50 protein-coding genes (2 of these 50 running past the window's edge) are annotated in these 57,671 nt (G+C 62.2%); 7 read left to right on the top strand and 43 right to left on the bottom strand.

The window, feature by feature from the left end; all coding sequences use genetic code 11:
- Together FYJ85_RS14500 and FYJ85_RS14495 are read left to right on the top strand one after the other, a co-directional pair.
- Nucleotides 1-973, top strand: partial view of a hypothetical protein gene (locus tag FYJ85_RS14500; RefSeq protein WP_154419311.1) — the end only. Its footprint begins 1,319 nt before the window's first position; only the last 973 of its 2,292 coding nucleotides appear in the window; the start codon falls outside the window, past its left edge; the stop codon is at nt 971-973.
- Nucleotides 974-1,109: 136 nt separating this feature from the next.
- On the top strand, nt 1,110-2,099 hold the full coding sequence (locus tag FYJ85_RS14495; protein WP_206213206.1) for a GIN domain-containing protein: 990 nt from the start codon (nt 1,110-1,112) through the stop codon (nt 2,097-2,099).
- 924 nt (nt 2,100-3,023) lie between these two features.
- Here FYJ85_RS14495 and FYJ85_RS14490 read toward each other — a convergent pair.
- From FYJ85_RS14490 to FYJ85_RS14370, 25 genes are all read right to left on the bottom strand, one after another.
- Nucleotides 3,024-3,413: a hypothetical protein gene (locus FYJ85_RS14490; RefSeq protein WP_106053692.1), complete on the bottom strand. Its 390-nt coding sequence runs from the start codon at nt 3,411-3,413 to the stop codon at nt 3,024-3,026.
- Entirely contained in the window at nt 3,410-5,533 is a 2,124-nt protein-coding gene (locus tag FYJ85_RS14485) for an MlaA family lipoprotein (RefSeq protein ID WP_106053693.1), read from the bottom strand. Before FYJ85_RS14485 ends, FYJ85_RS14490 begins: the two co-directional genes overlap by 4 nt.
- 17 nt (nt 5,534-5,550) lie before the next feature.
- Nucleotides 5,551-6,792, bottom strand: a complete 1,242-nt coding sequence (locus FYJ85_RS14480; protein WP_106053694.1) for an MGH1-like glycoside hydrolase domain-containing protein — start codon at nt 6,790-6,792, stop codon at nt 5,551-5,553.
- Between the two features lie 107 nt (nt 6,793-6,899).
- On the bottom strand, nt 6,900-10,730 hold the full coding sequence (locus tag FYJ85_RS14475; protein WP_154419309.1) for a glycosyl hydrolase: 3,831 nt from the start codon (nt 10,728-10,730) through the stop codon (nt 6,900-6,902).
- 190 nt (nt 10,731-10,920) lie between these two features.
- On the bottom strand, nt 10,921-12,339 hold the full coding sequence (locus FYJ85_RS14470) for a PP2C family protein-serine/threonine phosphatase (protein WP_106053696.1): 1,419 nt from the start codon (nt 12,337-12,339) through the stop codon (nt 10,921-10,923).
- Between the two features lie 36 nt (nt 12,340-12,375).
- Nucleotides 12,376-15,582 (bottom strand): carbamoyl-phosphate synthase large subunit, encoded by a 3,207-nt coding sequence (carB, locus tag FYJ85_RS14465; RefSeq protein ID WP_154419308.1) that lies wholly within the window; start codon nt 15,580-15,582, stop codon nt 12,376-12,378.
- Between the two features lie 366 nt (nt 15,583-15,948).
- Nucleotides 15,949-16,917 (bottom strand): glycosyltransferase, encoded by a 969-nt coding sequence (locus tag FYJ85_RS14460; RefSeq protein WP_106053698.1) that lies wholly within the window; start codon nt 16,915-16,917, stop codon nt 15,949-15,951.
- Nucleotides 16,901-18,751 (bottom strand): ArnT family glycosyltransferase, encoded by a 1,851-nt coding sequence (locus tag FYJ85_RS14455; protein ID WP_154419307.1) that lies wholly within the window; start codon nt 18,749-18,751, stop codon nt 16,901-16,903. Before FYJ85_RS14455 ends, FYJ85_RS14460 begins: the two co-directional genes overlap by 17 nt.
- A 12-nt stretch (nt 18,752-18,763) precedes the next feature.
- Nucleotides 18,764-19,906 carry an aminotransferase class I/II-fold pyridoxal phosphate-dependent enzyme gene (locus FYJ85_RS14450; protein WP_106053700.1) on the bottom strand — a complete coding sequence of 381 codons (1,143 nt, stop codon included), beginning with the start codon at nt 19,904-19,906 and terminating at the stop codon, nt 18,764-18,766.
- A 27-nt stretch (nt 19,907-19,933) separates the two neighbouring features.
- The gene (mazG, locus tag FYJ85_RS14445; protein WP_106053701.1) at nt 19,934-20,755 is read right to left on the bottom strand and encodes a nucleoside triphosphate pyrophosphohydrolase; all 822 of its coding nucleotides are present in this window, start codon (nt 20,753-20,755) and stop codon (nt 19,934-19,936) included.
- Nucleotides 20,755-23,082: an outer membrane protein assembly factor BamA gene (gene bamA, locus FYJ85_RS14440; RefSeq protein WP_154419306.1), complete on the bottom strand. Its 2,328-nt coding sequence runs from the start codon at nt 23,080-23,082 to the stop codon at nt 20,755-20,757. The genes mazG and bamA overlap by 1 nt, the downstream gene beginning before the upstream one ends.
- Before the next feature lie 45 nt (nt 23,083-23,127).
- Nucleotides 23,128-24,546 carry a replicative DNA helicase gene (gene dnaB / locus FYJ85_RS14435; RefSeq protein ID WP_106053703.1) on the bottom strand — a complete coding sequence of 473 codons (1,419 nt, stop codon included), beginning with the start codon at nt 24,544-24,546 and terminating at the stop codon, nt 23,128-23,130.
- A 7-nt stretch (nt 24,547-24,553) separates the two neighbouring features.
- Nucleotides 24,554-25,003, bottom strand: coding sequence for a 50S ribosomal protein L9 (gene rplI / locus FYJ85_RS14430; protein WP_106053704.1), 450 nt, complete (start codon nt 25,001-25,003; stop codon nt 24,554-24,556).
- Between the two features lie 21 nt (nt 25,004-25,024).
- Nucleotides 25,025-25,255 carry a 30S ribosomal protein S18 gene (rpsR, locus tag FYJ85_RS14425; protein ID WP_106053705.1) on the bottom strand — a complete coding sequence of 77 codons (231 nt, stop codon included), beginning with the start codon at nt 25,253-25,255 and terminating at the stop codon, nt 25,025-25,027.
- 77 nt (nt 25,256-25,332) lie between these two features.
- A complete protein-coding gene (locus FYJ85_RS14420; RefSeq protein WP_106053706.1) occupies nt 25,333-25,947 on the bottom strand; it encodes a single-stranded DNA-binding protein in 615 nt (204 codons plus the stop codon).
- A 58-nt stretch (nt 25,948-26,005) separates the two neighbouring features.
- Entirely contained in the window at nt 26,006-26,335 is a 330-nt protein-coding gene (gene rpsF / locus FYJ85_RS14415) for a 30S ribosomal protein S6 (RefSeq protein WP_158704042.1), read from the bottom strand.
- Nucleotides 26,336-26,345: 10 nt separating this feature from the next.
- Nucleotides 26,346-26,981 (bottom strand): aminoacyl-tRNA hydrolase, encoded by a 636-nt coding sequence (gene pth / locus FYJ85_RS14410; RefSeq protein WP_106053708.1) that lies wholly within the window; start codon nt 26,979-26,981, stop codon nt 26,346-26,348.
- A 26-nt stretch (nt 26,982-27,007) separates the two neighbouring features.
- On the bottom strand, nt 27,008-27,640 hold the full coding sequence (locus tag FYJ85_RS14405) for a 50S ribosomal protein L25 (RefSeq protein WP_106053709.1): 633 nt from the start codon (nt 27,638-27,640) through the stop codon (nt 27,008-27,010).
- 45 nt (nt 27,641-27,685) lie between these two features.
- Nucleotides 27,686-28,639 (bottom strand): ribose-phosphate diphosphokinase, encoded by a 954-nt coding sequence (locus FYJ85_RS14400; protein WP_106053710.1) that lies wholly within the window; start codon nt 28,637-28,639, stop codon nt 27,686-27,688.
- Nucleotides 28,640-28,934: 295 nt separating this feature from the next.
- The gene (locus tag FYJ85_RS14395) at nt 28,935-31,259 is read right to left on the bottom strand and encodes a hypothetical protein (RefSeq protein WP_154419305.1); all 2,325 of its coding nucleotides are present in this window, start codon (nt 31,257-31,259) and stop codon (nt 28,935-28,937) included.
- A 3-nt stretch (nt 31,260-31,262) separates the two neighbouring features.
- Entirely contained in the window at nt 31,263-31,964 is a 702-nt protein-coding gene (locus FYJ85_RS14390) for a DUF1559 family PulG-like putative transporter (RefSeq protein WP_106053712.1), read from the bottom strand.
- 25 nt (nt 31,965-31,989) lie between these two features.
- Nucleotides 31,990-33,054, bottom strand: a complete 1,065-nt coding sequence (locus FYJ85_RS14385; RefSeq protein WP_106053713.1) for a substrate-binding domain-containing protein — start codon at nt 33,052-33,054, stop codon at nt 31,990-31,992.
- Between the two features lie 258 nt (nt 33,055-33,312).
- Nucleotides 33,313-34,068 carry a YebC/PmpR family DNA-binding transcriptional regulator gene (locus FYJ85_RS14380; protein ID WP_106053714.1) on the bottom strand — a complete coding sequence of 252 codons (756 nt, stop codon included), beginning with the start codon at nt 34,066-34,068 and terminating at the stop codon, nt 33,313-33,315.
- Nucleotides 34,069-34,179: 111 nt separating this feature from the next.
- The gene (locus FYJ85_RS14375; protein ID WP_177996291.1) at nt 34,180-35,079 is read right to left on the bottom strand and encodes an EamA family transporter; all 900 of its coding nucleotides are present in this window, start codon (nt 35,077-35,079) and stop codon (nt 34,180-34,182) included.
- A gap of 157 nt (nt 35,080-35,236) precedes the next feature.
- The gene (locus FYJ85_RS14370) at nt 35,237-36,139 is read right to left on the bottom strand and encodes an AraC family transcriptional regulator (protein ID WP_158704044.1); all 903 of its coding nucleotides are present in this window, start codon (nt 36,137-36,139) and stop codon (nt 35,237-35,239) included.
- Between the two features lie 215 nt (nt 36,140-36,354).
- On the opposite strand from FYJ85_RS14370, the gene melA reads away from it, so the two are divergent.
- Nucleotides 36,355-37,707 carry an alpha-glucosidase/alpha-galactosidase gene (gene melA, locus FYJ85_RS14365; RefSeq protein WP_106053717.1) on the top strand — a complete coding sequence of 451 codons (1,353 nt, stop codon included), beginning with the start codon at nt 36,355-36,357 and terminating at the stop codon, nt 37,705-37,707.
- Nucleotides 37,708-37,859: 152 nt separating this feature from the next.
- Here melA and FYJ85_RS14360 read toward each other — a convergent pair whose 3' ends face one another.
- Nucleotides 37,860-38,987, bottom strand: coding sequence for a LacI family DNA-binding transcriptional regulator (locus FYJ85_RS14360; RefSeq protein ID WP_158704045.1), 1,128 nt, complete (start codon nt 38,985-38,987; stop codon nt 37,860-37,862).
- Nucleotides 38,988-39,119: 132 nt separating this feature from the next.
- Nucleotides 39,120-42,245: a DEAD/DEAH box helicase gene (locus FYJ85_RS14355; RefSeq protein WP_177996293.1), complete on the bottom strand. Its 3,126-nt coding sequence runs from the start codon at nt 42,243-42,245 to the stop codon at nt 39,120-39,122.
- A 228-nt stretch (nt 42,246-42,473) separates the two neighbouring features.
- On the opposite strand from FYJ85_RS14355, the gene FYJ85_RS14350 reads away from it, so the two are divergent.
- The 4 genes from FYJ85_RS14350 to tsaB all read left to right on the top strand — a co-directional run bounded on the left by FYJ85_RS14350 (nt 42,474) and on the right by tsaB (nt 46,923).
- Nucleotides 42,474-44,555: a 2-hydroxyacyl-CoA dehydratase gene (locus tag FYJ85_RS14350; protein ID WP_106053720.1), complete on the top strand. Its 2,082-nt coding sequence runs from the start codon at nt 42,474-42,476 to the stop codon at nt 44,553-44,555.
- A gap of 105 nt (nt 44,556-44,660) precedes the next feature.
- Nucleotides 44,661-45,011 (top strand): cupin domain-containing protein, encoded by a 351-nt coding sequence (locus FYJ85_RS14345; RefSeq protein ID WP_106053721.1) that lies wholly within the window; start codon nt 44,661-44,663, stop codon nt 45,009-45,011.
- 20 nt (nt 45,012-45,031) lie between these two features.
- Nucleotides 45,032-46,252: a diaminopimelate decarboxylase gene (lysA, locus tag FYJ85_RS14340; RefSeq protein ID WP_158704047.1), complete on the top strand. Its 1,221-nt coding sequence runs from the start codon at nt 45,032-45,034 to the stop codon at nt 46,250-46,252.
- Nucleotides 46,249-46,923, top strand: a complete 675-nt coding sequence (tsaB, locus tag FYJ85_RS14335) for a tRNA (adenosine(37)-N6)-threonylcarbamoyltransferase complex dimerization subunit type 1 TsaB (protein ID WP_106053723.1) — start codon at nt 46,249-46,251, stop codon at nt 46,921-46,923. The genes lysA and tsaB overlap by 4 nt, the downstream gene beginning before the upstream one ends.
- 212 nt (nt 46,924-47,135) lie before the next feature.
- On the opposite strand, the gene FYJ85_RS14330 is transcribed toward tsaB, so the two are convergent.
- The 16 genes from FYJ85_RS14330 to FYJ85_RS14255 form a co-directional block, all read right to left on the bottom strand.
- Nucleotides 47,136-47,759, bottom strand: a complete 624-nt coding sequence (locus FYJ85_RS14330) for a TatD family hydrolase (protein ID WP_154419302.1) — start codon at nt 47,757-47,759, stop codon at nt 47,136-47,138.
- Nucleotides 47,759-48,268: a crossover junction endodeoxyribonuclease RuvC gene (gene ruvC / locus FYJ85_RS14325; RefSeq protein WP_158704048.1), complete on the bottom strand. Its 510-nt coding sequence runs from the start codon at nt 48,266-48,268 to the stop codon at nt 47,759-47,761. The genes FYJ85_RS14330 and ruvC overlap by 1 nt, the downstream gene beginning before the upstream one ends.
- Nucleotides 48,265-49,041, bottom strand: coding sequence for an alpha/beta hydrolase (locus FYJ85_RS14320; protein WP_206213205.1), 777 nt, complete (start codon nt 49,039-49,041; stop codon nt 48,265-48,267). Before FYJ85_RS14320 ends, ruvC begins: the two co-directional genes overlap by 4 nt.
- 34 nt (nt 49,042-49,075) lie before the next feature.
- Nucleotides 49,076-50,866: an arginine--tRNA ligase gene (argS, locus tag FYJ85_RS14315; RefSeq protein ID WP_106053727.1), complete on the bottom strand. Its 1,791-nt coding sequence runs from the start codon at nt 50,864-50,866 to the stop codon at nt 49,076-49,078.
- 15 nt (nt 50,867-50,881) lie between these two features.
- Entirely contained in the window at nt 50,882-51,904 is a 1,023-nt protein-coding gene (locus FYJ85_RS14310; protein WP_154419299.1) for a type I phosphomannose isomerase catalytic subunit, read from the bottom strand.
- Nucleotides 51,901-52,317 (bottom strand): acyl-CoA thioesterase, encoded by a 417-nt coding sequence (locus tag FYJ85_RS14305; RefSeq protein ID WP_154419298.1) that lies wholly within the window; start codon nt 52,315-52,317, stop codon nt 51,901-51,903. The genes FYJ85_RS14310 and FYJ85_RS14305 overlap by 4 nt, the downstream gene beginning before the upstream one ends.
- A 2-nt stretch (nt 52,318-52,319) precedes the next feature.
- The gene (cmk, locus tag FYJ85_RS14300) at nt 52,320-52,991 is read right to left on the bottom strand and encodes a (d)CMP kinase (protein WP_154419297.1); all 672 of its coding nucleotides are present in this window, start codon (nt 52,989-52,991) and stop codon (nt 52,320-52,322) included.
- A gap of 91 nt (nt 52,992-53,082) precedes the next feature.
- On the bottom strand, nt 53,083-54,468 hold the full coding sequence (secY, locus tag FYJ85_RS14295) for a preprotein translocase subunit SecY (protein WP_106053731.1): 1,386 nt from the start codon (nt 54,466-54,468) through the stop codon (nt 53,083-53,085).
- A 23-nt stretch (nt 54,469-54,491) separates the two neighbouring features.
- Nucleotides 54,492-54,938: a 50S ribosomal protein L15 gene (gene rplO / locus FYJ85_RS14290; RefSeq protein WP_106053732.1), complete on the bottom strand. Its 447-nt coding sequence runs from the start codon at nt 54,936-54,938 to the stop codon at nt 54,492-54,494.
- Nucleotides 54,939-54,963: 25 nt separating this feature from the next.
- On the bottom strand, nt 54,964-55,503 hold the full coding sequence (rpsE, locus tag FYJ85_RS14285; RefSeq protein WP_106053733.1) for a 30S ribosomal protein S5: 540 nt from the start codon (nt 55,501-55,503) through the stop codon (nt 54,964-54,966).
- Nucleotides 55,504-55,513: 10 nt separating this feature from the next.
- Complete coding sequence (gene rplR, locus FYJ85_RS14280; protein WP_106053734.1) at nt 55,514-55,876, bottom strand: 50S ribosomal protein L18; 363 nt, start codon at nt 55,874-55,876, stop codon at nt 55,514-55,516.
- A 24-nt stretch (nt 55,877-55,900) separates the two neighbouring features.
- Nucleotides 55,901-56,431, bottom strand: coding sequence for a 50S ribosomal protein L6 (gene rplF / locus FYJ85_RS14275; RefSeq protein WP_106053735.1), 531 nt, complete (start codon nt 56,429-56,431; stop codon nt 55,901-55,903).
- 23 nt (nt 56,432-56,454) lie between these two features.
- A complete protein-coding gene (gene rpsH, locus FYJ85_RS14270) occupies nt 56,455-56,850 on the bottom strand; it encodes a 30S ribosomal protein S8 (RefSeq protein ID WP_106053736.1) in 396 nt (131 codons plus the stop codon).
- Between the two features lie 16 nt (nt 56,851-56,866).
- Nucleotides 56,867-57,052 (bottom strand): type Z 30S ribosomal protein S14, encoded by a 186-nt coding sequence (locus FYJ85_RS14265; protein WP_106053737.1) that lies wholly within the window; start codon nt 57,050-57,052, stop codon nt 56,867-56,869.
- A gap of 15 nt (nt 57,053-57,067) precedes the next feature.
- The gene (gene rplE / locus FYJ85_RS14260; RefSeq protein WP_106053738.1) at nt 57,068-57,604 is read right to left on the bottom strand and encodes a 50S ribosomal protein L5; all 537 of its coding nucleotides are present in this window, start codon (nt 57,602-57,604) and stop codon (nt 57,068-57,070) included.
- A 6-nt stretch (nt 57,605-57,610) separates the two neighbouring features.
- Nucleotides 57,611-57,671: the final stretch of a KOW motif-containing protein gene (locus tag FYJ85_RS14255; RefSeq protein WP_106053739.1), read on the bottom strand. Its footprint extends 197 nt past the window's final position; only the last 61 of its 258 coding nucleotides appear in the window; its start codon lies beyond the right edge, outside the window; it ends in the stop codon at nt 57,611-57,613.

Raw genomic sequence — 57,671 nt, 5'->3', positions numbered from 1 at the left:
GCTTCAGGGGTGGGGCGGCATCTCCCTCGCCCATCAGTCGGTGATTTTCGGGGAGCGGCCGATGGTCTCCTTCAACAACTGCGGCAACGACCCGGTCAGCCGCGCTTCAGAGGTGGTGAGCACGCTCGCTTACCTGCGCGGCGACGTCGCCCCTTCCCGGCACACGGTCGAGCTTCGCGTAACTGAACGGGAGCTGTTCGACCGCGGGCGCGGATATGCGGAGAATTTCAGCCCCGTGCTCGGCAAAATCTTCCCGCTCTGCCGGATCGGGCTGAAATACGAGGGGAGCACGCCGCAGCCCGCCGGGGCGGAATATGTGCCCGATCTCATCATCGGCGCCGAAGAAATCATCCTTCCCGGCGGCAGGCGGATTCCGCGCGACAGCCGGAATCCGGACCGGCAGGCCGTCGCCGTCATGCGCGAAACCGGCATCCTGCCCGCGGAAAACCGGACCGACATGGCCCGGCGCATCTACGAGAGCGACACCGGCGAAATTCTCATGAATTCGGCGGAGAACGGCTTTGTGCTGACCACGCCGCGGCTGGAGGGGGTGCTGGTCCGGGAAACGCTGCCGGTACGGGCGGATAAGCTTGAGGTCCTGAGTTCGTCGGTGCCGGCCATGACGGCGGCGGCGTCTCTCGATGCGGCAAAACCGCTGGGAGAGAGCTCGCACCTCCTCATCGTCTATTCGACCGATGCGCTCAACAGCAGCATGCGTTTCACGTCGCCGGACCGGACTGTGATCGAAGAGGTCGGCGAACTGCCGGTGCTGATCCGGACCGGCCGGGCGAAGATCGCCGTCCGGAACCGTGCATTGCGCAATCCCGCCGCCTACGTTCTCGGGTTCAACGGGGAGCGCAGGGAGCGGCTTCCCATCCGCCGCACGGAAGATGGGAAACTGCTTCTCGAATTCGACACCGGGAACTTTGCCGGAGGGCCGTCGCCGTTCATTGAGATCACCGGGCAGGAGTAAACGCCGCCGGCAGCGTTCCCGCCGCTGCCGGAGGCATTTATCGCGGAAAATCCCTTTTTCATATTGTATTTTTCTTCGGCAAAGTATATTATACACCAGTTCCAGTCATCACTGCTCTCAAAAAGGGATGGGCATCATGAAAAAAACGGCCGGATTCTTCGCGTTTCTCGGAACGGTTTCCTGGTCAGTCATCAGCGGCTGCGGCGCCCCCGCCGTCGTCGGCAATGGAGTCATCACGGAAAGGGACGTCGATCCCGGCAGCGTTTCGCAGCTGAAGGTCGGCGGAGAGTGGCTGGTCACCATTCTGCCGGATGCGGAACAGGAGCAGTGCGTCGTCGTCATCGACGAAAACCTGCAGTCGGAGATCTCGGCGGAAAACAGCGCCGGCCTTCTGACCGTGCGGGTGAATGCCTCCATCCGTCCGAGCAGGCGGCCGGAGCTTCGGCTGTCGCTCCGGCAGATGCCGGAAAAACTGGCGTTTTCCGGCTCTTCCGCGGTCGAGGTCGGCGGAAAGGTCACAACAGCAACCGAGTGGCGGCTCTCCGGCGGCTCGAAAGTGCGGATTCCGTCGCTCGATGCCGACCGGCTTCAGGTCCGGGCGAGCGGCTCGACCGATTTCACGCTTGACGGCAAACTCGAAACAGCCGATTTCAGGCTTTCCGGCAGTTCGAAACTGGCACTCGGCGGCAGTTGCGGCACGCTCGTTCTGAAGCAGAGCGGCAGCTGCACCGCGACCATCGGGAAATGCCGGACGGCGGAATTGCGCCTGAGCGGCTCAAGTTCGGTGCAGCTTGAGGCGGAGAAACTTCTCGACGTTCAGGCGAGCGGCGCCTCCCGGATTCTCTATTCGGGCGAACCGGAAGTGAAACTGGAGCTCTCCGGCTCCGCCAGGGTCAGCAAGCGGCAGGCCGGAGCATCGCCTGCGGCAGTCACTCCGGCAGCAGCAGCCGGAGCAGTTCCCGGCTTTTTTCCGGAGAAAGCTCATCTCCGCCGCTGCCGCCGTTTGCAGCGAACGGCACAGTCAGATCGGAGCAGCCGAGGTCGGTCAGCAGCCGGTAGTAGGCGAGCCGCCACTCCTTCCGCGTGTCGGCCAGCTTCATCTTCAGTTCGACGGCATCCGGAGTGAGCTCGGATTTCCGTTTCGCCTGCTCGAACTCATCCCATGCTTTCCGCAGGCGGTTCAGCGACAGCTCGATTTCGAACGCGATTCCGACCGCCGAACCGAGGGCGGCCAGCTCGCGGCAGTCGCGGTTCGGCGAAGCCAGCTGCACTTCAGCCAGCCGGCGCGGCAGGCGGTAAAGCAATTCGGCCAGCAGCGGAATCTCCGCCCGCTCCGAACCGATTCCGGCACGAACTTTTCCAGGCAGCTCCGCCGGGAATCCCGACAGCGTCGACTCGCTCCGGCTGCGGGCCGCATAACGCTGCAATCCGGCCAGGTCGAAAACCAGAAGCCGCGGCTCCGCAAGGCTGCCGAAGGAGAATTGTTCGAGCGCTTCCGTGTCAAGCCCGGTGGCAATCCGCAGCTCGAGCAGCAGATCCGCCTCCTCCTGGCGCAGCTCCGGCGTGCCGATGCCGCCCGACAACGCGATTTTTTCGCGGACGGCGGCCAGCTTCGACCAGTTCGCCGCTCCGGCGAATGCCAGCAGCTGCGCAACGCGCGGACGACGCTCTTCGACCAGATCACTGCCGGGCGGCGCCGAGAGGATATGGTTGTAGGCGATCGCCCCGTCGAGCAGCTCCGGCAGCCGGTCAGCCGGATAATCCGCCCCGGCGCGAAACTCCTCCGCGATTCCGGGCAGCCGCAGCAGCATCGTGTTGTCGACATGCTCCACGGCGATCAGCCGCAGCGATTCGACCGTTTCAACATCAAGCTGCTGCCGGGCGGAGAGTTCCAGCGCGGCGCCGAGATCGAAAACCGCAGCGGCCGCGGGAGGCGCAGCCGCAGCGGACGGCGAAGGTTCCGGCGGCGCGGCGGCACAGCCGGCCAGAAGCGCCGCTCCGATGCCGCAGGCCAACAACCGCAGCCGCTGCCGGTTCCGGTCCCGCCTGCTCATTGCGCCTGCGGGATGAATTTCAGCACTTCCGGCATGGGCTTTTCGGTCTCGAACGTCCAGCCCATTCTTTCGGTGAGAAATTCGCCGCCGAAGTGCATCGTGATGATTTTTTCGGGAGTCCTCCAGATGATCTGCGCTTCGCCGGTACGGTCCCCCTGATACTCGATCTTCACCTCCGGGTCGGTCTTCTGGACGAACCGGACCTCCTCTTTGTTCAGCGCTTTGCCGGGTCTGCCGAGCAGGCGGCGCGCCTGGGTCACAAGCTCCTGCTCCTCGCTCTGCGTGAGGATCGTATAGGTCTGCCCGTTGACGGTCATGGTCGGGGCGCAGCCGCAGAAGAGGCTCAGCGCCGCCGCGGCGATTCCAATCAGAATTCCGGTTTTCATTTGCATACACTTTCCGTAATGACAGGTTCGTTGTTCGTTTCGGCCAGATCAAGAAGCGTCTGCTGGACGCTTTTCACATACAGATTGCCGAGGTGTCCGCCGCAGTCGAACCAGACCAGCCGCCCGCCGAACGTCCGGTCCAGGAAACGGCGATCCTCCCCGGAGAGCAGGAAGTCATCCGCGCTGTGCACGACGCGCACCTTCGGATTCGCCGCCAGCGAATCGCCGAAAGCCCGCAGATTCGACTGCGCATAAAGCTCTTCCAGCGTCAGCGGCGCAAGTTCCGGGGAGATGAATTTTTCGGCATACTCTTCGAAGCCGACCCGGTCGATTTCACGGTAGAGCTCGGTGCGCCTGCCCCAGCGGTACTCCGTCGAAAGCGCCGGCAGCCCCTTTTCGCGGTGCGCCGTGAACAGGAGCCCGCGCATGGAAGTCTTGAAATAAAGCGCCGCCAGATAATCCGCCTCCTCCTGCGAGAGCGGGACGCCGTAGTTGAACGGCTCTTCGCCGGGATTCTCCGGATCGTAGGACGGATAACGGTTCTGCATCGCCCCCATCGCCTTGCCGGCGATTTCGATCACCGTCGCAACGGCCTTGTCCGCATCCCAGTCGCGGCCGGTTCCGGCCAGCGCATCAGCCTGCTTCATCGCATAACGCAGATCGACCGGCGGATTGATCGCCACATAACGGTCGATGCAGAGCCGGTTCGACTGCTGTTCCAGCTCCGCCACCTTCAGCGTGTGCATCGCGCCGAACGAGTACCCCATCAAGGTGATCCGGCTCCGGAACGGGTTGAACAGTTTCTCCTGCTTGAGATCGTCGAGCACGAGGGTGATCGCACGGCGCACGTTTTCTCCGTCCTGCGGCAGAAATCCCGGCAGTACGCCGCCGGTGGCGAGGTAGAACTGCCAGGTGAAGGTGCTGTCCAGCACGGCGACCGACCAGCCGCTGCGGTAAAACAGCTCCGCCAGTGCGGTCGAGGTCATGCCGGAGTAATCGCCGCCGATGCCGGGCAGCAGAACCAGCAGCTTCTCCGGCCGGCCGCCGTTTTCGCCGGCGAGCAGGCGCTCCTCCGCCGTTTCGGGTGCGGCGTTCTCCGCGTGCCAGTAGCCGTAACGCAGCGCCGGCAGCTCCTCCCCGAACCGGATCTCCCGCACATCGCATTTCTTCGTGAAGTCTCCGTTGAAGACCGACAGCCGGAAATACCACGGGTCGTCGTCATTCTGCGGCTGGAACATCGCCACGCGCATCGTGTCGAGCACCGGGCTCTGGGGGCGGAAACCCGGAATCGTCCGCCACCCGGCCGACACCCACTCCGGTTTCGGCGCGACAGGCCGGTCCGGCGGCAACTCCGGCCGGATTCCGGCCTTGCGCGCCTCGGCCGCCGCATTCAGCGCATTGTAGAAATACATCTTCAGCTGCAGCTGGCGGCGCAGAAGCATCATCTCATGATAGGTCTTGTAACGGTCCGCACTGCCGGCGACTGCCTTTTCGTAGGCGCGGTGCGCCACGACCATCCGGTTCAGCGCCGTCGCGTAACCCGCGTACGGGATGTAGGTTTTGATGTCGAACGCCATGTCGAAGATGCTGCCGACGCCGTCACGCACGTTCAGCGACGCCATGAACGGCAGGATGAACGTGCAACCCGGGCCGATTCCCCACGCCGCGAACATCTGCCCGAAATCCGACTCGGTCGAGTAGATGTCGAACCACGCTCCGGCCGGGTCAAACAATCCGGCGATGCCGACGGTCGTGTTGATCAGAAAACGGCAGAGCTCATCCCACGCCCCCCCGAACTCGGCCCGGCCGAGACAGCTGAACGCCCGGGCGGGAAATTCCAGGTTCACGCAGAGATTGTTGAACTTCTCGATCGCCGGGCGCGGCAGGATCGAAGTGTAGACCCGGCCGAGCGGATCGACGACATATTCCATGCCGAAATCCGTCACCGCGAACATCGAACGGTTGAATCCCTCGACCGGGTCGTTGCCGGACAGGGCGAAAGAGAGTTCGCTCGGCGTCCACGGCCCTTCGGCCGGAGCCGGTTCCGGCGTGGAAGCACAGCCGGCAAACAGAATCAAGGCCAGCACTCCGCCGGTCAATCGCAGCCAGGAGTTTTTCAAGATGCCCCTCCTTTTCCTCACGGATGCATAAGCAGCGCAAGCAGATTCCAGTTCAGGAAGCCGGGCCCTGAAATCCCTTCTCCGGTTTCGCCGCTGTAATATTCGTGCAGTACATTGTTCCGGCGGCAATCCTCCGCGAGATTGCCGACCACGTTTTCGGCCAGCTGCGACGCCTCGGCTTCGAAGCCGTAGCGCTTGAGCCCGAGCCAGACCATGTAACAGCTGATGATCCAGACCGGCCCGAGCCAGTTCGACGGATTGCCGCGCGAATCGTCCGGGCGGTACATAACCTCATCCGCCGCGAGGGAGCGGATGCCCCACGGCGTCCAGAAACGGGCCGGATTCATGAGGTGCTCGCGCACCATGCGCCCGGCCTCCTCCTGCCGCGCAATACCGCACCAGAGCGGCAGGAACGAGCTCCACGCCCCGATTTTCAGCGGCAGGACCTGCCAGAATGCGTCAAGCGACGCATTCAGCGTGAACATGCTGAATTTCGGATGGGTCGTGACGCACTGCACGTCGACCGTGTAGTAGAGCCCGTCGCGGCGGTCGTAACAGCAGCGTCGGACCGCTTCCCCGAGCGCATCCGCCTCCTGCCGGAAAAAGCGGACGCTTTCGGTATCCCCGATCCGGCCGGCCAGCGTTTCCGCGGCGCGAAAATCGGCGTAGACGAGGCAGTTCAGGTAGATATGCGCGCTCGACTTCGGCGGCCGCCCCCAGGCGGTCGGATCGTCGTCCACGCCGATCGCCGCATCGGTATTCCAGACAAAAAGCCCGGTCGGACAGCTCCGGGAGCGGTTGATCCGGCATTCGGCAAGGCGGCGGAGGCCGCGCAGCAGCATGGCTTTCTCCGCATCGTCGAACGCGCCGCGTTCCTCGAGCAGCAGCGCAAACTGCGCATGGATCGGCTTGCCGATATTCTGCCCGGGATTGCGGGTTTCGAATACATCGACGCCCTCGCCGTCGAGCAGGATCGGCATGCTGCCGTCGGGCGCCTGATAGTCGAAGAAGGTCAGCAGCGACCCCTTCGCGTGTTTCAGCACTTCGGCGGAAAACGCGTCATCCTTCACTTCCGCCGCGATGCCGAGCAAAGCGACGGAAGCCCAGTAGGAATCCCAGTCCCACAGGTTCCGGGCATATTGCGCGCCGGGATCAAGGTAGGGACGCTTCAGGCCGCCGCAGGGGGAATTGAACATTTTACGGGTCTGCTTCAGGGCCAGTTCCAGCAGGACCGCTCTGTTTCCGGAGAAGGGAGGCATGTAGAAAACTCTTTCGTTGTCAACGCTTACTGTTCCATATTACCGGATGTAATATAGCGCGCCTTCCGCCAATTGCAACGGCCTGCCGGGACGAAAAAAGAATCCTTTCAGAAATCCTGCCGGACCACGGCGCCGGTCAGCAGCCGGACCGGGCCGAGGAGTCCCGACGCGAGCGGCTTGTCATCTCTCGCCCACCCCTTCCAGGTCGACCAGGTGTAGCGGCCGCTGCCGGAATCGGAGCGGTCGGATAAAACCCACTCCGGAAAGCCGTCGCGTTCCGGGTCCCTGCCGGAGAGCTGTTCGTCGCCGATCATCCGGTTCACAAGCAAATTGGTGACCTCGACCTGAAGCTCGTTCATCCCGGGCTTCAGCCGTTCCGTCACTTCGACCCGGAACGGCGGCTTCCAGAGCAGCCCGAGGTCGGCGCCGTTCAACCTGACCCGGGCCAGGTTCTTCACGGCGCCGAGCTCCAGATAGTGACGCCGGCCCGCGCCGGTCACCCCGGCCGGAAGTTCGAAGCGCTTGTGATAGACCGCCGTTCCCGAAAAATACCGGACGCCGTCGTCGGCGTGGTCGCTCCAGGAAATCAGCTCGGGCAGTTCGATCCGCTCCGGCGCTCCGAGTCCGGGCGGAAACGACAGCGACCACTCCCGGTCGAGCGCCAGCGGCTCCGGAAGAACGCCGGACGCCGCTTTCCAGATTTTCCCGCCGGGAAGGCGATACTCCGCTTCACCGGGCTGCAGGAACAGCACCGCACACCGTCCGTCGCGGTCGATGAACGGCTCCGCGCCGCCGCCGGGAACGAAGAAAGCGGCGGAGAGCGAAACCTTCGCCCACTCCGGATAAACCTTCGTGACGCGTTCCCCCCGATACGCATATTCGAGCAGAAGCTCCTTCGGACGGTCCGGCGCCGGATCCCCGCCGAGCGTCGGATTGTCGACGATGAAGTCGAGTCCGGCGGGAGTGAACAGCTTTTTCACCTCGTCCGTCACGTCTTTGCCGTTTTCCTCGCCGCGCGGCCGGTAGACGGCCCGCACAATCTCAATCGGAAGCGCCGCCGAACGGTCGTACTTCCCGGCGTCGAGCGACACCCGCCCGTATTCCGGCGTCCTGAGTTCGTGAAGCACGCCGTCGCCGCCCCGGAATTTCAGCAGCAGCACCTTGTATCTGCCGGGCGCCGGGTCCGCGATGCCGAACGATTTGGTATTGACCGGAAAGTGGAGGCCGGAATCGTCGATGAGACGCCGCACGGCATCGGTCACCTCCGCGCCGCCCGCCGCTGCATCGCGCTCGCGGTAGAGCGCTTCAACGACTTCGAGCCGGGCCGGAACCGGCGCTGCCGGCGGCAGCAGGTGTTTTTTCGTTCCGGCTTCCGGGGAGAAAACGACAAAAATCGATCCTTTCGGCGGCAGCCGAAGCTGGACAGCGGTACGGCCTCCCTGCGTCTCCCAGACCGGGGCCGGAACCGTCTCCCCGGTGGCGGGGTCCCACAACTCCGGGGCGACTCCGGTCACACGGAAACTGACCGTGCCGCAAAAGCTCCGGTCGGAACCGCTGCTGACCAGATAAATGTCGCGCTCCCCGATCTTCCGGTGCTGGAATCCGAATTCGACCGGGCCTGCGAAATCCGGCGCCAGCTTCAGCGCCCGCACCGCATCGGCCACCTTTCCGGCCGGAATCAGCCGGTCTTCATAACGGCCGCTTTCCCAGAGGTCGGCGACGAGCCTGCGATACTCCGCTTCGCTCCCCCGATCCGCCAGCGTCGGCGAACCGAGCGGCGCGACTCCGGCGACAACAGCCCCCGCTTCGAGCAGCTCCCGGACGCGCCGGAGCACGGCCCGCGACAGATAACGGTCCGTGCCGAGGGAGAACAGCGCGTAGCTGCGGCCGTCCGGGAGAAAGATCCGGCCGTCGCGCACCGTCAGCCGCGAAAGCAGGGTTTCGACGTCGCAGTAATCGAAATCGTATCCGTCGAGACCGTTTTCGGCCGGAAAGCGGTTCGGAACGGATTCGCCCGACAGGACCAGCACATCGGCGACGGCCTGCCCGGACTGCAGCAGGTACTGGCCGCGGCGCACGTAGTCGAGCCACGCGCCGGCCTCGCGGAACCAGGTGTTGTTCCGGTTGAAGTGCGCGCCGTGACGTCCGAGCGTAACGCCGGGACGCACATGGAGCCACGGCTGGTGGACGTAGCTGTGCAGCATGAAAAGATTGATTCCGCGGCACCAGGCGCGGTCCCCGTACTCCTTGAGCTGATACGGGTCCTGCAGCCAGCGCCCCGGCAGCGCATCGGTCGTGAACGCTTCGGCTCCGATCGTCTTTTTGCCGTAAACCCGGCCGATGGAAGCGGCGAGCTTGTCGGGCGGCGCGCCGCCGATCCAGAACTCCCCGGCCGGCAGATCCGCGCTTTTGCCGCTCTGCATCGATTCGAACGGCCCGCCATACGGTTCGAGGCAGCTCAGAAGACCGCTTCTGCGGCAGAGCTCCGTGAAGCGGCCGAAGTAGTTTTCCGCAAAAAGTTCGGCGACCGTCTTCTGGAAATCGTAGAGAAAACGCGCCGACTCTTCCGGTGTGCCGACCGCATAACCGAGTACGGCCGGCAGGTATGGCTTCAACGGGTAGCCGCGGCGCGTTTCGAACTCGCGGTCAAGGCCGTCCGTCCAGTTCTGGCCGCCGACCTCGTAGCTGTCGATGATGCCGTAGCGCAGAACATCGAACCCCTTCGTGTCGGCCAGATATTTTTCCATCATGCCGGGCCAGTGGGCATCGAGCCCGCGGCGCGAAAGCTTGTCGCACTCGAGCCCGGAAAGCGAGGCCGGAGCGTTTCGCTTGCCGGTCGGCGTATGGCCGATGCGGAGCAGCTTCCAGGTTCCGGGCGGGACCTCCCATTCGAGCTGTCCTGCGGCATTGAGTTTTCCGGTCAGGTCGATGATCGACTCCGGCGCGATCCCGGCCGCGGCGGCGTATCCGGCCGCCGGAGGACGGAAGCCGAAGCTCGAGCCGGAGGCGTTTTGCAATTCGATCTGCGGAATCATCGCCTGCCCGGTGAACCGCACCGATTCCAGCCGGACGTCGGCCGGGCCGATCCAGACCGGCCGGACCCGGTCGCGGAAACGAATCCGGGCCGAACGCGCCTTGACCGGCCGATCGCCGAACGGGACGTACTTCGGACCGCGCTGGTCGTTGTGAATGCCGAAATCGAATGTTCCGGCCTTCGTGAAATTCACGCCGTCCGGCGAGAGCTCGATTTCACCGCGCACATAGAGGTGGGTCTCCCCGAATTTCAGTTCCGCAAAGCGAAGAGGCGTCAATTCGGAAAAGTCGAAACGCAATTCGGCGGAACTGCCCTTCTCCTTCAGCGGCAAGCTGAGGGGAAATGACGGAAATTTCGTGAATGTGGCGGAAATTTTCGTCACTTCCGGAGACGGCGCGGCCGGGAAGGCCAGCAGCGCGACATCGCGGTAGTAGCCGTTCCGGATCTCCGGCTGCGGCAGCGTGACGGTCCGCTTTCCTCCGCCGGCGACCTCCGCCTCGGAAGAGACGAGGAACTGCATCGCGTCCTCCGGCCGGATCCACGGTCCGCCGCTCGACGACCAGCCGGGACAGTTATGCACGCCGGCCTGCAGTCCCAACCGCCGCGCTTCGGAAGCGAAATGACGGACGTTTTCCCGCCACTTCTCCGTCAGGATCGCCGGACCGGAGGGCATACGGCTCATGGCGGCCGCGAACAGGTGCACCGTGCCGATGCCGGCCTTCTTCATCGCTTCGAGATCGGCGGTGATGCCTTCCGGCGTCACGAAATTGCTCGACCAGTGATACCAGGTGTGGACCCGGTATTCGGGGGGAGGATTCGCGAACCCCTCCCGCAGGGAATCGGCGGCGCAGAGGCGGCCGGCCAGCAGACACAACGCGACAAACGAGAAGAACACGTTTCGCATATCACCCACCCTCCATGTGCATGCAGAACATCACGACAATACGGAATATAACAGCGCATCCGGACCGGTGTCAATCCGGAAACGGGATTTTTCCGGAGAAAATGGCGAGGCGGCTCCATCTGCAATGCGTGCAGCATGAAAGGAATAATTGAACATGCAGTTTACGGACGGCTGCGGGTTCAGAGCGGCCTTACGCCTTGCCGGTGTGGCGGATGAGCACGATGGTCTGGTCGTCGTTCTGTTCGACCTCGTAGTTGATCACCGCCTCCATCACGCGGTCGATCACGGCCTGCGGCGAACCGCCGAGCTCGCACGAATCCTTGAACACCTCCGAAAGCCGGGTGATTCCGAACTCCTCCTGCTCCTTGTTCAAAGCCTCCGTCAGGCCGTCCGAATACATGATCACCGAAGTTCCCGGTTCGATCGCCAGGCAGATCGTGTCGAAATTCGCAAATTCGTCCGGCAGGATCCCGAGCGCCGAGCCGGCCGGCGAAAACGTCCGGATATGGTCGTGAACGTAGCTCACCAGGTCCGTATGCCCGGCCCGGCCGAACTCCAGCAGCGAATTCCGCTTATCCAGCAGACAGCAGCCGAGCGTGATGAACCGGTCCGCATCGGTGTCGCGGAAGAGCTTGTCGTTGATCTGCCGCAGGAACTCCCCGAGCGTCGTGAAGCTTCCGGCGGCGAGACAGCGCGCATAGCTGCGCGTCATGGCTGTCAGCATGCAGGCCGGAATCCCCTTGCCGCACGCATCGCCGATGATGACCAGCAGCCGATCCTCATCAATCTCCACAAAATCGTAGAAATCGCCGTTGACCTCCTTGGCCGAACGCGTATGGGCGTTGACCGAAAACTGATCCCAGGCCGGGAACGCCTGCGGCAGCAGCGACTGCTGGAGATGGCGCGCGAATTCGAGCTCCTGGTCGATCCGCTCCCGCTTGCTGATTTCGCTGTAAACCTTGACCAGATTCTGCACCATCTGCACCTGGCCCGAAAGCAGCCGCAGCCGCTCGAACTGTGCTTCGGAGAACGGACTGCCGGGGCGCAGACGGTTCGTCGCCGCACAGACGACCCCGACCAACATCCCCTCCCGCAGGAGCGGAATCGCCATGATGCTGCCGAAATTCGCAAAATCCGGATATTCGACGAAACGCGGGTCCGCCGCCGCATCCGGCACAAGCTCCGCCTGCCGCGTCGTCGCCATGCCGCCGAGGAACCCCTTGCCGATCGGAACCTCCTCGCGGCGCAACGCCTCGAACAGATGATGATGGCGGGAGAAAAGCAGCTGGTTCGAACTGTGGATCAGCGGATACGTCCCGCAGACTCCGGTCACCCGCAGCTCATTGCCGGAAACCTCGTAGATCGCCACCGACTCCGCGTCGGTCTGTTCCGCGACGTGGCGGGCGGCGGCGTGCATCGCGCCCTCCACGCCGTCCTCCTCCTGGAGCCCGGTCGAAAAGCGCGAGAGGAAGTTTGTGATCTCGCGGCGCCGCTCGTTCGCACGGTCCAGCGCCCGGCCGAGTTCGATCGTGCGGCGGAAATAATGCACCGCCGTCAGCGTGACCGGCAGCAGCAGAATCACCAGAAAGATGATAATTCCCGCAGTCATCGATACAAACGTTCCTCTCCCATGCGGCCGGCGGCCTTACCGGCCGGCCTGATATTCCTGCAGCGACTTCAGCGGCGACTCGCCGTGCTTCGCCTCCTTGATGCCCGCGGCGGTCGCCCTCGCGGCCGCAATCGTGGTCATGTACGGAATCTTGTACTGGATCGCCTTCATGCGGATATAGCTGTCGTCGATCTTCGAGAGACGGCCGATCGGCGTGTTGATGATCAGCGTGATCTGCCGGTTCTTGATCAGGTCGGCCACATTCGGCCGCCCTTCGTTGAGCTTGTGCACCTCGGCGGTTTCGATACCGTTCGCGGTCAGGAACTTCGCGGTTCCCTCCGTCGCGACGAACTTGAAGCCGAGGTCGCGGAGCGTCTCGATGATCGGCAGCAGATACTGCCGTTCACGCTCCGAAACGGAGACCAGCACCGTCCCGTCGAGCGGCAGCTTCGAACCGGCCGCCTGCTGCGACTTGAAGTACGCCATGCCGAAACTCGTCGCCAGCCCCATCACCTCGCCGGTGGCCCGCATTTCGGGACCGAGCACCGGGTCGACTTCCGGGAACATATTGAACGGGAACACCGCCTCCTTGACGCCGAAATAACTCTGCGGGTGCGGCTTGAGCACATCGGCGAACTCGGCAAGCTTGTGCCCGAGCATGAGGCAGGTCGCGATGCGGGCCAGCGGAACCCCGGTCACCTTCGAAACGATCGGAACCGTGCGCGAGGCGCGCGGATTCGCTTCGATGATCCAGACCTGATCCTCGCAGACCGCGAACTGGACATTCAGGATGCCCTTCACACGGAAATCCTTCGCAATCGCCGCCGCCTGTTGCTCAATCGTGTCGAGGTGCTTCTTCGGCAGCGTCACCGGCGGAATCGAACAGGCCGAGTCGCCCGAGTGGATGCCGGCCAGCTCAATGTGCTCCATGACCGATGCGACATAAGTCGCATCCCCGTCCGAAATCGCATCGACCTCGCACTCGATCGCGTTGTCGAGGAAGCGGTCGATCAGCATCGGGTATTCGGGGCTGACCTGAATCGCCTCGATCGCGTAGCGGGTCAGCGTCTCTTCGTCATAGATGACCGCCATGCCGCGGCCGCCGAGCACAAAGGAGGGACGAACCATGACCGGGTAGCCGATCTCGCGCCCGAGCCGGATCGCCTCTTCGAGCGAACGGGCGATGCCGCTCTGCGGCTGCTTGATGCCGAGCGCGATCATGCGCTCGCGGAAATATTCGCGGTCTTCGGCCAGCCGGATTCCCTCCGGCTGCGTACCGATGATCTTCACGCCGGCGTCTTTCAGCTCCTGCGCGATGTTGAGCGGCGTCTGGCCGCCGAACTGGACAATGACGCCCTCCGGCTTCTCTTTCGCGTAAATCGCAAGCACGTCCTCGGTGGTCAGCGGTTCGAAATAAAGCTTGTCGCTCGTGTCGTAGTCGGTCGAAACCGTCTCGGGATTGCAGTTGATGAGAACCGATTCATACCCTTCGTCGCGCAGCGTAAAGGCCGCATGCACGCAGGTGTAATCGAATTCGATGCCCTGGCCGATCCGGTTCGGACCGCCGCCGAGCACCATGATCTTGCGGTTCGAGCTGACCGGGACCTCGTCCGGCGCGCCGGAGTAGGTCGAGTAATAGTAGTCCGCATTCTCAACGCCGCTGACCGGAACCAGGCAGAACGTGGCGGCACAGCCGAGCTCAAGACGGCACTCGCGCACCTCTTTTTCCGAAACGCTGAAGAGTTTCGCGAGATATTTGTCCGAGAAGCCGAATTTCTTGGCCTGAACGAGCAGCTCGTCCGGCAGTGCCATCCAGGTGTAGGCCGCCAGCTTCAGCTCGAAGTCGGCCAGCTCCTTGATCTCCTGCAGGAAATAACGGGTGATCCGGGTCAGGGCGCACGCCTCGTCGACCGTAAGCCCCTTCTTGAACGCCTCGTAGAGGTGGAAAAAACGTTCGCTGGAGGGAGAGGCAACCAGAGGCCGGAGCTCTTCGAGCGAAAGTTTCTCGATTTTCTTGACCATGCCGAGCCCGGCCCGGCCGATTTCGAGCGAACGGATCGCTTTCTGGAGCGCCTCCTTGAAATTTTTGCCGATGCTCATGACTTCGCCGACCGCCTTCATCTGCGTGCCGAGCCGGTCCTGGGCCTGCGGGAACTTCTCGAACGCCCAGCGCGCAAACTTCACGACGACGTAATCACCCGACGGCGTGTATTTCTCCAGCGATCCGTCGCGCCAGTACGGCAGCTCGTCGAGCGTGATTCCGGCCGCCAGCTTCGTTGAAACACTGGCGATCGGGAAGCCGGTCGCCTTCGAGGCGAGCGCGCTCGAACGCGAAGTGCGCGGATTGATTTCGATGACGATGATGCGGCCGTCTTCGCGATTGTGCGCGAACTGGACGTTGCAGCCGCCGATGACGCCGACCGCGTCGATGATGCGGTATGCGTAATCCTGCAGCCGCTGCTGGACCTCTTCCGGCACGGTCAGCATCGGCGCCACGCAGAAGCTGTCGCCGGTATGCACGCCCATCGGATCGACGTTCTCGATGAAGCAGACGGTGATCTTGTCGCCTTTCGCGTCACGGACGACTTCGAGCTCAAGCTCTTCCCAGCCGAGCGCGCACTCTTCGACCAGCACCTGGTTGATCAGCGAGGCAGCCAGCCCGCGGGCGACCACTTCGCGCAGCTCCTCGACGTTGTAGACGATGCCGCCGCCGGTGCCGCCCATCGTGTAGGCCGGGCGCAGGACCACCGGATAGCCGAGCTCGTTCGCGATCTTTTCGGCCTCTTCGACCGTGTAGCACGGCTCGGACTTCGCCATCGGGACGCCGAGCTGGTTCATGGTCTCCTTGAAGATGATGCGGTCCTCGCCGCGCTTGATCGCATTGAGGTCGACGCCGATGACCTGAACATTGTATTTATCGAGAATGCCGTTGTCCTGCAGCGAAATCGCGAGGTTCAGCGCGGTCTGCCCGCCGAGATTCGGCAGCAGCGCGTCCGGACGCTCCTTCGCGATGATCTTCTCGATGCTGTCGACGGTCAGCGGTTCGATGTAGGTGTGATCCGCCATGCCGGGATCGGTCATGATCGTGGCCGGGTTCGAGTTGGCCAGCACCACCTCGTAGCCGAGCCCGCGCAGCGCCTTGCACGCCTGGGTTCCGGAGTAATCGAATTCGCACGCCTGCCCGATGATGATCGGCCCCGAGCCGATGATCAGCACCTTCTTGATGTCTTCCCGCTTTGCCATAAATTCCTTCTTCTCTGATTTGCGCGGTGTTCCGTTCTGTCACGCCGGCCAGACTGGAAATCCCGGTGCCGTATACAAATCAGCGAAAGAAACGCACAACACGTCTCTTTCGCCAGAGAGCCGGCCGCTCAAGATTTTAACTCCGGTTTTACCACTGCTTCGAACACTGCTGTATGTTAATTAAGTCCGTACACAAACCAGAGATGTAATATAGCATCCGAACCGGACCCTGTCAACCCCGGGCCGGGAAAAAGCCGTACGGAACCGCTCCGTGCAGAGCCGGCGGCGCCGGAGCAGGACGGAGCGCAGGCGGCACCCGGCGGCATCCCGGCGTTTTCCCGCTCCGGATGCGGTTTCCGCCGCCCCTTATTTTTCTTCGCCGCGACCGAAAACTTCCTCAATGAAGTAACGCGGGCGCGCGCGGACGTCGTTGTAGATCCGGCCGATGTATTCGCCGATCATCCCGATGCCGATCATCTGGATTCCGGTGAAGATGAACATCACGGCAAACAGCGTGAACACACCGCCCTGGCCCCAGCTGTCGCCGTCGTCCCACAGAAAGCGGCGGACCACGATGTAGACGCTGAGCAGGTAACCGCAGAATGCCGCGAACAGCCCGAAGTAGGTCAGAATGCGCAGCGGCATCGTAGTCATGCAGGTCAGCAGGTTGAACTGCAAATTGATGAGCTTCCAGAGCGAATATTTCGAATCTCCGACCGCCCGCTCGTTGTGCCGCACCGGGATTTCGCAGGTGTTGCGCGCAAAGCTGTTCCCGAGCACCGGGATGAAGGTGCTCCGTTCGTTGCACTGCAGCATCGCGTCGACGATGTGCCGCCGGTAGGCGCGCAGCATGCAGCCGTAATCCCGCATCTTGACCCCGGTCGCCTTCTGAGCCACTTTGTTCACGATCTTCGAGGCGAACCGGCGGAAGAACGTGTCCTTCCGGTTCTGCCGGATGGTGCCGACCACGTCGTTGCCCTCTTCGGCCGCCGCAATCAGGTTCGGAATCTCCTCCGGCGGATTCTGCAGATCGGCGTCGAGCGTGATGACCAGGTCGCCGCGGACCTGCGAAAAACCCGCCATGATCGCGGAGTGCTGCCCGTAATTCCGGTTCAGGATGCAGCTGATGACTTCGCCGGGCCGCTTTCTGCTCGCCTCCTTCATGATTTCGGCGGAGTTGTCGCGGCTCCCGTCGTCGACCATGATGAATTCGAACCGGCGGTTGCAGCCGTCCAGAGCCGCAAGCGTACGGTCGATCAGCTCCTGCAGGCACCCTTCTTCGTTGTAAACGGGAACAACCACCGAAACGAATTCGATTTTATTTGACTTCTTCATGCTTTTCCTCGAAGGTTTGAGGCAGGCGCGGCGTCCAAACCGAACGCCTGCGGGATTTGCTTTCCATCACGTCGAACCGGCGTTCCGAAAAATCGGGCTTCTCCACATCGATCGGCAGCCCCAGCTCGGCCGCGGCCCGGGCCAGCGGCTTCAGATCCGATTCCCGGTCGAAGGAGAAGATCGCGACCTGATGACCCGCGTTCCGTTCGAGGAACTGCCGCAGATCGGCCAGATTGCGCTTCTGCTGTTCGGCGCGCCGCTGCTCCGGCGTCATGGCCCGGATCTGTTCCTCGGTGAAGGCGCGGCGCCAGATGAAATCCGGGCTGTCCGTGACCGGGCGCTGCAAATCCAGATAGAACAGCAGCTTCGACGGCGCGTCGTCCCGCCAGATGAAGATCCGTTCCGGCGACAGCCCGAGATCCGCGGCGAGGATTGCGTCGTACAGCTGTTTCTCCGTCCGATACCGGGTCAGCGACGGAATCACGCAGTCGAATACGCAGACGACCAGAATCGCGCAGCCGAGCACCATCGAGCCCATGCGGCGCGGCAGCCCGGTCCACCGTTCGACCGGACTCTCCGGCTGGTTGTCGATCAGAATCGCGCCGAGCGCCAGCAATCCGGCCGCCGGCAAAGCGATCACCGCCAGCAGCGGCGGAGAGAACTTGAAGAAATGGTTCCAGAGCGGAATCCCGACCAGGCTCGCGACGCCGAGCGAGGAGCCGATGATGACCAGCAGCCGCATCAGAAGCAGCACCGGCCGGTCCCACTTCTCCACGCTCAGGCCGCGGCAGAGTCCGGCTGCCGCCAGCACCGCGCAGAACGGCATGACCGGCAGGATGTAGTACCAGCGGCGCGATGTCGAGCAGCAGAACAGCACGAACATCGCAAGCGTGCCGATCATGAGCTCGCGGACCGGCGGAGGGAGCTTCTTCCAGTTCCGCACCATGCCGGCGATCGAGACGCCGATCACGAGCACCCACGGCAGCAGCGTGCGCGGCAGGTTGTAAAAGTAGCTGTAAAACGGATCCTTGTGATCGAACGCGTTGAAGACACGAACGATGTTTTCGCGCCAGACCAGCTCAAGCCCGCTCAATTCGTTCCCCTGGGCGCGCAGCGGCGGCTCCATCGGCAGGATCGACGCGAGGTAGAACGGCAGGAAATAGAGTCCCGCCGCCAGAAAAAACGCCAGGAAGTTCGACACTCTCAAATGCTTCAGCCACCGTTTTTCGGCCAGCAGATGAGGCGCAATGACCACGAACGGCATGACCAGCGCCGGCAGTCCCTTGGCCAGCGCGCCGAGGAAACAGATCAGATAGAAGATCAGATAGCGGTGGAAGGTCGCCTTCTCCTCCACCTGATAGAAGTACGCCACGGCGAGGATGATCGCCGCGAGATTGGCCGTGTCCGCCGCCGCCGTACGCGCCCAGAACAGGAAGCCGTAACAGGTCAGCAGCATCCAGCCGGCCAGCAGCGCAGTCCGGCGGTCGAACAGCTTTTTCGACAGCATGAGCGTCCCCCAGAGCCCGGCCAGCCCGGCCAGAGCGCTCGGAATCCGCACGATGAACTCGTCGAACCCGCCGCGCACGATCGCGAAGGGCAGAATCAGCCAGTAGGTCAGATGCGGCTTGTCGAAATAGACCTGCCAGTTCAGCGCCGGATGCAGAAGATCCCCGGTGATCAGCATTTCGCGGGCGATTTCGGCCCAGCGGTCCTCCGACGCCCAGAGCGCATTGTGTCCGAGAAAGAGAAACAGCGCGACAATCGAAAAGAGCCAGAAAAACAGCTCGTTCCGGCGGGTCGCCCCCGTCAGTTCCTGGTCCAGATGGTTGTCCATACGCTCTCCTGATTACTTTCCGGCCAGAACCGCTTTGATCGCCTCGACCACGTCGATCACGTCGTCGAAGGTCATGTCCGGGAAAAGCGGCAGCGAACAGATCCGGTCGCTGTTGTATTCGGTAGCCGGCAGCATGCCGGGCCGGAACCCCATGACTTCACGGTAATATTTCTGCAGGTGGGCGCAACGGAAATGCAGCCCGGTGCCGATATTCCGCGCCTTCAGCTCGGTCATGAAGCTGTTGCGGTCGATCTTCGGCGTATCGACCCGCACGACGAACAGATGCCAGGCGTGTTTGAAATCGTAGTCCGGATCGGCCAGCGGCCGGATTTCCGGAACGTTCGCCAACTCCCTGCGGTACAGCATCGCAAGTTCGCGGCGGCGCGTGTTGATATTGACCAGGCGCGACAGCTGCGATACGCCGATCGCAGCGCAGATGTCGGTCAGATTGTACTTGAACCCCGGCTCGATCACCTCGGCCTGCGGCGAACGGCCGCGGTTCTGGCGGTCGAACGCATCCATGCCGATGCCGTGGAACTTCCAGCGGCGCATGAGAGCCGCATCCTCCTCATTGTTGGTGACAAACATGCCGCCTTCGCCGGTCGTCACGTTCTTGATCGCGTGGAACGAGTAGATCGCCGCGCCGGTCGAACCGATGTGGCGCCCCTTGTAATAGGTTCCGAGCGCATGCGCGGCGTCCTCCACCACCGGAATCTCCCCGGCAACGCGGTAGATGCCGTCGAGGTCCAGCGCGGCGCCCGCGAAGTGGACCGGAATGATGAGCTTCGTCCGCGGCGTGATCTTCTCGGCGATGCTCTCCGGCGTCGCCAGCATGGTTTCGCGGTCGATTTCGCAGAAAACCGGCGTCGCGCCGGCCAGCACGATCATGTTCACGATCGAAACCCAGGTCATCGACGGCGTGATGACTTCATCGCCGGGACCGAGCTTCATGATCTTCATCAAAAGGTGCATGGCCGCCGTCGCCGACGAAAGCGCCACGCCGAACCGGTTGCCGGTAATTTCGCAGACGCCGGACTCCAGCGCCGCGTTCTGCGGACCGTTCGTGATCCAGCCGGAACGGAGCACCTCCGTCACGGCCCGGATATCGGCTTCGTTGATCGCCGGCCTGGTAAAAGGCAGAAATTCATTGCGCATCTTCTCTTCTCCTTATGATCGCGGGCTTCAGCGGCCCGTCTCTTTTTCCTTCTGCTTTGCCTCGCGCCAGAGCGCTTCGAGCCGGGCGCCGCCGGCCTGTTCAAGCGGAACGCCCTCCCGGGCCAGCACCCGCTCGATATAACGGAAGCGGGATTCGAACTTCCGGTTGGCCGCCCGCAGCAGCTCCTCGGAGGTCGCCCGCCTGCGGAAACGCGCGAGATTCGAAACCACGAACAGCAGGTCGCCGAGCTCCTCGTCGACGTGCTCCTCGTTCCCCTCCGCCATCGCCTCCTTCAACTCGGCCAGCTCCTCTTCGATCTTTCCGACAATCCCCTGCTGGTCGCTCCAGTCGAAACCGACTTTCGCAACCTTCTTCTGGATTTTCTCGGCCCGGTTCAGGCTGGTCAGATAGTGGCCGACCCCGTCGAGAATCGACGTTTCGCGCGGCTTGCCGGCCGCGGCTTTTTCCTTCTCCTTGATCTTCGCCCAGAGATCGGTGACCTCCTCCGCCGTCCCGGCCTCGGCGTCGCCGAAGATATGAGCGTGGCGGCGGACCATCTTCTCCACGATATGCCCGGCCATGTCGGTGTAGGTGAATTCTCCCTTCTCCTTCGCGATAACGGCCTGAAACAGCACGTTCATGAAGAGGTCGCCGAGTTCGTCGCAGATATCGGCCGGGTCGTCCCGGTCGATCGCATCGAGCAGTTCGGCGCACTCTTCGGCCAGACTGCGGCTCAGGGAGAGGCGCGTCTGTTCGCGGTCCCACGGGCAGCCGCCCGGGGCCCGCAGCCGCTCGAGAATCGCCAGCAGCGACTCGGCGGTCGGTTCAAATTTCAATTCTTCGCTCATCAGTACGAAAATCCCAGGTTGAAGTGGAAGCGCAGTTTGTTCGATTCGTAGTCCTGATTGTTCACGATCGGGTAAGCGAGGTCGAGCTTGATCGGCGCGTTGATTACCGGCAGCCGGATACGCAGTCCGTAACCGACGCCGACATTGATTTCGGAGAGGTCCATCTCGAACGAGTTCTTCCAGGCATTGCCGACATCGCAGAAGACGGCGCCGCGGATCGGCCCCCAGATCGGGTGGGTCACCTCCGCCGTCAGCTGCAGCATGGTCTGGCCGCCGTAGTTGTTTCCGTGGCCGAAGGTCGGCGAAACGGAGCGGTAGTCGAAGCCGCGCAGCGAATCGCTGCCGCCGAGGAAGTAACGCTCGAAAATCGGAACGTCCTTGTCGCGGTTGACCGTAGCCACCGTGCCGATCTTGCCGCCGACCATCGCGACGATCGCCTTGTCGAAAAAGCTGTAGTAGTAGCTGCCCTTGGCCTCGAGCCGGTAGTAGTTGCTCGACGAACCGAGGAACTGCGGCGTCACCGACCCGAAGAGGCTCGCATTGTAGCCGCTGGTCGGGTCCATCAGGCTGTCGCGGGTGTCGCGTTCGAGAGTCAGCGACGGCTGGCTGACCAGCTGCCCGTCGGTCTGCCTGTTCTCGCGCATGTAGTCCTTGAACCGGTGCGACACTTCATTGATTTTCACGTATTCGAACTTATAGCCGAGCGTGACCGACGTGAAGTCGTCGAAGATCCGGCGCGTCAGCGAAGTGCGGAAACCGACGCGGTTCTCGCGCCACTCATCGTAATCGACCATGTTCATATAGCCGGAAATCTCGAAACGCAGCGGCAGGTCGAACAGCCACGGCTCCACGAAATCCACGTTGAAGCCGGCGTTGTCGATGCCGAGCACGCCCTGGATGCGCATGCGCTGGCCGCCGCCGTAGAACCAGTTGCCGGGATTCATGATGTCGAAGTTGTCAGTCGAAATTTCGGCCATGCCGAAAAAGTTGCTGATGTCCGACGCGCCGGCGCCGATCCGGAAGTTGTAGCGGGTCGGCTTCTCCTGAACCTTGAACACGACATCCTTTTCGTCGAGCGCATCCGCGCCGACCGCCGACGCTTCGACATTCTCGAAATATCCCATGCCGAGCAGCCGCTGGCGGCTGACGTCGATGCGGCGCGTGTCGAGCGGATCGCCGTCATGAATCACGAGGTCGCGGCGGATCACCTTATCCTTCGTCTCGGTGTTGCCGGTGATGATGACCTGCCGCACGAAGTATTTGCGCCCTTCGGTGATCTCATAGACGATATCGACGGTCTTGTTCTCGAAATCCTCGTGCCGCACCGGGCGGCAGCTCATGTCGGCATAGCCGAGCGAGCCGTAACGGGCCGAAATCCCGCGCACGCTCTCCTGTTCGGCCGAACTCGAGAAGGTCTCCCCCTCCCTGAGCCGCAGATAGGGCAGCAGCTCCTCTTCGGTGAAGACCGTGTTGCCGACGATGGTCTGTTTGCCGACCTTGTAGGGCTCGCCCTCGGTGATCTTGAAGTCGAGGTCGACATACTCCGGATCGTCCGGAACCGGGGTCAGCACGACATCGTCGATCTTGAAGTCGAGATACCCCTTGTCATGGTACTTTTCGCGCAGCCGCGCCCGGTCGAGATCGAGTTCGTGCCGGTCCAGCAGTCCGTAGTTCAGATATTCGTTCACGAACGGCAGCCAGTTCCAATACGAATACTGGTTGGCGATCGAATGACGCAGATCCCACTGCGAAAAGAGCTCCGCCCCCTCGAACGTCACGTCGTGAACCCGGAGCTTCAGGTTCTCTTCAATCTGGAAGGTCAGCGTGATGGAACCGTCCTCGTCCGGCATGACGACCGGCGTGACCCTGTTGTCGGTATAGCCTTTGTCGTTATAGAACTTCCTGAGGTTCTGCGCGCTTTCGCGCAGCGCCTTGTCGTTCAGGAGACCGCCTTCGACGACCGTGACCTCCTTGCCGAGCTCGGCGGCGGAATATTTCACGTTCCCCTTGAACTGAATCAGCTTCACTCGCGGCTTCAACCGGAGTTTGAAGGTGATCCGCACCTTGTCGCCGGGCAGGTTTTCGACTTCGGAGACCACGTCGGCGAAATTCCCGGTGTTGTACAGCCGCTTGACGTCCGCGTCGAGCGTTTCGCGCTTGAACTCCGCGCCGGGACGCAGCTGGACGTTGAAGGCGACCTGCTCATCCGGGAGCGTCTGGAGCCCCTGCTGGTCGAATTTGACTTCGGCCACCTGGGCCGCCCAGGCTCCGGCCCCCGAAAGCACGAGGGCCGCCAGCGTCCGGCCGATAACTGTTGCGAATTTCACGATACTTTCCACTCCTGAGGATAATCCGGGACTCCGGGGAACGCCCTACTGCGGGCAGTCCTCCTCCTTGTACGGCGCGGCCGCGATGAACTCCATCTTCGTCGGAAAGAAGAGGAGCTTCAGGATGCCGGTCCGTCCGTTACGGTTCTTTTCGATGATCCATTCGGCGTCGACGCTCTGGTCGGCGCTCGAAACCTCCTTCGCATCGTCGCGGTTCCGGTGCAGGAAGGTCACGATGTCCGCGTCCTGCTCGATGGTGCCGGACTCGCGCAGATGCGCAAGCTTCGGGCGCGCCCCGGCGCCGGCGGTCTTGTCGACCTCGCGGTTCAGCTGCGCCAGCACGAGCACCGGAATCTTCAGATCTTTGGCCAGCGTTTTGATTCCGCTCGAAATCTCGGCCACCTCCTGCTGGCGGCTGTCGGTGCGGCCGTCGGCATGCATGAGCTGCAGGTAGTCGATGACCACACAATCGATATGCTCCTTCATTTTGAGCCGGCGCGCCTTGGCACGGAGTTCCGCGATGGTCAGCCCGCCGGTGTCGTCGATGAAAAGCTTCGCTTTCTGGAATGCGGAAACCGCATTCGTCATCTTGGTCAGGTCGCTGTCCAGGAAGGACTTGTTCCAGAACACCGACTCCGACAATCCGGCTTCGGTGCACAAAAGGCGGCGCGCGATCTGCGCCGCGGTCATTTCCAGGCTGAAAAAGGCCACCCGCCGCGGATGCGGCGACCGGGTCGGCAGCACGAGGTTCCGGATCAGATTCAGCGCGAGACTGGTCTTGCCGATGGAGGGGCGTGCCGCCAGAACGAACATTTCACCGGCTTTCAGACCGCCGGTGTAGGCGTCGAGCTGCGCGTAGCCGGTCGGAATGCCGACTTCGATTTCGCCGTTGTAGATCTTCATGAGCTCGCGGAATTCATCGGCGATGATATCCTGCACTTCGACGTTCGAGCTCTTCTCCTGGTCGTTGCGGACCTTGTAGATATCGGTTTCGATCTGTTCAACCAGCTGCCCGGCGTCGGCGTCCTGGTCGTAGCATTTCAGAAGCGACTCGCTGCAGACATCGATCATTTTCCGGAGAGTCGCGTATTTACGGAGAATCAGGCACCACGACTCGATGTTGACCGTGGTTGAAATCGCACCGTCCAGTTCGGCGAGGAACAGCTCGCCGCCGACGGCATCAAGCTTGCCGAGCGTCTTCAGCCGGTGCGCCACCGATATGATGTCGACCTTGAGCTCGGGATCTGCATAGAGGTCGATGATGACCTGGTAAATCTCGCGGTGTACATGCGAATAGAACACCTCCGGGGTCCGGAAGTGTTCAATTGCAATATCCACACAGGGACTGGGCTCCCGCAGCATCGCCGCGAGGACGGCCCGTTCCACGGATGGGTCGTGCGGCTGCGCCCGGTCGGGAAGAATCCCGGGAACCGGGCGGGCCGCGGCTTTCTCTTCAAACGCCATGCGCGCGTCAGCCCCGGACAACCCAGACCTTCAGCGTGGCGTCCACGTCCTTGTGGAGCTTGACCTCCACATCGAACGTGCCGAGCGTCTTGATCGGGTCCATCTTGACCCGGTTGTGGTCGATGCTGAACCCCTGAACGGCCAGCTGATCGGCGACCATGCGCGCGGTGACCGAGCCGAACAGCTGCTCGTCGTCAGTCGCCTGCATCGGAATCGAGAGCTCGATTCCGGCCAGTTTCTCGGCGAGCGCCTTCGCGTCGGCCAGCTCCTGCGCCCGGCGGGCGGCGATCTGGACCTTGCGCGACTCGATCAGCCGCAGCGTACCCGGAGTCGCCTTCGCGGCCAGCTTGCGCGGCAGCAGGAAGTTGCGGGCATAGCCCGGCGCGACATGGACTTCATCCCCGGCCAGCCCGAGGTTCTCGACGTCATCGAGGAGGATCAGTTTCACGTGAGCCATATTATTTTCCCCCTTCAGGAATTAGTACACGAGAGCGATGATGCGGGCGCGCTTCACGGCGGTGGCGAGCATCTTCTGGTGGTCGAGGCAGGTCCCGGTGATCCGGCGCGGCATGATCTTGCCCTTCTCGGTCTGGAACTTGCTCAGCGTTTCGGCGTCCTTGAAGTCAATGTAAGTGACTTTCGCCTCGCAGAAACGGCAAACCTTCGGCTTCGCCGGCGAACGGCGGCGACCTTGTCTTTTCGGCTGCATAATTTGATACCTTTCGTTATAACGTAAATGCGAATCTTTTGTTTTCTCTCATCCGTCGGCGGCCGGAACATCCGGCATCAGAACGGAATATCGTCTTCCATCCCCTCATCGGGATTGAAAGCGTTGTCCGGCATCGGCGGCATCTCCGGCTGCGGCGCACGGGGCATCCCGCCCTGCGGCTGCTGGGGAGCGCGCGGCATTCCGCCCTGCGGCGCCTGGCGCGGCTGGCCGTAGCCGCCGTTGCCGCGGGGCTGCTGGCTGTAACCGCCGCCCTGCTGCCCGCCGTAGCCGCCCTGCCGGCCGCCGCCGTAACTCTGCCCGCCGTCACCGTAGCCGCCCTGCTGCCCGTCGCCGCCGGGACGGCGGCTCAGGAACTGGACCTGTTCGGCGATCACCCGCAGCCGCGAACGCTTGCCGCCGCCGTTGCGGTCTTCCCACTGATCGAGCTGGAGACGGCCTTCGATCATCACCTGGGAGCCCTTTTCAAGGTACTGCTTGCAGCTCTCCGCGCTTCTGCCCCAGACCACGATGTCGACGAAGCACGGCTCCTCGACCTCCTGTCCGTTGGAGGACATGTAGCGGCGGTTCACGGCAATGCCGAACTCACAGACCGCCGAGCCGCTCGGCAAAGCGCGCAGATCGGGGTCCCGGGTAAGATTACCCAACAGAAAAACCTTGTTCAGTGATGCCATTTTCGGCCTCCAGGGTTAAAACTTCCAAAATCAAACTTCCGTCGGAGCGAATGCGCTCTTATTCAAGGTTCAGCTTGATCGGCCCCTCCGCAGCCGTCTCCGGACGGTCGCAGATCAGGATCATGTTGCGCAGGATGCGGTCGTCGAGCTTGTACTTCTCCTTGATGTCGATGACCTTCGCGGTCTCGAGCTCGAAGATGAAGTCGAAGTAGATGCCGGCCTTGCGCTTGTTGATCTCGTAGGTGAACTGGCGGCGGCCCATCGGGGTCGCGGATTCCATTTTCCCGCCGAGGGAGGTGATCAGTTCAGCGAACTCCTTGGTGAACGCCGCGCCCTCGTCATCCGTCTTGCGGATGTCCAGAATGAATACAGCTTCGTATTTCTTCAAAATAAACCTCTTACTGTGATTGGTTTGTTTTTTCCTCGTCTTCCGCCGGAGGCGCCCACGCATTGAACTTGTTCATCGCGCGGCTCATTCCGCCGGCCAACGCCGCGCGGACCGCTTCCGCCGCCGCATCAAGCGACAGCCCGAACCGTTCCGCTTCCGCGCCGTCGAACTTCGACAGCACATAATCAATCGTCCCGCCCGGAGCGGGGCGGCCGACTCCGACCCGGAGCCGCCGGAACGACGCGCTCCCGAGTTCGGCGATCACGGACTTCAGCCCGTTGTGGCCGCCGTCCGAGCCGCCGGTCCGCAGACGCAGCCGCCCGACCGGCAGATCCAGATCGTCGGACACGACCAGAATCTCTTCCGGACGAATCCCCTCTTTCCGGGCGAATCCCGCCACCGCCAGCCCGCTTAAATTCATGAACGTCTGCGGTTTCTGCAGAAACAGCGGCTTCCCCCGGAACATTCCGGCATGGACGAAACTCTGCGCCACATGCCTCGCTTCGAACCGCCCGGCCGGAAATCCGGCCAGCAGGCGATCGATCACCATGAATCCGGCGTTGTGACGGGTGCCTTCGTATTCGGCGCCGGGGTTGCCGAGGCCGACCACCAGCAGAATTCGCTCATTCCCGTCATAGTTGCTCATCACCGGACTCCGTCATCCCGCAAAGCTTACTTCTTCGCTTCGGCTTCGGGTTTCTTCTCCTTGATGGCTTCCGGTTCGGCCGCCGCTTCGGCCGGAGCTTCGGCCTCTTCCTTCGGACGGACGACATGGGCCACAACCGCTTCCGGATCGAGATCGGTGCGGACGCCTTCCGGCATCGCGAGATCCTTCACATGCAGGGAATCGCCGACGTCGAGCGAGGTAACTTCCGCGGCGATGAATTCCGGCAGGTGGTCCGGATGGCAGACCACTTCGATCTCGTGCAGCTCGAACTCGAGGATGCCGCCGCGGCTCACGCCGAGGCAGTCGCCGTGCGCATGGACCGGAACCAGGGCGGTGACGTCCGCATTCAGGTCGACTTCGAGGAAATCGATGTGCTGGACATAGTTCTTGAGGTGGTTGAACTGAACTTCCTTGACCAGCGCGGCGGTCTTGTTCGCGCCGTCGACCAGAGTCACCATCTGGACGTGGTGTCCGGCGAGGACCTTCCAGGCGTCCGCGTCGACCATGATCGCCTTCGCTTCCTTGCCCTTGCTGTAAATGACCGCCGGGATCATTCCGCTTTTGCGGGAGCGTCGGGAAGCGCACTTCCCGAATTCTTTACGATCCTGCACCGCAATTTCATTGTTGACTTTGCTCATGGAACCCCTTTCCTAATTCTTTGGTAATTTTATGAGCCGTAATATCTAGTGATTGATATAGAAGAGCGACGAGACCGACTTCCCGTCGTGGATGCGCCGGATCGCCTCGCCGAGCAGCGGTGCGACCGACACGACCTTGATGCGTCCGCCGAGATCGTCGACGACCGGAACCGCATCGGTGGTGACCAGCTGCTCGATCTCCGGCGTGGCGAGCAGTTTCTCCTTGCCGGATTCGCTCAGCATGCAGTGCGAAACGGCCGCGTAGATCTTCGCGGCGCCGTTGGCCTTCAGGATTTTCGCGGCGGCGCAGAGGGTTCCGGCGGTGCTGGTCAGGTCGTCGGTGATGACGCAGTTCTTGTCCTTCACATCGCCGACGAGGTGGCTCGACGCAACCGTGGTCGCATTGATGCGGCGCTTGGTCACGACCGCAAATCCGGCCTCGAGCATGTCGCCGTAGTTCATCGCCATCTTGGCGGAGCCCGAGTCCGGCGCGACGACGACGCCGTTGCTGCCGACGAGCTTCTTCAGGTACGGAACCAGAACCGGACGCGCATAGAGGTGGTCCATCGGAATGTCGAAGAATCCCTGAATCTGCTGGGAATGGAGGTCCATGGTGATGATGCGGTCGGCGCCGGCCTCGGTGATCAGGTTCGCCACGAGCTTCGCGGTGATCGGAACCCGCGGCTTGTCCTTGCGGTCCTGCCGGGCATAACCGAAATACGGCAGCACGGCGGTGATCCGGGCGGCGCTCGCACGGCGGGCCGCGTCGATCATGATCAGAAGCTCCATCAGATTGTCATTGGGCGGCTTGCAGGTGGGCTGAATCAGAAACGCGTCGGCGCGGCGGACGTTCTCTTCGAACTGCACGAAATACTCGCCGTCAGGGAAATGAGTAAGATGAACCTTGCCCAGACTGATCCCGAGATAATTCGCGATCTGCTGCGACAATTCCGGATGCGCGCTCCCGGAGTACACACAAATGTGCTTTGCCTCTTCCATTTGGACTTTCCATGTTTTTCGCAATTCGGAAACCCGTCCGGGAGGCGGAAAGAGCGCAGCCGCAACGGACTGCGTCATTCGAAAACCCCTCGGTGCGGCGGCCGTCTCCACTGAGGATGCACGACCGCGTTCGATCCGCAGGCACGGATCGAGGTCTCTCAAAATGCCGGTTTAGTTTTACCAACAAACTTTACTATATCACCAACAGGAACACTTTACAAGTAAAATCATTGATTTTTTCCGTTCCGGCGCAGGCCGGAGGCGCCGCCGTCTCAAGACATGTGCGAACCGGCCCTCACTCCCGGAACGTGATCAGGAGCGGATGCTCCTTCAGCGGCAGGTCTTCGATCCGGAGCCGCCCGTCCTTCACCTCGAACGGAATTCCGAAGCTGTCTCCGGTGATGAGGTCGACCGCCGCCGGAAGCCCGGCGAACCTCTCCCATCCTCCGATCTCGAGCGTGACCGCGCGGTTGTTGAACTCGCGTCCGTACGGCTGCATCGACCAGACCGCCAGCATCCGCTCCTGCGGCGCAGCCGGGTCGGAGAATGCATAGGCGCGAACCCCGTTTTCCGCCGCGATGCTCTGCTTGTCCCAGTCGCGGATCAGCTCTCCGCGCTGCGCGCTGCGATGCAGCGGAGCCGCCGTCACCTTCACTTTCGCAGCCGGATCCGGCTGTGCATTGTGCAGCAGCATGTTCATCCGCCGCACCGCGTAAAATGCCGGTTTCCGGGAGTAGTCCGCCCGAAGCAGGCCGAAATTCGACTCCGCGTCATGCTCGCCCGAACCGTAGTCGTCGAGAAAATCATACTGGCAGCTGACCGCCACCGGCAGCGCCAGCCCTTCGATGAAGCGGCGTACGAGATAAACCGCCTGCGCCTCCTCGGTGAAGCCCGCGTAAAGACCGGTTTCGTTCTTCCCGTCGAACCAGAAACCGGTGAAACCGAATTCCGTGATCCAGACCGTGCGCATCTTCCCGGTTTTTCGGAACTGCTCCCGGTAGGAACCGATGAGCCCGGCGAAGGTGTTTTCGGCATCGCCGACCCGGATTCCGTCCCGTTCGGCCAGATTCCAGCCGAACGGAACCTTCTCCGGCGGCAGCGAATAGGTGTAGGGGTGATCCACCACGCCGTCAAGCTGCGGGGAGACGCCGAGATTCAGGGCGTGAAAATTGGTCGGCGTATTCGAACCGAGCCCGATGACCGTTTTGTCCGGCGCGATCTTTTTAATCAGGTCGGCTCCGGCGTTCGTATATTCGACATGCTTTCTGACCCATTCCGAAACCGTGCCGTCGGATTCGTAGCCGTTCCAACTGCCGTCCCTTCCGTTGTGCCTGAAGGTCTGCCGCCACTGACCGAAGTTGTGCGGCTCGTTGCCGAGTTCGTAGACGTTCACGTAACCGCGGCTGCCGCGGACGATCGCCGCAAGCCGTTCGAGGAACCGGTCGAGCGGTTCATCGGCAGACATATCGATGACGGCGATAAGCTCGAGGCCGCGTTCCCGGGCGGCGCGGAGAGTCTCCGCGTCATGCTCCCGGAGTTTCCAGCCGCCCTCCGGCCGCTCTTCGGCCGACAGGCCGTCGCGGATGTATTTGTAGCCGCATGCCGCGATCTCATCGAGCAGCCGCGCCCTCGGGTACCAGCCCGCAAACGGCCCTTCCGGTTTCGGCGCATAGTTGAAGTGGACGCAGGTTCCGGTCCGGGCCGAACGAATGCCGCGGCCGTTCTCCGGAGCGTCCGGCCGCGACGCGGCCTCCCGTCCGGCGATGCTCGACGCGAATTCCGCGGCGGAACCGTTCTCGGCTTCGAGCCGGAACCGGATGCGCGTCACGCTCCGCGGATTGACACCGTAAGGGAATGCAGGCTTCCAGCGGAGAACACGCTCTCCATCCTTCGGGTCGAGCCGGAACCGGGTTGCCGCGTCGCGGCCGGCCCGCGGTTCGACGAGGGTCAGCTGTGCCGGGACGGCGTTCTCTCCCGGAACGGCGGCAAGCTTCAACTCCGCGCCTTCATACTGCGGAAGCCACTCCCCCGCGAGACTCCAGCCGATGGCGGATTCCCGGAACGGCTTTCCGGCCAGCGATTTTTCGGGCGGAGTGTCACTCACCCCGGCCAGCGATTTCACGAGCAGCATGCCGCCGAAGGGTGCGGCACCCGGCTTCCCGACGGTCAGCCAGAGTCCGGCGGCCGGCGGAGTGAAGGCGGAGACACCCTCCCTGCCGCCCCAGGCGCCGGACCACGGGCCGGCAGCGGAGACGGTCAGCACGGTATCGCCGCCGGGCCGGACCGTGACCGGCACTCCCTGAAAGGTTCGGCCGTTGGCGTCGGTCAGGCGGTAATTGACGGAGCTTTCCCGGTCCGCCGCAACGGTAATGCGGTATTCCGGCAGGTCCGGCAGCGGGAAGGTCGGGCGTATCCCGACATAAGCGCCCCCGCCGGTGAAGTCATATTTGAGGGCGAGTCCGCCGGGCGCCTCGGCGACGCCGCCTCTGGCGCCCCCGAACTCGGCTCCGTCAATGAAGACCCAGTTCCGGGCCGAACGGCAGCTGTCGATCGGATAAACGGCCGCTCCGGCGGCCAGCGCGGCGAAAAGCGATACGATGATTGCTGGTTTCCGGATCATCGGCTACTCTTTCATGTTCGAGAGGGTCCAGCGGTTGTTGTCGCACCACTTGTTGTAGAGCACGCCCTCGTGATAGAGCCCGTCCCAGAGGCGGTTCGGACTGCGGACCGCGGAAGCGTGCCCGTCCAGCCAGAGCACGTTGCCGGCGCCGTTGTGGCGTACCGTCGCACACGGATTGCCCGGATCAGCCCAGCTCAGGGCGCGGATGTATCCGGCCTGCTTTTCCGAGTTCAAATCAGTGTCGGCCTCGATGATGCCGACGGTCGTGCTCGCTTTGACCGCCCGGACGCTTTTGCTGCCGGGAACATGGAAAAAGTTGATTCCGTAGCTGATGCGGCAGTCGGTGAACAGCGTCTCCTTATTTTTTCCGTTCCGGATATTCGGGTCGGAGGTGCACCAGAACATGTCCGCCTTGCGGTTTGAGACGCCTTCGTTCTGACGGCCGAGGAACGGCAGCAGCATCGCGTGCCAGCTCAGGTAATTGTTGTTGGTGCCGTCCGGATTTTTTTCGGACGGGTAGTAGCCGTCGCCGGCGTCGACATAGAGCATCATCGCCGTTCCGAGCTGGCGGACGTTGTTGAGGCAGCTCGACTGCCGCGCCGTTTCGCGCGCCTGGTTCAGCGCGGGCAGCAGCATCGCGGCGAGAATCGCGATGATCGCGATAACGACCAGCAATTCGATCAGGGTGAATCGGTTCGTTTTCATTTTATTCCATTCCTTGTGGGTTCGTTTAAGTCAGCGCACCGGCCGGATGCGGGAGAGTCCGGACAGACCCGCGTTCGACCACGCTGGAATCGATGATTTCATGGATGCAGGGCAGTCCCGGCTCCCGGAGGAGGCGTAGGACCGCGCCGATGACCTTGCCGGCGGAGACCTCCGCATCGGCGTCGATGCAGGTGACCGGCGGCAGGAAATAGGCGGCCTGGTCGACGTTGTCGGCGGCGATCACGCTGATGTCGTCCGGCACCCGGAAACCGCAATCGGCCAGCGCGGAAATCGCCGAAAAGGCGGTCGCGCTGCTCATCATGTAAAGCGCGGTGAATTCCGGGGTCTTCGTGCGCAGCCGTTCCGAAAAGACGAGATGAGTCGTCATGGCGGAGTTTTCCCCCTCGTGAACTTTGCAGTCGATAAGTTCGACGGAACAGCCCGTGGCGCGGGCGAAAGCCAGGAAGCCGTCGCGCCGGCGGTCGCAGATCGCGTTGCGCGGCTCCGAAAGCGCAACGGCGAATTTCCGGTGGCCGCGCCGGAAAAAGTATCCGGCGCCGAGCATGCCGTTCTGGAACGGATCGGTGCTGACAAAATTCAATTCGATGCTGTCGAAGATCCGTCCCATGATCAGAACCGGGATCGGCGCATTCCCGAGGTGGTAAACCTCCTGCGGCGTCAGCCGGTGCAGCAGGATGGCGATAACTGCGCTGAGCCCTTCGGTTTCGAGCTGCCGGAACGAATAGCCCCGCGAGTAATTGATACGTACGACTTCAAGGCCGTGCCGAAGCGCTTCACGGCGGATTTTCTCCTCGTGCTGAAGGTGGACCGGACTCGGCCAGTCCGGCATCCAGATGCCGATGCGTTCCATGGCCGGCTCTCCCTGCGGCCGCACCAGCAGTTCGCCCTTCGGCGTGCGGTGCAGAATCCTGTCCTCCTCAAGCTTGCGGATTGCACCGGTGATGGAGAACTGGCTCGTATGGTAACGCCGCATCAGCGAACGAATGGAACCGAGCCGGGTGCCGGGAGGATTGTGGTCGATCTCCTGCCGGATGCTCTCGTAGATCTGTTCTGCCTTGCTCTTTTTCATAATTTCGCGCTCTTTGTCCTTCGTGTATCTGTATCATATTATGTCAGTATTGATACAGTGGTACAAGATGTATCAATGATTTTTTCACAAAAAAATGATGCGGAGGACGAAAGCCGGCCGGCAGAACGGTACGGCCGGATTTCCGGATGCATCTGCGGAAAAGGCGGCCCGGCAAAAGAGAAAGGCGGCCCGTTGATTCCGGGCCGCCTTTGGCATCGGGTGAGAAAAGAGACTTAAAGCTTATCCGCTGATAAGCTCTTACTCTTCCTCGAGCTGGTCGGCGATTTCGTCGGCGATCTCGTAGTTCGCGGTCACTTCCTGAACGTCGTCGAGGTCTTCCATACGCTCCACGAGGCGCATGACCTGACGCGCAGTGGAGACGTCGGTGATCTCCGTCACCATTTCCGGCTTGCGGACCACCGCGGCTTCTTCGGTCGGAATGCCCTTCTCCTCGAAGAGTTTGACCAGCGCTTCGAAATTCTCGGGATCGGCCCAGATTTCGGCGACGCCGTCCTCGACGGAGAGATCGTTCGCACCGGCGTCAAGCACGATTTCCATGAGCTTGTCCTCGTCGGCCCAGTCGCCGGAAATCGTGAAATGAGCCTGCCGCTTGAACATGCGGGCAACCGCGCCGGAACCGGCCATATTGCCGCCGTTGCGGTCGAAAACCATGCGGACGTCGCTGATCGAACGGTTCCGGTTGTCGGTCAGGCATTCGACGATGACGGCCACGCCGCCGGCGGCATACCCTTCGTAGACGATCTCCTCGTAAACCACGTCGCCGAGCTCGCCTGCGCCCTTCTTGATCGCGCGTTCGATGTTGGCGTTCGGCATGTTGACCGCCTTGGCGGCGACGAGAGCGGAACGAAGCCGGGGATTCGCATCGGGATCGGAGCCGCCCATCTTGGCGGCGACCATGATTTCCTTGGCGATTCGGGAGAAAGCCTTGCCTTTGACCTTATCGGCGGCTTCTTTCTTGTGCTTGATGTTTGCCCATTTACTGTGCCCGGACATTTTTGACTCCAATCAGTTGAGTTTGAACATAATTACGTTAATTTAACCCCGAAAGCCGGAAATTTCAAGCGCACGGCTGCATTTTAAGCGCGGTTTCCGGCCCGGAACCGCTCAGCTTTGCCGCCCTGCACAGGAGTAGAGGGTCATGGCGATCAGCATCAGAACCGCCATGACCGCCCGGCGGGTCCACGCCCGGGCGCCGACCCGCGGCTCAAGCCCGGCAAAACCGAACCGGAGCAGCAGAAGCCCGAGCAGCACCGAGATGAGTCCGCGGCCGGCCTGAATGATGTTCCCGAACAGCACGCCGATCGCTCCGAACGACGTGAAGAGGAACAGCATGGCGAGGTACCATGCCGCGGCGTAGGGGATCGCGTCGATGAAGCAGCTCCGGTTCCATTTCAGCCGGACAAAGGCGAGGCTTGAGACGCAGCCCAGCACAGAGAACGCGACTCCGGTCACGGCAACGGAGTTCAGCAGCAGGCTTTCTCCCGGCATCATGAGGATCATGGCGGTTTCGACGAAGTCGGCTGTCGCATAGGTCAGCAGCGTCAGCAGCAGAAAGAGGCAGCCGCGCGGAGAAAGCGCCCCGCCGGAGAAGTTCATGCCGACCGCCGCGACGGCCGAACAGCCGATCGCAAGATATTGCAGGTCATTCAGCGGCTGGTGCAGGATTGCGACGGTGATGGCCGCCAGCACCACGATTTTGAGCCCGAGCAGCGAACTCAGCCGTGAAGCTTCGATCTCGCGCAGCGCCTGGAAAAAACAGAAATAGCCGGAGCAGCTCGCCGCCACGAAAACCACCAGCAGCATGCAGAATGTTCCGTTGAGCGGCACGCGGACGAACGGCAGCGTCGCGGCCAGCGTCAGCAGCCCGAAGCCGAACATGACCAGCTGCGAATAGACGACCAGCAGCCCCGGATTGCGATGCTTCAGCACAAAGCGGCGTGAAAAAAGATAGGAAGTCGATTGCAGCAGCGCGCTGACGAAACCGGCGGTGACGCCGAACCACATGATGGATTCTCCGAATGCGTGAATGAATTTTTTTATCATTGACGCCGTATGCAAGTTTCCTGACGGGAACTTGCATACGGCACTCGTTATAATATAGCAGCAGATCGGCAGATGTCGCGTCCGCTCCTCCGGAATATGAAAAAAAACGTGCGCGCCGTCAGACGCCGGCACCGTGCTCCCGCCGCGGGGAGCCGGCGCTTTCGCCGCCGCTGCGGTAGCCGCCGGGCGTCGTGCCGTAGTGATGTTTGAACACCTTGCAGAAATAGCTGGTGTCCTCGAAGCCGCACTGCATGGCGATCTCCTTGACCGGAGCGGCGGTGGTCTGCAGCATGCGGACCGCGAGGCGCATCTTCTGGGCGATGATGAATTCGTGCGGCGGAACCCCTTCGATCTCCTGAAACCGGCGCGTGAAATGCCAGCGGCTGCATCCGGCGACCCGGGCCAGCTCGTCCACGGAGATGGGGCGGTCGAGGTTTTTCCGGCAGAAAGCGTGGACGCGGGCCATGAAATCCTCTCCCCTGGCCGGAGCGGAAAGGGCCGGTTCGGCCATCAGCGACATCAGGAACGAATAGGCGCGGGCGCTGGCGTCATACCGTCCGGCAAGCCGTTTTTCCCGGCAGACCGCCAGCAGCTCCCACGCCATGCGAACGGTGGCGGAGTCCGCCGCAAACGGGCGCACGATGCCGTTGCGCCGCCGGTATTCCGTGCCGAGCCGCACAAGCTCGGAACCGTTGACCGTGACATAGAGGAACTCCCACGACGCCGAATCGGGCGGCAGAAAATAGACGTGCGGTTCGGGAACCATGAGGACGAACGCGCTGCCGGGCGGAACCGGATACTCGCGCCCCCCGTGGCTGACCCGCCCCATGCCGTTCAGCGTGTACTGCCAGATCACGAGATTGTGGTTGCCGCGGTTGAGCCCGTCGAAGCGGTACTCCGGGCTGCGGGCCAGTTCGTGGCCGCAGTTCAGCAGCATGGAGTGCAGCCGTTCGGTACGCTCGGTGTAAAACGGCGTATACGATTCGAAACAGACTTTCCCGTAGCGGATCAGATCCGGCATCTTTTCCATCCCCCATTTTTCAGAATTTACCACAGGAATATCGATTTTCAACTGCAATTTCCTGAAATCAGAGCACAAAATTACTGTTAATAGCATATTTTTCTCATTTACTTTTCAGCGGAGCGGGATATTGTATAAGGAAAGGCATCCTCAAGTCAAGGAGCGGGCCGCAGGGCGATTCCGGCGGCCGGAGAAACAGGAAGGAACAGAGAAAGATGGCCAAGATTACATTCATGGGGGCGGGCAGCACGGTGTTCGTCCGCAACGTTCTCGGCGACTGCATGTGCCGCGAGGCGCTGAAGGATTCCCACTTCGCGCTGTACGACATCGACGGACAGCGGCTGAAGGAGTCGGAATTCATCCTGAAGACCCTGAATGCGAACATCAACGACAATCGCGCCACCATCACGTCGCACCTCGGCGTCGAGAACCGCAAGGAGGCGCTGCGCGGCGCCGATTTCGTGGTCAACGCGATTCAGGTCGGCGGCTACGAGCCCTCGACCGTGATCGATTTCGAGATTCCGAAGAAGTTCGGCCTGCGCCAGACCATCGCCGACACGCTCGGCATCGGCGGTATTTTCCGGGCGCTGCGCACGATTCCGGTCATGCTCGATTTCGCCCGCGACATCGAAGAGGTTGCGCCGAACGCCTGGTTCCTGAACTACACGAATCCGATGTCGATGCTGACCGGCGCGATGCTGCGCGGCACCTCGGTCAAGACCGTCGGTCTCTGCCACTCGGTCCAGGTCTGCGCGAAGAGCCTGCTCGAAACGCTCGGCATGGAGTGCAGCGAGGAACGCGCCGCGAACCTCCGCGCCCATATCGCCGGCATCAATCATATGGCATGGCTGCTCTCGATCTCCGAGAACGGCAAAGACCTCTACCCGGAACTCAAGAAGCTGGCCGACGAAAAGATCGCCCAGTGGCGCGCCGCGAAGGACCCGAAGGAGAAGTCCGGCAATATGATCCGCATCGAGATGATGCGCCGCTTCGGCTTCTACGTGACCGAGTCCAGCGAACACAACGCCGAATACCAGCCCTACTGGATCAAGGCGAAATATCCGGAACTCATCGAGGAGTACAACATTCCGCTCGATGAGTATCCGAGAAGATGTATCCGCCAGATCGAGGACTGGAAGAAGCAGTATGCCGAACTGTCGAGCGATCCGCACCTGTCGCACAAGCTGTCGCATGAGTACGGCTCCGGCATCATGGAGGCGGTGGTGACCAACAAGCCGTTCCAGATCGGCGGCAACGTGCTGAACAACGGCTTCATCCCGAACCTTCCGTCGAAGGCGGTGGTCGAAGTTCCGTGCCTCGTGGACGGCAACGGCGTGCAGGGCTGCTACGTCGGCGAGCTGCCGACCCAGTGCGCCGCGCTGAACATGACGAACATCAACGTGCATCTGCTGACCGTCGAAGCCGCGCTGACGAAGAAGCGCGAGCGGATCTACCAGGCCGCGATGCTCGACCCGCACACGAGTTCGGAACTGTCGGTCGACGATATCGTCAAGATGTGCGACGAACTCATCGCCGCGCACGGCGATATGCTGCCGAAGTACAACTGAACTGCGGCATAACAGCTTCCCGAAGCCCCGCTTCTGCAGAAATGCAGCGGCGGGGCTTTTTCAGCCTGCCGGCGGCGGGAAAGAGACGGCTTTCGGAAAACCGGGCGCGCGGTCTCAATATGACAGCCGGGGCAGCACTGCCGGCGGCCCGGTCAATCCCCGTCTCCTGAGACTGACAATGCCCCTTTGATCCCGTCCGCCTCCGCCCGGGCCGCTTCGCTTCCCGGCTTTCGGGGAGGAGCGACCGTCTGGCCCGTGCGCAGAAGCGGGGAGAAGCTTCTCACCACGGGCGCCGCCGCCTTCCGCTCGATCAGGTCGATCAGCATTTCCGTCCCCGCACGCCCCATCTCCGGCAGCACATGGTCGATCACCGTCAGCACCGGATCGACCAGATCGATGAATTCGCAGCAGTCGATGCCGAGCACGCTCAAATCGCGCGGAATTTCCAGCCGCATCCGCCGCGCCTCGTGCAGAACCGACACCCCGACCAGTGAATTGTAGGCGATCACCGCCGTCGGCGGCTCCGGCAGCGCCATCAGGTAGCGCAGCGCCTTTTCCCCCGTAATCTGGCAGTAGTGTTCCTCCACGCTCGGCGGCGGAACGCATCTCGCCCGGTCGAACACCAGCGCCGGGTCGGGATCGACCGTCCCGGCCGCCTGACAGGCCCGGAACGTCTCCAGCCGGATCTGCGAATCACTCTGGTCCCGGTTCACGCAGTCCGCGATGAACCCGATCCGGCGGTGCCCGCTTTCGCGCAGCGTCCGCACGGCCAGCTCCACCGCGGCCCGGTTGTCGAAAATCACGCGCGAAAGCGTCCTCTGCGGCACCGGCTGGTCGATCGCCACAATATTCGTGCTGACCTCAAGCAGCCGGTCCACCCAGTCCGCGTTCGAATCGGAGTGAATCAGAATCACGCCGTCGATGCGCGATTCGGCGATCTTCTCCGCGCAGATATCCGGCAGATTCCGGCTGCTGATATTCAGGACGAGCAGATCGTAGTTCCGGTCGCGCGCCGCCTGCTCGACCCCGCGGAAGATCGCCATCTCGTAATCGTTGCTGAGGCTGCGCCAGCTCTTCGGCTGAACGTAAATCCCGAGCGTCATCGAGCGGCGCGTCTTGAGGCTCTGACTCGCGAAGTTCGGATGATAACCGAGCTCCGCCGCCAGCTCCAGAATCCGGCGCCGCATCGCGTCGCTGACCTTCGTGTTGCCGCGCGACCCGTTCAGCACGGTCGAAGCAACCGCGATCGAGCACCCCGCCGTCGCGGCAACCGTTTTCAATGTGACATTCGCCGTTTTTTGCATCCCGCCAAACCAATCGTTTAGTTGTCCTGTTTTAAGTATAGCGGGATTTTTGGAAAAGTCAATAGCCCGATCGAAAAACCGGCGATTTTCCGACCGGGCGCGCCGGCGTCAGGCGTCGAGCAGGAACCGGAGCTCTTCGATGGAGAGCGCCCCGGCGGCGGCCTCCGGCGAATCGATGACCGAATCGAAAATCTCCTGCTTTCTGCTTTGCAGCTCGAGAATCTTCTCTTCAATCGAATCCTTGACCACCAGCTTGAGACTGCTGACCGGGCGGGTCTGCCCGATGCGGTGAGTCCGGTCGGCGGCCTGAAGCTCGACAGCCGGATTCCACCACGGGTCGTAGATGATGACCGTGTCCGCGCTGGTCAGATTCAGGCCGGTTCCGCCGGCCTTCAGGCTCAGCAGGAAGAGCGGAATGGACGGATCATTGTTGAAGTGATCGACCCGCTGCTGCCGGTTGCGGGTCCCGCCGTCCAGGTATTCGAACGGGATTCCGCTCTCTTCAAGCTCCGGAATCGCAAGCGACAGGAGGCTCGTGAACTGGCTGAACAGAAGCACCTTGTGATTGCTGTCGAAGTGTTCGTGCAAAAGCTCGAGCAGAAGCTCCATCTTGGCCGACGGCACCCCCTTTCCCTCGCCGTCCGGGAGCAGCGCCGGATGGCAGCAGATCTGGCGCAGCCGCAGCAGCGTCGTGAAAATCGCCGCATTGCTGCGGGCGTCGTCCTGCCGGAAGGAACGGAGCGCCCGGCGCCCTTCCTCAAGCACCGCATCGTAAAGACGGCGCTGCTCCGGCTCCATTTCGCAGTAGATGGTCCGCTCATGCTTCGGCGGCAGGTCCGGCGTCACCATCGCCTTCGTGCGCCGCTTGACGAACGGAGCGATCCGGGCCGCAAGGTCGTGCTGCAGCGCGGAGTCGTTCCGGATATCCGCGTAATAGCGGCGGAATGCAGTGAGATTGCCGAGCATGCCGGGCTGCAGGAAGTCGAAGATGCTCCAGAGGTCCTCCGGCGAATTTTCAAGCGGCGTGCCGGTCAGCACAATCCGGTGCGCCGCATCGAGACTCTTGCAGTGGCGCGCATTGGAGGAGCCGGGGTTCTTGATGTGCTGCGCCTCATCGAGCACGACGAAGCTGAAGCTGTAATGCTTGAGCTTGTCGCCCGAAAGCCGGGCCGCGGCGTAGGAGAGGATGACCAGGTCGTACTCCGGCAGGCTCTTCCAGATCGCGCCGCGTTCCGTTCCATCATGCGGAGCGGCGACCTTGAATTCCGGGACGAACTTTGCGGCCTCCCGCGCCCAGTTGTCGGTCAGAGAGGCCGGACAGACGATGAGCGCCGGAGCCATGCCGCGCTTCTTGCGGGAAGCCAGCAGCGCGAGAAGCTGGACGGTTTTGCCGAGCCCCATCTCATCGGCCAGAATCACATTGTAATTCCGGTCGGTCATGTACTGCAGGAAGCGGACGCCCTCCTCCTGATATTTGCGGAGCGTCCCCTCGAAGCGGAAATCGGGCTGGAGATCGTAACCGGACGGGACATCGCCGATTCCGCCGCCGGCAAGCTCCGGGACGACTGCGCCCGGAATATCCCGGACCAGAAACGTGAAATACTCCGCCGCATACGACGGCACCTCGAACGTGCGGCCGATCGGATCGAGCTTGCGGATCGCGCCGGCGGCGGCCGGGAAAAAGCGCATGAGCTCCGGCGACAGCTTGACCATGCCGGCCCCCGGCAATGCGAGGAAGCCGCTGCCGGATTTCGCGGCGTCGAGACAGCTCTTCCAGTCCGCGACGGCCCCGGCCCCGGTCAGGCTGTATTCGACGACCCAGCCGTCGGGCAGCCGCGCGGACATCCGGCAGGAAAATTCAAGCCCGGGCAGCCCGGCATTGCCGCGCAGCTGCCCGGCCAGCCGGCCGGAAAGCACAAGTTCATCGCGGATCGCCAGATATTCCGGAAGCGCCCGGTCGAGGAAAGTGCCGATCCGGTCCGAACCGGTCAGGACATACCCGCCCTCCTCCGGCGCGAAACCGAACATGGCCAGATCGTTCTCGAACGAGCGCTCCCCCTCCTCGTCGCGCCGCCAGAAGTGGTCGCCCTCGCGCACCAGCCGCCCCGATTCGGGGCGCACGCTGACCCGGCGGTCGTCCGAATCGTACAGATAGCGCAACGTCAGCATGAATTGGTCCGGCCCGGTCAGAGCACCGTCGAGCAGCAGCCCGGAACGGCGCGTATCGAGATCGAATCCGTCGGTCCGGATCACAGGAAGCGGAAACTCCGCCAGGAAATGTTCGACGCTCTCCCCCGGCGGCGGCGGCTGGATGCCCGACCGGAAAAAGTTGCGCAGCCAGCTGATCTCGCAGACCGCCGGGACGAAGAAATACTCCCCTTCGCGGCCGATCCAGCAGCCGGAACGGCCGGTGATGACCTTCGCGCCGGCGATCGGCAGCGCCGCCCCGTTGACCCGGATACCGGGAGACATCACGCTCTTCGGCCCGCGGCCCGAAACCAGCAGCACAGCCTCGGCGAAACCGCCGCGCACATGGAGCTTGCGCCCCTCGCGCGTGAAGCGCGGAAAATCGACGAGACAGTGGAAGAATTCGGCGGTCATCTCCGAATTCAGCAGAATCTGCGAATTCTCCGCCTCGCCGTTGATGGCGAGAAACCGGATGATCTGCTGCTCATGCAAAGAAAAATGGTCCAGCTTCAGCGTCACTGTCAGGGATTTGTCGAAATAGAGCTGACGCAGGTTGTTCAAATTCCCGATATAATCGCGCCCGGCCCCTTTGAGCTTGACGGCGAGCGCGGCGTTCTCCCACTTGCTCGGCACGTGCGGAAACGCCGAGACCGCATCGATATGAAGCTCGGCCTGCGGCGTTCTGGCCCGTTCGACGAGCTTCGGCAGATTCTCCTGCTTGAGACCGCCGTAATAAGCCGGCGCCTCCTCCTCGGCCGGACGCTTCGCGGCCGGATTGAAACGGCCGGAATAAAGAATCAGCGCGACGGCATGCTCGCAGAGCCTGCCGGGTGCCGCATGTCCGCAGCTGCAGCTGCCGGCCGGATTCTCCCCGGTCCGGACCCGGGTGTCGGCGGAACCCTCCGTCAGATGAAAACGTCCGCAAAGTCTCCCTTCGCGGTCACGCCAGGCGCCGGCAAGACGGCCGCTTTTCAGCAGCCCCTTGGCCGCCTTCAGCTCGGCGGCGCCGGAAATCTCCTGCAATCTCTCTTCAAAACTTTTTTTCATCAGTTCCCCAAATTGCATATACACCGTGCAAAATCCCGACCACTCCTCCGGCAAATCGGAACATGAATTATTTAACATAGCCGCATTCAGGCAGTTTTTCCAGTTTATTCCGCCGCCAAGTTGGAAAAATTTGTATTTACGGTGTATAGTAATGATTACGAAATTAAAAGAGAGACCAGACCGGAGGCTGAACAACCCCCGTCGACAACGCAGAACAGAATTATATTTATGGAAAATTTATATCTCGGGATCGACATCGGGTCGACCACTTTCAAGGCAGTCCTGCTGAATGAACGCGGCCAGGTTCGGCAGGCGCTCTACCGGCGTACGCGCCCGGTCGATACGGGGCGGGTCCGCTGTTCCGGCGTCTGCGCCAAATGCGGAGCCTGCAACTTCGGCCAGCTCCGGCAGACCGTTGATAAATTCCTGATGGATGCCGGCGTGAAGGGACTCGGCGAAATCACCTGCACGGTCGTGACCGGCAGCCAGATCGTCGAGGATACCCACGATTTCCTGCCTTATGACTTCCAGGTCAGCGAAGTGACCGCCCATGTGGCCGGCGCACGCCACTACTACCCGGACTGCAAGGCGATTCTCGACGTCGGCGGCCAGGACAGCAAGGCGATGGTATTCAACGAGCAGATGCACATGTGGAATTACAAGATGAGCGGCATCTGCGCCGCCGGCACCGGCGCCTTCCTCGACAGCGTGGCGATCAAGCTCAACGTTCCGGTCGAAGAGATGGCCGACCGCGCCAACTACGGCAGCGACCTCGAATTCTCGAGCGTCTGCGCCGTGCTCTCCGCCACCAGCATCAACAAATTCAAGAACCGCTTTCCGATGGGCGACATCATCGGCGGAGCCTGCCGGGCGCAGGCGCGGACGATCATGTCCGGCGTCGGCGAACTGTTCCTCGACTACCGCGGCGACATCGTCTTCCAGGGCGGCGTCGCCTACAACCGGGCCGTCGCGCACTATCTGAAGGAGATCACCGGCAACAACATCATCACGCCTGAACTGCACGGCGTGATGGGCGCGCTCGGTTCGGCCTGTCTCGCCCGCCAGTACCACCAGCTCCGCGGCAAACTCAACGCCGGTTCGGGGCTGCCGCCGATGGAGCGCCATCTCGACTCGATCAACCTGCGCGCCAAAGCGACCCGGAAAGATTTTCTCGGACGCGGCAGAGAGCCGCTGGTCTGGCGCAACCTCTTTTTCCCGACCGAGGTTCTGAACGCGCTCGGAACGCGCTCCCTCACGCTCGAGACCTACGCCGCGCTTTTCGCGCGCAGCCAGCATAAGATCAAAAAGGCGTTCGACAAAGCGGCCTGCAAAGGCTTCTCCGGAGAAACCTGCTCCTTCCTGCGTGTGCTGGAGGGAACCGAGCTGCCGCGGCCGGCCTTCGGGGTATCGACCTCACAGCCGTGCCAGCAGGGCGAACGGATTTTCCGCGACCTCGGGCGCAACTACGGGCTTTCGGACCGTTTCTTCTCGCTTCAGACCCCGGCGGTCGGCGCGCACGATACGCTCGCGGTCGAGCATCTGGCCGAGGAGCTCGAGCGCTCGGTCGAACTCATGGAAAAGGCGCTCAATCTGAAGATGGACCCGAAACGGCTCGCCGAAGCGTGCGAGCTCTCCAACGAGGCGCGTCACTACTCGCAACTGGCGAACGAGCTGCGTTTCAACAGTCCGCCGCTCATCCGCGGCGGGCAGGCGATCTATTTCGCGTCGATCTTCAGCCAGCTCTGGGGGCGGCCGGAACTGGTCGACATTCAGAAGAAGCTGTACGAGGAGCTGCTGCAGATCCGCGAGGAGATCGGCGACTCGGTCAAAATCGAGGACACCCACCGGCTGCTCTGGCTGCATCTGCCGCCTTTCTACGACACCTCGCTGCTCGACTACATCGAGGTCAACCGGAGAGCGCCGATCGTCTTCGAGGAGGTCAACTTCGTCGGCTGGGAGCCGCTCGACCCGGCCGATCCGTACCGTTCGCTGGCGCGGAAGATCCTGACGGTCGGGTTCATGGATCCGGCGCTGCGGGTCAAAACCATTGTCGATCATGCGTCGAAGGTGCATTACAACGGCTGCATCCTCTACAACCACGGCTTCGGCCGCTGTTCGATGGCGGACAGTTCGTTCGTCAAACATCTGCGCGAAGAGCTGAACAAGGCGGCGATTCCGCTGCTCGTGCTCGACGGCGACTGCGTCGACCCGACCATCGATCCGTGCAGCACCGAAACGAAGATTTCCGCCTACATCGAGGCGCTGAACGAACAAAAATACGGGAATATTTTCGGAGCGCTCCAGAAGTGAGTTTTCTGTAAATTCACTTCCGGCCCGTTTGAAAAAACGGTTTCCCGGGTATACGGTAGCCGGCTGGAACACCGGAAATCACAGAGAGTTTCAAGGAGGGATATCATGATCCGTCGGAATGGAGAATACAAGACTGAGTTCCGCGAAGAGATGCGCGGCGGCAAAGGCAGCGTCAAACTTGAAGAATTCTGGGCGCCGAAGACCGAAATGCGCTCGAAAAACCGCATGTTCTCGCGCCTGACGCTGAATCCGGGCTGCTCGATCGGCTTTCATCCGCACGATGCCGAAGACGAGATTTTCGTGGTGGTCAGAGGCCGCGCCGAAGCGGACGACAACGGCGACATCGTCGAGCTCGGCCCCGGCGACACGATCCTGACCGGCAACGGCGACGGACACGCGATCCGCTGCGTCGGCGACGAGCCGCTCGAGCTCATCGCGGTGATCTCGACCTACTGACCCAACCTTCGGAGGGAAACGTGCTGAATTCCGATTTTCTGCTGAAGCTGGCGGCCGAATACGACACGCCGCTTTATGTATATGACGGCGACATGGCCGTCGAACGCTACCGCGATCTGTACCGCTTTATTCCGTACGACCGGCTCAAGGTCTGCTGTGCGATGAAGGCCAACTACAACCCCGGGCTCCTGACCCTGCTGCGGGATGCAGGAGCCGGGCTCGACACGGTCAGCCCGGGCGAAGTCCATATGGCGCTGGCACTCGGCTTTCCGAAGGAGCGGATCATCTACACCGCGAACAACATGACCGATGAGGAGTTCGAGGAGGTGCTGGCCACCGGAGTCCTGATGAACATCGGTTCCCTGTCACGCCTCGAAAAGATCGCGGAGAAGCATCCCGGCATGCGGCTCTGCCTGCGCTTCAATCCGGATGTCTGCGACGGCGACAACGTCAAGACCATGACCGGCGGCGACCTGACCAAATTCGGCATCCTGCTCGAAGCGGTCGAAGAGGTCAAACAGATCGTGCGCCGGGGGAACCTGAAGGTCGTCGGCCTGCATGAGCACACCGGCAGCGGCCTGCAGCGGTGCGAATCGGTCTACCGGTCAATGGAGAATTTGATGGCGATTGCCGTGCCGGAGAATTTCCCGGATCTCGAATTTCTCGATTTCGGCGGCGGCTTCAAGGTGCCGTACAAGCCGGATGAGGCGCGCATCGACTACGTTGCGATGGGCGCCGAAATCGCGCGTCTCTTCGAAGCGTTCACGCGCCGCTACGGGCGCCGGCTCAATATGCTGTTCGAACCGGGCAAATATATTTTCGCCGAGGCCGGCGTGCTGCTGACCGAGGTCAACACGATCAAGCACAACCGAACGCGGGTCATCGCCGGCTGCGACTCCGGTTTTCCGCAGCTGATCCGGCCCGTGCTCTACGACGCCTATCACCAGGTGCGGAACCTCAGCAATCCGGACGGGAAGCCGCAGATTTACGACGTCTGCGGCAATATCTGCGAAACCGGCGACCGCTTTGCCGAGCAGCGCGAGCTGCCGGAGATCCGTGAATACGATATCCTCGCGATCGGCAATGCCGGCGCATATTGTTACTCGATGGGCGGAGTCTACAATCTCCGCGCCATGCCGACCGAAGTGGTTGTCTCCGGCGGAAAGGTCACTTATGTCCGCGAACGGCTGACCTCCGAGCAGCTTTGCGGCCGGATTCTCGGAGAAGGCAGATTTCTATGAGCACGAATTATGCGGCGGCGCTCGACCTTTCGGGGCGGGAGGCCGGTTTCGCCGTCCTCGACGGCGGCAAGGTGGTCCTCTCCCTGGTGCGTCCGATGCGCGGGCGCGATTCCGCGCAGCTGGCGGCCTGGGTGAAAGAAGAGCTCCGGAAGGCCGGAATCGCGCTGGAGTCGATCCGGCGCTGGACGGTCGGTTCCGGTCCCGGCAGCTTCACCGGCATGCGCCTCGCCGCCGCGCTCGTCAACGGCTGGACCTACGGCAAGGCAGTGGAAACCCGCTGCGTGCCGACCGCTGCGGCGCTGGCCGCGAATCTTGATGCGGCCGAAGGCGAACGCATCGGCGCTCTCTGCGACGGGCGCAACCGCGAACTGATCTTCTTCGAGCTGGAAATCCGGAACGGCGAAGCGGTTCCGACCGGTGTCGAAAAGGTGCTGAACGCGGAGCAGGCGAAAGCGTTCTTTGCGGACTATGCGGGAAAGCGCCTGACCGCCTTCGAATCCGAACTCCCCGCGCTTGAAAAACTTCTGGAGCCGGAAGTCGCGGCCCGGATCACGGCCTTCCCTTCGATCCGTCCCGAAGCGCTGGCGCTGGCCTCCTGGAAACCGTTCGACAACAATCTGGCCGATCTGGTCTACATCCGTCCGGCGGTATTTACCGCCCCGATCGCCTGACGGGATATTTTTCGCGCAAAGCGGCCACGGCGAAGCACCGCGGCCGCTTGCAACATCCCGCCTCTTTCTATTTCATCCTGAATTCCATCGCCGGACGAGTCTCCCTCGCCCGGGCGCCAGTCATCGCGTTTTCCGGAAAAAACCAAGCCGGCGGCGTACTCACGCTCCGGCTTCCCGACTTCGGCGGACGTTTCCGGCCGCGGGACGAGAGCCTACCTGCCGAGAAAATGTTCGAACGTGCAATCGGTGACCGCCTCCAGCACCGCGGGCGGCATGGAAAGCCGCGCGGCGGCGCGGGCCAGAACGGCTTCGACCGTCTCGGCGGTGTCGTCGGTCTCAAAGCCGATCCGGTCGAGGCCGGTCCGCCTCAGATGTTCGAAAAGCGGCATGCTGCCGAGCACAGCCGGATTGAGCGAAACGTAGAAGCCGTGCCTCCGCAGCTCCTCCAGCAGTTCCGGCTTTCCGCGAAAGCCGTGAAACAGACAGGGCGTTCCCGGATGCCGCTTCACCGCCGCCAGAAGCTCCGGCACGGCCCGGACGCAGTGGAGCACGACCGGCTTCGCTTCCGCCGCCGCCAGTTCGAGCAATGCGTCCAGATACTGCACCTGAACCTCGAACGACGGCCCGCGCAGCCGGTCGAGACCGGCCTCGCCGATGGCCGCGGCCGTGCGGGCGGCCGCCCGGAACGCGGCGGAGAACGGCTCGAATCTCTCCGGCAAAAACCACGGATGCAGCTCAAGCGAAGCCAGCGGGTAATACGGCAACTCCTCCGCCCGGCAGGAAACCAGCGTGCGCGCCGCCGATTTCGGCCGGTGGGAGTGAAAGTCGGAGGCCATCAGAGCGGTTTCCCGAGCTTGGCCGCAAGCCCGGGGCGCAGCACGAGCTGGGCGTGGCAGATGGCCAGTGCGATCGCATCGGTCGAGTCAAGCGGAATGCGCTCGATGCCGATGCCGGTCTCGGCCGAGACCATCATGGCGACCTGCTCCTTCGTCGCCTTGCCGCTGCCGAAGGCGGCGCGCTTGGCCGAACTCGGCGCATAAGCGTGAACCGGCACCGCCGCCTCGGCGAGCGCGGCCAGGATCGCGCCGCGCGCCATGCCGAGGATGATTGCGGTCGAAGCGTTCTTGCCGACGAACGGGTCCTCGATCGACGCATAGTCCGGCATGAACGCGCCGACCAGCTCCCGAATGCCGCCGGCAAGACGGCGCAGACACTCCGTATGCGGCAGCCGGGCCGAATTCGCGATGATGCCGCAGTCGAGAATCTCGAAACGCGAAACCGATTCGGTCCGGATCACACCGTAGCCGGTCGTGCGGATCGCGGGGTCTATGCCGAGAATGATCACTTCCGTTCTCCCGCGAGGCCGCAGGCGGCGGCGAATCCGGCCACCGCATTTTCGAGCTCCGGCAGCAGCCTGTGCGGCGAACTCCCCGGAATCCAGAGGCAGTGACCGTCCCCGGAACGGTTGTAACGGAAATAGTCGATCCGCGCCCCGGCTTCCCGGCACCGGGCGACGAAACTCTCGGCCGCATCGCAGGAGACCACCGTATCGTACACGGTGTGCGTGCAGAGCACCGGCGGCTGGGAGGCCCGGACCAGTTTGACCGGGTTCGCCGCGTCGGCCTGCGCCGCGGTCGGCTTCCCGCCGAAGAAGCGCAGCCGGAACTCCTCCGCGCCGGGCGGCGGATAGAAATCCATGTCATCCACGCCGGAGAGCGAGACAATGCCGGATACCTTCTCCTCCGGCAGCCGCAAACCGGTCATCAGCGCAAGGTGTCCGCCCGCCGAAGCGCCGATGATGAAAAGCCGCCGCCGGTCGCAGCCGTCCAGTCCCGGAAATGTTCCGTTCAGCACAAAATCGGCGGCCCGGAGGCAGTCGTCGCCGCAGAGCGGCCACGGTCCCCGGTCGAGCAGGCGGTAATTGATGTTGAAAGCCGCGAAACCGAGTCCGCACAGGAACTCCGCCACCCCGGCGAAGCTCGTGCGGTCCATCGACGCCCAGCCGCCGCCGTGAATCGTGAGCGCGACCGGCGTATCCGTCGAAACCCGCTCCGGAAGATAAAGGTCGCCGCAGCCGCGGTCCCCCGCTTCGGAACAATACGAAATGTCCGAAATCATGCGCATAACGACACCTCTCTGTGAATCCGGCAGCCTACATCGCCTCCGGGACCTGAATCGTCAAAGTCGAAAGGCCGTCCACGATGATCTCGCGCACCGCGCCGGAGAGCGCCAGGCGCGCCGCCGCAAGCTCCGGCGTCTCCGCCGCGAGAACCGGGCACTCCCGATAAAAGCTGTTGAACGCCTTGCCGAGATTCAGCAGATACTCCACCAGGCCGGAACAGTCCTTCCGCTCCGCCGCCAGATGCAGCACAGCCGGATAAAACGACGCGGTCACCGCCAGGAGCTTCTCCGACGCATGCCCGAGCAAACTCCAGTCGACCGCCTCCGGGTTGAAGTCGATGCCGCGCTCCGCCGCCTTGCGCCGGATCGAGTTGATCCGCGCCGCCACATACTGCACATACGGGCCGGTATCGCCCTCGAACCTCAGCGAGGCCGCCGGATCGAACATGATCGTGGTTTTCGGGTTGAACTTGAGCAGCATGAATTTCAACGCCCCGAGGCCGATAATCTCGCCGCGCCTCTTCAGCTCCTCCGGCGTCAGCTCCTCCGCGCCGCGCTCCCTGCACGCCTCCATGGCGAGCGAAGCCATCTCGTCGAACAGGTCGTCCGCATCGACAACGGTCCCTTCGCGGCTCTTCATCTTGCCGGTCGGCAGATTGACCATGCCGTACGACAGGTGAAAAAGATTCTTCGCCCAGTCGTACCCGAGCCTCTCCATGATCGAAAACAGCATCTGGAAATGGAGGTTCTGCTCGTCGCCGACCACCCAGACCATCGATTCAGGGCGGTAATCCTCATACTTCCGCAGCGTGGTGCCGATATCCTGCGTAATGTAAACGCTGGTGCCGTCGCTGCGGAGCACGACCTTCTTCCCGAGCTTGCCGAGGTCGCAGATCACCGCGCCGTCCTCGCGCTTCGTGAAAACGCCCTTTTCGAGCCCGGCCGCGATGATGTCCTTGCCGAGCAGATAGGTTTCGCTCTCGAGGTAGGTGTGATCGAAATGAATTCCCATGCGCTCATACGTCTCCGCGAATCCGGCGAAGACCCAGTCGTTCATCTTGCGCCAGAGCGCACGCACCTGCGGGTCCCCGGCCTCCCAATCCTGGAGCATCTTCTGGGTCGCCGCGCCAAGCTCGGTTTCGAGGAAGAGTTCCTCGCTCTCCCGCTCCGCCAGCTCCGGCCGCGCGGCCTTCAGCGCTTTGATCTCCTCCGAGAGCGCCTTGTTGTAGTCGACATAAAACTTGCCGACCAGGTGATCCCCCTTCATGCCGGTCGATTCCGGCGTGCAGCCGTTGCCGAACCGTTCATAGGCGATCATCGACTTGCAGATATGAATGCCGCGGTCGTTGACGAGGTTGATCTCAACGACATCATGGCCGACCCGCTTCAGCAGCGACCCCAGCGACATGCCGAGCGTATTGTTCCGCACATGGCCGAGATGCTGCGGCTTGTTCGTGTTCGGCGCGGAAAATTCGATGAGAATCCGCCGGCGTTCGCTCTCCGGCAGCCTCCCGGCCTCCAGCAGCCTCTGCACATCCGCAACCGAATCGCGGTGCAGCGCCCCCGGTTTCAGTGTGACGTTCACAAATGCCTTGACCGCCTCCGCCTGCTCGACATCGGCATGCTGCTTCAGGAACGCCGCCGTCTCGGCCGCAACCGCCATCGGATTCCCGCAGCTTTTCGCAAAGCGGAAGCAGTTGACGGTCAGATCTCCGGTCATGCCCGGCGGACACGCCTCCGGCACGATGACCGTTCCGGCCGGAAATTTCTCATATTTTCCCCGCAGAAAATTCTCGAGGTCCGCAACAAACTGATATGCCATCTCTCCGGTTCCTTTTTACAGCGTCGTCTTGATTACGGTCGTTTCGCCGGCCTGTTCCGGCACGATGACGTAACTGCCGAAGCAGGCAGGAATCAACGCGGTCTCTCCCGCCGCAAGCCGGGCCGAACGGTCCGGGTTCTCCACCTTGCCGACCGTCACCGGACCGTTCACGGCGCTGATCATATGGAAGCTGCCGAAGGAGCCGGTGTCGTCAGTCCAAAGCTCGGTCAGCCGCAGGTCGGTCACCGTGAAAAACGGGCAGTTGCTGACCACGTCGAATTTGCGGTTATGAGAAACCTGGTCCGTGACGCCGACCACGCGCGGCGAGGTGCGGTTCATGAAGTTGATCGACTGAATCCCCTTCTCGACATGGAGCTCGCGCGGATTGCCGTGCGCATCGACCCGTCCCCAGTCGCTGACCCGGTAGGTCGTGTCGCTGTTCTGCTGAATCTCGAGGATCAGGTTCCCGCCGCCGATCGCATGCAGCGTTCCGGAGGTGATGAAATAAGCGTCGCCGGGCAGCGACGGATAGACCTGCAGCAGGTTCTCGACCTCCGGCGAATCCAGCATGCTGACCAGCTGCTGCCGCGTCGCCCGGCCCTGGAGCCCGGCCAGAATCTGCGCCCCCTTGCGGGCGGCCACGATATACCACATCTCGGTCTTCGGTTCCGCGCCGCCGCCGATGCGCGCGCAGGCCGCCTCATCCGGATGCACCTGCAGACTCAGGCGGTCGCCGGCGTCGATCAGCTTCACCAGCAGCGGAAAGCGGCTGATCGACTTGGCCCGCCGCCCGACCAGCTCGCGGCCGTAATGCCGGAGCAGCTCATTCAGCGTCCGGCCGGCCATCGGCCCGTTGGCGAGGACGCTGTTCACCTCCTCGCGGTCGACCAGCTCCCACGATTCGCCGATCGGGTCCTCCGAAGCCGGAACCTCGCGGTGCAGAACGTCGCTCAACTGGGTGCCGCCCCAGATTCTGGCCTGATAGATCGGCGTGAATTTCAATGGATAAAGTGAATTGGTGGAAAGAAAATCGCTCATTGCTCGCTCTCCGGTTCGAAGAAAAATTGTTTGCAGGATTCCATCAGATCATTCGTCATGCGGCAGACCTTCCGGTCGGCGTTGACGCTGACCAGCGTGACATGGCCGGAAACCAGAAGCTCTCCGCCTCTGCGCACTTCGGACGCGATCACCATGCGGACCCCCTTGATCTCCCTCACGTATGAACGGAAGGTCAGGAGATCGTCGTAACGGGCCGGCGCATGGTATTTGCAGTACGCCTCCGAAACCGGCAGAAACACGCCGCGTTTCTCAAGCTCGCTGTACGGCAGCCCGGCCGAACGCAGCATCTCGGTCCGGCTGCGCTCGAAATATTCCAGATAATTCGCATAATAGACGACCCCCATCTGGTCGGTGTCGGCATACGGAACACGGTACTCGATTTCGTGGAACATCCTCACTTCTCCTCCTGCTGCCGGGTCATCCGCCCGATGATGGTGTCGACCGCTTCGTCGATCGAAAGACCGGTCGTATCGATCACGGCGGCATCCGCCGCCGGTTTCAACGGGGCGACCGAACGCTCCGAGTCCTGTTTGTCCCGCGCGGCAATCTCCCGGGCGACCTCGGCCAGCGTGGCGCCGTCCGCCGCTTCGCCGTCCTGGGCAAGCCGACGGCGCGCCCGCTCTTCCGGGGTGGCCGTCACGAAAAACTTGAAGGCCGCATCCGGAAAGATGACGGTTCCGATGTCGCGGCCCTCCATGACGACCATCCGTTCCCCCGCAAAGCCGCGCTGGACATCCAGCAGATAGTCGCGCACGATCGGCCGGGTCGCCACAAGGCTCGCCCCGGCCGCAACCTCCGGCGTCCGGAGCGCCGGACCCGGAAAAGCCCCGTTCAGCTTCAGTTCATAGCCGCCCGCCGCATCCTTCGCATATTCGAGCTGCAGTGTATCGAGAAAACCCCGGTCGATCGAAGCGAGATCACGTCCCGCCCGCAGCGCAGCGAGCGCCACGGCCCGGTAGAGGCTGCCGGTGTTGATATAAGCGATATTCAGTTTTTCCGCGATCCGCTTCGCGATGGTGCTCTTGCCGGACGCGGCCGGTCCGTCGATTGCAATACAGTTGCTCATATGTTTCATCCAAAATGAAAAGGACTGATTCGACCAGCCGCAACCGGTCGGACCAGTCCGACAATATCACTCTGCGCCGTCCGCCGCGGAATCAGTTCCCGCTGCGGCTCCGCAGTCTGCCGCTCTTGAGGAATCCCTCGTAATGCCGCATGGTCAGATGAGACTCCAGCTGGCTCATCGTATCGAGGACCACGCCGACCATGATGAGAAGCGACGTGCCTCCGAAGAACTGGGCGACCATGAACGGAATTTTAAAGCTGCTGTAAAGGAACATCGGGAAAAGCGCCAGCGCCATCAGGAAAACCGCGCCTCCCGCCGTAACCCGCGTCATCGCCGTATCCAGAAAATCCGCGGTCGGCTGCCCGGGGCTGATGCCCGGGATGAACGCGCCCTCTTTCTTGAGGTTGTCCGCGATCTGGATCGGGTTGAACTGGTTCGCCACCCAGAAGAAGCTGAAGGCGAGAATCAGCAGTGCATAGGCGATCATATAGCCGGTCCCGCCGTTCTGGAACGACAGCGCCAGCGAATTCCAGATCGTGCTCGCGTCCGGCTGGCTCGCAAAATAACGGAACATATACTCCGGCAGCATCAGAATCGCGCCGGCGAAAATGATCGGCATGACGTTCGCAAAGTTGACCTTGAGCGGCATGTAGGTCGCGCCGCCGGTCATCTGCTTGCCGACCGTCTTGCGGATCATCTGGATCGGAACCCGGCGATAGCCCTGCGACAGCATGATCGTCGCGGCCGTCACCACGCAGAAGACCACCAGCAACAGCAGCAGCTGCACCGGCTTGAAGCTCGTTCCGTCCGGAGTCTGGCCGTTCCAGGCCATCTGCACGAGTTCGATCACCGACTGCGGCAGGCGCGAAACGATGCCGATCGTGATGATGAGCGACACGCCGTTGCCGATGCCGCGCTCGGTGATCTGCTCACCGAGCCAGGTGAAGACCATCGTGGTCGTGGTCAGCACGAGAATCGTCATCAGAATGAAAACCTGCTCATTGCCGAGAAAGAGCGGCTGGTTCGGCTGGGGCAGGCCGATCTTGGCCGGGTTGATCATCGCCAGCGCGACCATCATGCCCTGAACCACACAGACGATGAGCGTCAGGTAACGCGTATACTGGGAAAGCTTCTGGCGCCCGTTCTCCCCCTCCCGCTGCATCTTCTCCAGCGTGGGAATCACCGGCACCAGAAGTTGGACGATAATGGACGCGGTGATGTACGGCATGATACCGAGCGCTCCAAGCGCGAAGTGCGTCAACGCACCGCCCGAGAAGAGGTCGATAAATGCCAAAACTCCGCCGCCGTCCTTGCTGCTGGCACTCAGTTCAGCCATAAAACTTTCCAGAGCCGCCGGGTCGACCCCGGGACACGGGATGCTGCTCGCAAAACGCACGATCACAATAATAAGTGCCGTGAACATCAGGCGATTACGCAGATCTTTCACTTTCAATGTATTGATAAATGCCTGCAACATAGATTACCGTCTTTCCCGGTTTTTTATTCCACCACTTCGACTTTGCCGCCGGCGGCTTCGATCTTGGCCTGGGCCTGCGCGGAGAACTTCTCCGCCTTGACCGTCAGCGCCTTGGTGATCTCTCCGTTGGCGAGGATCTTGATCATCTGGAGCTTTTTGCCCAGAAGATTCTTCGCCCGGAGCGACTCCTGATCGACCACGTCACCCGCGTTGAAATTCTCTTCGAGGATGTTCAGGTTGACCAGCTGGTACTCGATATGGTCCGGGCTGTTGAAGCCGCGCTTCGGCAGACGGCGGAACAACGGAATCTGGCCGCCTTCGAAGAACGGACGGATCGACGAACCGGTGCGGGACTTCTGACCCTTCTCGCCGCGGCCCGCGGTCTTGCCGAGGCCGGAGCTGTCGCCGCGCCCGACCCGCTTGCGCCGCTTCCTGGAACCGGCGTTGGGGCTGAGTTCATGCAGTTTCATAATCCTAGTATTCCTATTTCAGAATTTAGTTGTTTTCCGCGACCGGCGCGGCGACCTGAGCAGCCTGCGGCATCGGAATGCCGCGGCGCGCGTAGACCTCCTCGCGGCTCGAAAGCTGCGAGATCGCCTTGAACGTCGCCTTCGCCACGTTGGCCGCATTGGCCGCGCCGAGCGACTTCGCCAGAACGTCCTTCACTCCGGCCAGCTCGAGAATCGCGCGGACCGCGCCGCCGGCGATGAGGCCGGTGCCCGACGAAGCCGGACGCAGCAGAACCCGCGCGCCGCCGAATTTGACTTCGATCTCATGCGGCAGGGTCTGGCCGTTCATCGGAACGGTCACCAGATTGCGCCGGGCAGCTTCGCCGCCCTTGCGGATCGCGTCGGAGACTTCGTTCGCCTTGCCGTAGCCGTAACCGACCCGGCCGTTGTGATCGCCGACCACAACGAGAGCGCCGAAGCTGAAGTTCTTGCCGCCCTTGACGACTTTCGCACTGCGGTTGATCGAAATGACGCTCTCGTCAAATTCGCTCTGAGCCGCTTCATTGAAATTATCACGTTTCGCCATGAGAGTTCTCCTAGAACTTGAGTCCGTTTTCGCGGGCAGTCTCGGCGATCGCCTTCATCCGTCCGTGATAGTTGTATCCGGAACGGTCAAAAACGACTTCCGTGACGTTCGCGGCCTTGGCCGCCTCCGCCGCGAGTTTCCCGAGCAGAACCGCGCCGGCCATGTTCGGCTTCGCGTTCTCGGCCTTGAACTTCGGGTCGAGACTCGAAGTACACGCCAGCGTAACGCCCTTCACATCGTCGATGAACTGACAGTAGATGTGGTTGGCGGTGATGCTGACACAGAATCTCGGGCGCTCCGTGGTCCCGGAAACCTTTTTACGAATCCGGAGATGGCGGCGCGCGCGCATCGTATTTCTATTCTTAACAGCCATTTTATCAGCTCCTTAATCCCGGGATCAACCCACGGATTTCCCTTCTTTGAGGATGATCCGCTCGTCGGCGTAACGAATGCCTTTGCCCTTATAGGGTTCGGGCGGCCGGAAACGGCGGATTTCGGCGGCGGCTTCGCCGACAGCCTGCTTGTCCGCGCCCTCGACCGTGATCTTCGCACCGTCAACCGTCACTTTGACGCCTTCCGGGACGTTGAATTCGATCGTGTGCGAGAAACCGAGGTTCAGCACCAGCTTCTTGCCGGTGAGCTGCGCCTTGTAACCGACGCCGACTATCTGCAGCTCCTTCTTGAAGCCGGTCGTCACGCCGATGACCATGTTGTTGATCAAACTGCGGGTCAGCCCCTGCATCGCGCTCGCCTTGCGGTCGTCGGAAGCCATCGAGACATGGACATTGCCGTCCTTGACCTCGACCGCGACCAGCGGCGGGAGCGGCATCGAAAGCTTTGTCTTGCCTTCGACCGTCACTCCGGCAGCGTCAACAGCGACCTTCACGCCGGAAGGGATCGCGATCGCTTTATTGCCAATTCGAGACATATTGTAAATTCCTGTTTCTAAAATTACCAGACGTAGCAGAGAATTTCGCCGCCGACGTTCGCCTTGGCCGCTTCGCGACCCGACAGCACACCTTCGGGCGTGGTCAGGATCACCGTGCCGAGACCGTTGCGGACGCGCGGAATCTCCCGGCTGCCGCAATGAACGCGGCAGGACGGCTTGCTCACGCGCTCGAGCCCTTCGATCACGGACTTGCCGTTCGCGTATTTGAGCTCGATGGAGAGCTGGCGCTTCACACCGTCTTCGCTGACTGCAAAGTCCTTGATGTACCCTTCGCTCTTCAGCACTTTCGCGATCGCCGCCTTCTCTTTCGAGCTCGGCATCTCGACCTTCTTCAGACCGGCGGCACCCGCGTTGCGGAGCCGGGTCAGCATATCAGCAATGGGATCTTGCATGCTCATTATGTAGGTTCCTCCCTTACCAGCTGGCCTTGGTCACGCCCGGAATCTGGCCCTTCGAGGCCAGTTCGCGGAAACAGATACGGCAGAGCTGGAATTTGCCGATATAAGCGCGGGGGCGGCCGCACGCCTTGCAGCGCGTGTAATTCCGCACCGGGAACTTGCTCCCGCGTTCGGCTTTCACCATCAAACTAAGTTTCGCCATGATGCAATCCTTCCTTTATTCCTCGAACGGAACTTCCATCATTTTCAGAAGTTCACGCGCCGCATCGTCGTTTTTCGCAGTCGTGACGAACGTCAGGTTCACACCGAGCGGATATTTCAGCTTGTCGGCATCGACTTCGGTGAAGACCGACACGTCGCTCACACCGAGGTTGTAGTTGCCGACGCCGTCGAAACCGGTCTTCGGAATCCCGCGGAAGTCGCGCACGCGCGGCATCGCGTTGTGAACGAAACGGTCGAGAAACTCGTACATGCGGTTTCCGCGCAGCGTCACCATCACACCGACCGGCATGCCGACGCGCAGCTTGAAGTTCGACACGTTCTTGCGCGCCTTCGTGATCACCGGCTGCTGGCCGGTCATCGCCGCGAGGTGTTTCTTCGCTTCGGTGAAGGCGTCGCGCTCGGCATCCGAACCGATGCCGGTCGAGATCACGATCTTCTCGAGCTTCGGAATCTGCATCACGTTCTTGAGGCCGAGTTTGGCCTGGAGAGCGCTGCGGACTTCCTCGTTGTATTTTTTCTTCATATCAGGCATTTTACACTACTCCGTCTTGTCCGCGGCAACGGGATTGACATTCGAGACGTGCACCGAAACCGAACGC

This window comes from Victivallis lenta, assembly GCF_009695545.1.
GTDB lineage: Bacteria > Verrucomicrobiota > Lentisphaeria > Victivallales > Victivallaceae > Victivallis > Victivallis lenta.
Note: the sequence above shows the minus strand (reverse complement) of the source record. Positions and strands in the feature narration are given on the sequence as shown.

What these genes read in the sequence shown, in the direction of transcription:
- FYJ85_RS14495 (WP_206213206.1), top strand. Translation starts at nt 1,110, where the DNA reads ATGAAAAAAACGGCCGGATTCTTCGCGTTTCTCGGAACGGTTTCCTGG.
- FYJ85_RS14490 (WP_106053692.1), bottom strand. Translation starts at nt 3,413, where the DNA reads ATGAAAACCGGAATTCTGATTGGAATCGCCGCGGCGGCGCTGAGCCTC.
- FYJ85_RS14480 (WP_106053694.1), bottom strand. Translation starts at nt 6,792, where the DNA reads ATGCCTCCCTTCTCCGGAAACAGAGCGGTCCTGCTGGAACTGGCCCTG.
- FYJ85_RS14475 (WP_154419309.1), bottom strand. Translation starts at nt 10,730, where the DNA reads ATGCGAAACGTGTTCTTCTCGTTTGTCGCGTTGTGTCTGCTGGCCGGC.
- FYJ85_RS14470 (WP_106053696.1), bottom strand. Translation starts at nt 12,339, where the DNA reads ATGACTGCGGGAATTATCATCTTTCTGGTGATTCTGCTGCTGCCGGTC.
- carB (WP_154419308.1), bottom strand. Translation starts at nt 15,582, where the DNA reads ATGGCAAAGCGGGAAGACATCAAGAAGGTGCTGATCATCGGCTCGGGG.
- FYJ85_RS14460 (WP_106053698.1), bottom strand. Translation starts at nt 16,917, where the DNA reads ATGAAGAAGTCAAATAAAATCGAATTCGTTTCGGTGGTTGTTCCCGTT.
- FYJ85_RS14455 (WP_154419307.1), bottom strand. Translation starts at nt 18,751, where the DNA reads ATGGACAACCATCTGGACCAGGAACTGACGGGGGCGACCCGCCGGAAC.
- FYJ85_RS14450 (WP_106053700.1), bottom strand. Translation starts at nt 19,906, where the DNA reads ATGCGCAATGAATTTCTGCCTTTTACCAGGCCGGCGATCAACGAAGCC.
- mazG (WP_106053701.1), bottom strand. Translation starts at nt 20,755, where the DNA reads ATGAGCGAAGAATTGAAATTTGAACCGACCGCCGAGTCGCTGCTGGCG.
- dnaB (WP_106053703.1), bottom strand. Translation starts at nt 24,546, where the DNA reads ATGGCGTTTGAAGAGAAAGCCGCGGCCCGCCCGGTTCCCGGGATTCTT.
- rplI (WP_106053704.1), bottom strand. Translation starts at nt 25,003, where the DNA reads ATGGCTCACGTGAAACTGATCCTCCTCGATGACGTCGAGAACCTCGGG.
- rpsR (WP_106053705.1), bottom strand. Translation starts at nt 25,255, where the DNA reads ATGCAGCCGAAAAGACAAGGTCGCCGCCGTTCGCCGGCGAAGCCGAAG.
- FYJ85_RS14420 (WP_106053706.1), bottom strand. Translation starts at nt 25,947, where the DNA reads ATGGCATCACTGAACAAGGTTTTTCTGTTGGGTAATCTTACCCGGGAC.
- pth (WP_106053708.1), bottom strand. Translation starts at nt 26,981, where the DNA reads ATGAGCAACTATGACGGGAATGAGCGAATTCTGCTGGTGGTCGGCCTC.
- FYJ85_RS14405 (WP_106053709.1), bottom strand. Translation starts at nt 27,640, where the DNA reads ATGAGCAAAGTCAACAATGAAATTGCGGTGCAGGATCGTAAAGAATTC.
- FYJ85_RS14400 (WP_106053710.1), bottom strand. Translation starts at nt 28,639, where the DNA reads ATGGAAGAGGCAAAGCACATTTGTGTGTACTCCGGGAGCGCGCATCCG.
- FYJ85_RS14395 (WP_154419305.1), bottom strand. Translation starts at nt 31,259, where the DNA reads ATGATCCGGAAACCAGCAATCATCGTATCGCTTTTCGCCGCGCTGGCC.
- FYJ85_RS14390 (WP_106053712.1), bottom strand. Translation starts at nt 31,964, where the DNA reads ATGAAAACGAACCGATTCACCCTGATCGAATTGCTGGTCGTTATCGCG.
- FYJ85_RS14385 (WP_106053713.1), bottom strand. Translation starts at nt 33,054, where the DNA reads ATGAAAAAGAGCAAGGCAGAACAGATCTACGAGAGCATCCGGCAGGAG.
- FYJ85_RS14380 (WP_106053714.1), bottom strand. Translation starts at nt 34,068, where the DNA reads ATGTCCGGGCACAGTAAATGGGCAAACATCAAGCACAAGAAAGAAGCC.
- FYJ85_RS14375 (WP_177996291.1), bottom strand. Translation starts at nt 35,079, where the DNA reads ATGTGGTTCGGCGTCACCGCCGGTTTCGTCAGCGCGCTGCTGCAATCG.
- FYJ85_RS14370 (WP_158704044.1), bottom strand. Translation starts at nt 36,139, where the DNA reads ATGCCGGATCTGATCCGCTACGGGAAAGTCTGTTTCGAATCGTATACG.
- melA (WP_106053717.1), top strand. Translation starts at nt 36,355, where the DNA reads ATGGCCAAGATTACATTCATGGGGGCGGGCAGCACGGTGTTCGTCCGC.
- FYJ85_RS14355 (WP_177996293.1), bottom strand. Translation starts at nt 42,245, where the DNA reads ATGAAAAAAAGTTTTGAAGAGAGATTGCAGGAGATTTCCGGCGCCGCC.
- FYJ85_RS14350 (WP_106053720.1), top strand. Translation starts at nt 42,474, where the DNA reads ATGGAAAATTTATATCTCGGGATCGACATCGGGTCGACCACTTTCAAG.
- FYJ85_RS14345 (WP_106053721.1), top strand. Translation starts at nt 44,661, where the DNA reads ATGATCCGTCGGAATGGAGAATACAAGACTGAGTTCCGCGAAGAGATG.
- tsaB (WP_106053723.1), top strand. Translation starts at nt 46,249, where the DNA reads ATGAGCACGAATTATGCGGCGGCGCTCGACCTTTCGGGGCGGGAGGCC.
- FYJ85_RS14330 (WP_154419302.1), bottom strand. Translation starts at nt 47,759, where the DNA reads ATGGCCTCCGACTTTCACTCCCACCGGCCGAAATCGGCGGCGCGCACG.
- FYJ85_RS14320 (WP_206213205.1), bottom strand. Translation starts at nt 49,041, where the DNA reads ATGATTTCGGACATTTCGTATTGTTCCGAAGCGGGGGACCGCGGCTGC.
- argS (WP_106053727.1), bottom strand. Translation starts at nt 50,866, where the DNA reads ATGGCATATCAGTTTGTTGCGGACCTCGAGAATTTTCTGCGGGGAAAA.
- FYJ85_RS14310 (WP_154419299.1), bottom strand. Translation starts at nt 51,904, where the DNA reads ATGAGCGATTTTCTTTCCACCAATTCACTTTATCCATTGAAATTCACG.
- FYJ85_RS14305 (WP_154419298.1), bottom strand. Translation starts at nt 52,317, where the DNA reads ATGTTCCACGAAATCGAGTACCGTGTTCCGTATGCCGACACCGACCAG.
- cmk (WP_154419297.1), bottom strand. Translation starts at nt 52,991, where the DNA reads ATGAGCAACTGTATTGCAATCGACGGACCGGCCGCGTCCGGCAAGAGC.
- secY (WP_106053731.1), bottom strand. Translation starts at nt 54,468, where the DNA reads ATGTTGCAGGCATTTATCAATACATTGAAAGTGAAAGATCTGCGTAAT.
- rplO (WP_106053732.1), bottom strand. Translation starts at nt 54,938, where the DNA reads ATGAAACTGCATGAACTCAGCCCCAACGCCGGTTCCAGGAAGCGGCGC.
- rpsE (WP_106053733.1), bottom strand. Translation starts at nt 55,503, where the DNA reads ATGGCGAAACGTGATAATTTCAATGAAGCGGCTCAGAGCGAATTTGAC.
- rplR (WP_106053734.1), bottom strand. Translation starts at nt 55,876, where the DNA reads ATGGCTGTTAAGAATAGAAATACGATGCGCGCGCGCCGCCATCTCCGG.
- rplF (WP_106053735.1), bottom strand. Translation starts at nt 56,431, where the DNA reads ATGTCTCGAATTGGCAATAAAGCGATCGCGATCCCTTCCGGCGTGAAG.
- rpsH (WP_106053736.1), bottom strand. Translation starts at nt 56,850, where the DNA reads ATGAGCATGCAAGATCCCATTGCTGATATGCTGACCCGGCTCCGCAAC.
- FYJ85_RS14265 (WP_106053737.1), bottom strand. Translation starts at nt 57,052, where the DNA reads ATGGCGAAACTTAGTTTGATGGTGAAAGCCGAACGCGGGAGCAAGTTC.
- rplE (WP_106053738.1), bottom strand. Translation starts at nt 57,604, where the DNA reads ATGCCTGATATGAAGAAAAAATACAACGAGGAAGTCCGCAGCGCTCTC.